We start from the raw sequence: 57,671 nt of genomic DNA, 5'->3' as shown, positions 1-57,671 counted from the left end.
AGCTGCTGCTCACACTGCCCAAGGACAAGGACGGCAAGGAAACGATCGAGAAGGCGATCGACTTCCGCGTCTCGACGCTGCCCACGCTGTTCGGCGAGAAGATCGTGATGCGGATTCTGGAATCCTCGTCCGACAAGCTCGATATCGACCAGCTCGGCTACGAGCCGGACCAGAAGGCACTGCTGCTCGACGTGATCAAGCGCCCCTACGGCATGGTGCTCGTGACGGGCCCGACCGGCAGCGGCAAGACCGTGTCGCTCTATACGTTCCTGAACCTGCTGAACCAGGGCGACATCAATATCTCGACCGCCGAGGATCCCGCGGAAATCCAGCTGCCCGGCATCAACCAGGTCAACGTCAACGACAAGGCGGGCCTGACGTTCGCGGCCGCGCTCAAGTCGTTCCTGCGGCAGGATCCGGACATCATCATGGTCGGCGAAATCCGCGACCTGGAAACGGCGGACATCTCGATCAAGGCCGCGCAGACGGGCCACCTGGTCCTGTCCACGCTGCACACCAACGATGCGCCGACCACGCTGACGCGGCTGATGAACATGGGCGTGGCGCCGTTCAACATCGCATCGAGCGTGCTGCTGATTACCGCGCAGCGTCTTGCGCGGCGACTGTGCACGTGCAAGCGCGCGGGCGACCTGTCGCGCGACGTGCTGCTGGACGCGGGCTTCCGGGAGGCCGACGTCGATGGCACCTGGCAGCCGTATCACCCGGTCGGGTGCGAACGCTGCAACGGCAGCGGGTACAAGGGACGATGCGGTATCTATCAGGTGATGCCCATCACGGAAGCCATGCAGCAGATCATCCTCTCGCACGGCACGGCGCTGCAGATCGCCGAGCAGGCGCGTCGCGACGGCGTGCTATCGTTGCGTGAGGCTGGCCTGCTCAAGGTCAAGCAGGGGGTCACGTCACTCGAAGAAGTGCTGGCCACCACGAATACGTAGCAACGTAGCGCAAGAACGTAGCAATCCAATAAGAAATTTTTGTCGGGGGTCACAACATGGCGACGCGCGCACCAGCGGCGGGCGCCCGGACGGCGGCGCCGTCCCGGGCAACAGGAACGAAGGGGCGGAAGGCGCCCACGCAGTACATCTTCGAATGGGAAGGCAAGGACCGGAAGGGCAAGTCCTTTACGGGCGAGCAGCGCGCCGAGAGCGCGGCGGAGGTCACCGCCACGCTGCGCAAGCAGGGCCTGACGGTCGTCAAGCTCAAGAAGCGCAAGGCGGCGCGCGGGCGCAAGATCACCGAGAAGGACATCGCGTATTTCACGCGCCAGCTCTCGACGATGCTCAAGGCCGGGATCCCGCTGCTGCAGTCGATCGACATCATCGCGCGCGGCCATGCGAATCCGAACTTCACGCAGCTGCTGTCCGATATCCGCTTCGACATCGAGTCCGGCAGCAGCATGGCCCAGGCGTTCCGCCGCCAGCCGAAATATTTCGACACGCTCTATTGCAACCTCATCGACGCCGGCGAACAGGGCGGTATTCTCGATGCGCTGCTCGAGCGGCTGTCGCTGTACATGGAGAAGTCCATCGCGCTGAAAAGCCAGATCAAGTCCGCGATGATCTACCCGATCGCGGTGCTGACGGTGGCGTTCGCGGTGACCGTCATCCTGATGCTGTTCGTGATCCCGGCGTTCAAGGGGGTGTTCTCGAGCTTCGGCGCGGCGCTGCCGGCGCCCACGCTGGTCGTGATCGGCATCTCCGACTTCTTCGTCGCGAACTGGTACATCATCGTGTTCGCGCCGATCCTCGCCATCGTCGGCTACTTCCGCGCGCGAAACAAGTCAGAGAAGGTCCAGCGCTTCCACGACCGCGTGCTGCTGCGGCTGCCGATCTTCGGCAGCCTGTTCCGCAAGGCCGTGATCGCCCGCTGGACGCGAACGCTGGCCACGATGTTCGCGGCCGGCACGCCGCTCGTGGAATCGATGGAATCGGTGGCCGGTGCCGCTGGCAACTGGATCTATTACGATGCCACGCGCGATATCGAACAGGCCGTGCGTATCGGTACCAGCCTGACCAACGCGATGCAGGCCACGCACGTGTTCGACAACATGGTGCTGCAGATGACGCAGATTGGCGAGGAATCGGGTGCGCTGGACAATATGCTGCTCAAGGTGGCCGAGTTCTACGAGCGCGAGGTCGATGACGCCGTGGCCGCGATCTCGAGCCTGATCGAGCCGCTGATCATCGTGATCCTCGGCGTACTGATCGGCGGCATGGTGGTGGCGATGTATCTGCCGATCTTCAAGCTGGGACAGGTGGTGTAACGCATGCTGCAGGTATCGGAGCTGGCGGCGCTGCCGCCGGCCTTTCTCGTCTTCGCGGCCGGACTGATCGGCCTGGTGGTCGGCAGCTTCCTCAACGTGGTGATCCACCGGATTCCGCGCATGATGGAATACGACGAGGCGAACTACATCGCCGAGTTGCGGGGCGAACCGCTGCCCCACCCCGGCCGCTACAACCTCGTGGTGCCGCGCTCGGCGTGTCCGCACTGCGGGCACCAGATCGCGGCATGGGAGAACATCCCCGTCGTCAGCTATCTGTTCCTGCGCGGCCGCTGCGCGAGCTGCAAGACGCGCATCAGCGTGCGCTACCCGCTCGTGGAACTGGCCAGCGCCGCGCTCAGCGCGCTGGCGATGTGGCATTACGGACCGACCGTGCAGGCGCTGGCCGCCATCGTCATGATCTGGGCCCTGATCGCGCTCACGATGATCGACGCCGATACCCAGCTGCTGCCGGACCAGATCACGCTGCCGCTGCTGTGGCTCGGCCTGCTGCTGAACCTCCAGGGCCTGTTCGTGCCGCTCGCCGACGCCGTGATCGGCGCCGCGGCGGGCTACCTCGTGCTGTGGGCCGCCTACTGGCTGTTCAAGCTCGTGCGGGGCAAGGAAGGCATGGGCTATGGCGACTTCAAGCTGATGGGCGCGCTCGGCGCGTGGTTCGGCTGGCAGGCCCTGCCCGCGCTCGTGCTGCTGTCCTCGGTGGTCGGCGCGGTGTTCGGCATCCTGATGCTCGTCGTGCGCCGCCAGGGACGCGAGACGCCGTTTCCGTTTGGGCCGTTTATCGCCGGAGCCGGCCTGATCGTGCTGTTCTTCGGCGCGGATCTCCTGCCATTGGCGCTGAGCATTCACTGACTTGCTGTATCGTTGTGGCATCGACGACTTTCTCCCTGCCGCACGCATGCTCGAAATCGGACTGACCGGCGGTATCGGCTCCGGCAAGACCCGGGTGGCCGACCTGTTCGCCGCCCGCGGCGCGGCGCTGATCGACACCGACCTGCTCGCGCACGAGATCACGGCGCCGGGCGGCGCGGCCATCGCCCCGCTGGTGGAGGCCTTCGGGCCCGCATGCCTGCGCCCCGACGGCGCGATGGATCGCGATGCGATGCGCGCGCGCGTGTTTTCGGACCCGTCAGCCAAACGCACGCTCGAATCCATCACCCATCCGCTGATCCGCACGCTGACGATGGCACGCGCCGAGGCCATCCGCGCCGCGGGGGCGCACCCCTATCTGATCTACGTGGTGCCGCTGCTCGTGGAGTCCGGCACCTGGCGCGAGCGCGTGGGCCGCGTGCTCGTGGTGGATTGCAGCGAAGCGACCCAGATTGCGCGCGTGATGGCGCGCAACGGCTTTACGCGCGAACAGGTGGAGGCCATCATGCGCCGGCAGGCCACGCGCAGCGCACGGCTGGCCTGCGCGGACGATGTGATCGACAACGACGGGCCGCCCGAGGCGCTGCCTCCCCAGGTCGAGCGGCTCGACGCGCTGTATCGGCGCAAGTGATTGCAGCAAGTGATTGACCCAAATGATTGACCCAAGTGATCGACGCAGATGATCGACGCCGATGACGATCGTCGGATTTCGTAACAATTGGATTTGTCCTCGCGCCCCGACTCGCATAGAATGCGCTGAAAACAAGCGGGAAATATCGCAATTCAGCGACACAGCCGCTTCTGCCGCACCGCGGCCCGCAGCACGGACAACCACTTGATCCTGTACGAATATCCTTTCAACGAACGAATCAGGACGCTTCTGCGACTGGAAGACCTGTTCGATCGGCTGGATTATTTCCTCGCGCAGGAACACGCCCTGCAGCACCATGTCGCGATCACGACGCTGTTCGAGATCATCGACGTGGCAGGCCGCGCCGACCTCAAGACTGACCTGATCAAGGAACTCGAGCGGCAGCGCCAGGCGCTGGCGCCGCTGCGCGCGAACCCGCAGATCGATCAGGACGCGCTCGTGGCCGTGATCTCCGAGATCGAACAGGGCATCACCGCGCTGAACCAGACCTTCGGCAAGGCCGGCCAGTTGCTGACCGAGAACGAATGGCTGACGAGCATCCGCAGCCGCGCGATCATTCCGGGCGGCACCTGCGAATTCGACCTGCCCGCCTACTACGCCTGGCAGCATCGCCCGGCCGAAGACCGCCGCGCCGACGTCCTCAAGTGGGCGCGGCCGCTGGCTTCGCTGCGGATGGGCGCCTCCATCGTGCTGCGGCTGCTGCGCGAATCGGGTCAGAGCGGCAAGGTCATCGCGACCGGCGGCAGCTACCAGCAGATGCTGTCGGGCCGCAGCTACCAGTTGATGCAGGTCTACCTCGACGAATCGCTGCTGGCGTTCATCCCCGAGATGAGCGCGAACAAGTACATGCTCTGGGTCCGCTTCACCCAGCAGGACGGCGACATGCGGCCGCGCTCGGTCGACGCCGATATCCCGTTCCTGCTCAAGCTGTGTAATTTCTGAAGTTGCAGACTCAAGAACGCCGATGCCTGCCGTAGTCAAATGCCCTACCTGCGGCACCGATGTGGAATGGGTGCCCGAGAACAAGTTCCGGCCTTTCTGCTCCAATCGGTGCAAGCAGATCGACCTCGGTGCCTGGGCCGCCGAGAAGTACGTGATCGGTGGCAAACCCGGCGAGACCCCCTCGCCGGACCTGCCCGAAGATCCCGAAGACTGAAGCCCGGCGGCGCTAGTAAGCGGCCGCCAGCACCCGCCGGCAAAACGCCACGCACACGAGCACGAACACCGCGAGGCCCAGCCACTGGGCCGTCGCCGCAAAGCCCTCGCCGACGAGCGCGAGCGGCGCTTCATGGCCCGACAGGCCGATGACCGCGGCCAGCGCCACACCGACCAGACTCTCCCCGACGATCAGCCCCGACGCAAGCAGCGTGCCGCGGCGCTCCGCATGCTCGAGCGCCTGTTGCACGTCGTCGCCGCGTGCCTGCGCGCGGCGGCGTTCGGCGCGCATCAGCCACCATGACAGCACCGCGCCCACCACGAGCGCCGAACTGATCGTCGGCGGCAGGTAGATGCCGATGCCGACGGCGAGCACGGGCAGGCGCGCCACGCCGCCCCGGCGGCGCAGCGCCTCGTCGATCGCAATCAGCACCACGCCGAGCGCGACGCCGATCAGGATCATCGCCCAGTTGAGCTGATGCGTGAAAATGCCGGTGGCGATCGCCGTCATCAGCGTGGCCTGCGGCGCCGCCAGCGCCTGGTTCGGATCCATGTCCGGACGCGGCAGTGCCCCCGCGAAGCCATACGCGTGATACAGCAGCTCCAGCACTGGCGGGATGACCGCGGCACCGACCACGCAGCCGATCAGCAGCGCCACCTGCTGGCGCCACGGCGTCGCACCGACGAGCCAGCCCGTCTTGAGATCCTGGAGGTTGTCGTTGGAGATCGAGGCTACCGCGACCACCGCCGATGTCGTGAAGATGGCCAGCGCGATCGCGAACTTGCCCCCCTCGGGCGTCCCAAGCAGACCGTCGAGCGTGCCCACGCCGAGAATCAGCAGGGAGACCAGGATCACCGCAATGATCCCGATGCCCGAAATCGGGCTTGCCGACGATCCGACCAGTCCGGCCATATAGCCGCACGCCGCCGCGACAAGGAAGCCGAACACGAACGCGAACAGTACCGCGCAGGCGACCAGCCGCCATGCGGGGCCCGTGGCGAGCGGCGCCGGTGCGAGGAAGTATCCGAACGTGATGGCCAGCACGGCCACGAGCAGGAGCGTCAGCAGGCCGATCCACCGTGCGGGGAGGTCGCGCTGCGTACGCGGGAGATCTCCCGCGCCGGCAGCTCCGGTCTGCGCGCCACGCCGCAGCGAACCGAACGACGCCCCCATGGACGCGCGCACGCCATCCACCATCGGCTTGAACAGCGTGGCCAGCGTCCAGATGGCCGCGATCGCGATCGTGCCGGCGCCGATAAAGCGTGCCTGCGTGCTCCAGATCTTTGTACCGAAGGCGGCCAGCGTCGCATCGGCCGGCATCGGCGTGATGGCCGTCAGCCACGGTACCGCGATGCCCCACGTAAGAAACAGCCCGAGCAGCATCGCCATGCCGCCGACGATGCCCACCAGATAGCCCGCGCCCACGAGCGCGAGCGAGAAACCCATGGACAGCCGCACGATCGAGGCGCCCACGGCCAGCCATGCATTGGCCCCCTCCGCCAGCACGCGCAGCCCGCCGGCGGCAAAGCTGAACAGGCCCGCGGCCAGACCGCCCGCCACGAGGTCCGCGAGGCCCGTCGAGGATCGGGTGCCGGCCTCCTGCGACGCACTGCCGACGCGCAGGATCTCGGCCGCCGCGACGCCTTCGGGATACGGCAGGTCGCTGTTGACGACCATCGCATGGCGCAGCGGAATGCTGAAGATCACGCCGAGCATGCCGCCCGCCGCGCAGATCGCGAGCGTTTGCCAGAACGGAAAGCCCTGCCAGTGTCCCAGCATGACGAGGCCCGGCAGGATGAAGATGATCGAGGACAGCGTGCCCGCGGCCGAGGCCTGCGTCTGCACCATGTTGTTCTCGAGGATATTGGCCCCCGGGAACAGGCGCAGCACCGCCATCGAGATGACGGCGGCGGGAATCGCCGAGGAGAAGGTCAGGCCGACCTTGAGGCCCAGGTAGATATTGGAGGCCGTGAAGACCACCGTGATGAGCGCGCCGAGGATGACGCCGCGCAAGGTCAGTTCAGGCAGGGAAATATCGTCGGCAACACGTTCGACACGCTGCATGCGGACACTCCGGTGGTAGTGGAAAGCGCGCTCTGCCCGGCGCGTTTCAACGACTTGCTGCTTCCTCCGCGAGCCATTCGACCACGGGAATCGTGGCCGGCAACAGCGGCGTGACCGCCACGGGTACCGATTGCCAGGCGAATGCCTGGCCCTCACGGCCGACGGGCTCCCCCCGCCATGCCGTGACCTTGCAGAAATACAGCCGCACATAGGCGTGCGGGTAATCGTGTTCGAGCACGCGCCACTGCTCGCTTTGCAGCACGTCGAGCCCGAGCTCCTCGTGGAGCTCGCGCGCAAGCGCCGCCTCGACCGACTCGCCCGGCTCCAGCTTGCCGCCAGGGAATTCCCAGTAGCCTTCGTATGGCTTGCCCGCCGGCCGCTGCGCCAGCAGGAAACGCCCGTCCGGCTGCACCATCACGCCGACGGCGACTTCCGTGACCTTGCGCGGCTGCGCGGGCTGCCCCGTCATGTCGCCGCTCATGCGTACGGCTTGCCGTGCTTGCCGCCCCAGTCGCGCGCGAACTGCCACGCCACACGGCCGGACCGCGAACCGCGCTCGAGCGCCCACACGAGCGCATCGCCGCGCGCCGCGGCAATGTCTTCCTCGGTGCAGCCGAAGTGCGACAGCCAGTGGCCGACGATGGCCAGGTATTCGTCCTGCTTGGGCGGGTAGAACGACAGCCACAGCCCGAAGCGCTCGGACAGCGAGATCTTTTCCTCGACCACTTCGCCCGGATGGATCTCGCCATCGTCGGTATGCCGGTAGGTCTCGTTGTCCTTCATGTACTCGGGCAGCAGGTGGCGGCGGTTGGACGTGGCGTAGATCAGCACGTTGTCCGACTGCGCGGCCACCGAGCCGTCGAGCGCCGACTTCAGCGACTTGTAGCCCGACTCGCCATCCTCGAACGACAGGTCGTCGCAGAAGATCACGAAGCGTTCGGGACGCTGCGACAGCTGCTCGACGATATCGCCGAGGTCGCCGAGGTCATCCTTGTCCACCTCGACCAGCCGCAGGCCGTCCTTCACGTAGGCATTGAGGCAGGCCTTGATCAGCGACGACTTGCCGGTGCCGCGCGCGCCCGTCAGCAGCACGTTGTTGGCCGGCAGGCGGTTCACGAACTGGCGCGTGTTGGCCACGATGGCATCCTTCTGGCGCTCGATGTTCTTGAGGTCGTCCAGATGGATCGGCGGCAGCTGTTTGATCGCCTGCAGATAGCCGATATTGCCGAACAGGCTCTGCCGCTTGCGCCAGCGGAATGCGACCGCCTCCTGCCAGTCGGCGTCGGTCAGCTGCGGCGGCAGCCATTGTTCGAGTCGGGCGAGAAAGGCGTCGAGGCGATTGGCAAGGTCGGACATGGCGGGGCGAATGGAAAGATCAGGAGCGGTAATCGGCGTTGATGGACACGTAGTCGTGCGACAGGTCGCAGGTCCACACGGTGGCCTCGGCGTTGCCGCGGCCCAGTGCCACGCGTACCGTGATCTCGGCCTGCTTCATCACGCGCTGGCCGTCCTCTTCCCGGTAGTCGGGATTGCGGCCACCGTCGCGCGCGACCCAGACGTCGTCCAGCCACAGGTTCACGCGGTTCACGTCGAGGTCGTTCACGCCGGCATAGCCGATCGCGGCCAGGATACGGCCCAGATTGGGGTCCGATGCGTAGAACGCGGTCTTGACCAGCGGCGAGTGCGCGATCGCGTACGCGATCTGGCGGCACTCGGCCACGCTATTGCCGCCTTCGACGCGAATCGTCATCAGCTTGGTAGCGCCCTCGCCGTCGCGCACGATCATCTGCGCGAGCTCCTGCGCCAGCGAGGTCACGGCCTCCTTCAGCGCGGCGAATGCGGCGCCGTCGGCCTGCCCGATGGTCACGCCCGACTTGCCCGTCGCGATGAGCACGAACGAGTCGTTGGTCGAGGTGTCGCCATCGATCGTGATGCTGTTGAACGAGTGGTCGGCCGCGTGCGACACGAGCTGCTGCAGCACAGGCTGCGCCACGCCCGCGTCCATCGCGATAAAGCCGAGCATCGTCGCCATGTTCGGGCGAATCATGCCCGCGCCCTTGCTGATGCCGCTCAGCGTCACGGTCTTGCCGTCGATCTGCACCGTCCGCGATGCCGCCTTCGGCTGCGTGTCGGTCGTCATGATCGCCTCGGCGGCCGCGAGCCAGTTGTCCGGCCTGGCGTTGGCGATCGCGGCCGGCAGGCCGGCGGTGAGCCGATCCACGGGCAGCGGCTCGAGGATGACGCCGGTCGAGAACGGCAGCACCTGGTCCGCCCGGATACCGAGCTGGGCGGCCACCGCATCGCACGTCGCGCGCGCGGCCACGAGGCCCGGCTCGCCGGTGCCGGCGTTGGCATTGCCCGTGTTCACCACGAGCGCGCGAATCCCCTTGCCCGCGGCCAGATGTTCGCGGCACACCTGAACGGGCGCCGCGCAGAAACGGTTCTGTGTGAACACGCCTGCCACCGTGCTGCCCTCGGCCACGCGGACCACGAGCACGTCCTTGCGGTTGGCCTTGCGGATGCCTGCCTCGGCCCAGCCGAGCTCGACGCCGGCCACGGATTTCAGGTTTTCTGCCTGCGGCAGCGGAAGGTTGACGGCCATGTGCGATACCTCTGCGAAGATTGTTCTGAGTGCTACTGACGAACATGCCCGCATCGCGCGGGCATGAACGTGTTCTACGGGACCTGCGGTCAGAGCGGGATCAGCTCAGACGACCGTGGCATTGCTTGAACTTCTTGCCCGAACCGCACGGGCACGGATCGTTGCGGCCGACCTTCGGCATGCCGGCCAGCGCCACGTCGCCCCCCATCGCGGCGGAGGCGGCAACCGCCGTGCCGCGGCGTGCCAGCGACGCGTCTTCCACGGATTCGCCACCCTCGGCGAACTCGTCGTGCTTGTACTGCACGTTCTCGAGGTGGGCCAGGCCCTCCTCGATCTGCTCGGACGCCTGCTCGAGCTGCTCCGGCGACTGGATCTGCACGTTGAAGATCACGCGCGTGACTTCGGCGCGAATCACGTCCAGCAGACGCGCGAACAATTCGAACGACTCGCGCTTGTATTCCTGCTTCGGATCCTTCTGCGCATAGCCGCGCAGATGGATGCCCTGGCGCAGGTGATCGAGCGCGGCCAGATGCTCGCGCCAGTGCGTGTCGATGCTCTGCAGCATGACCGAGCGTTCGAATCCCGCGAACGACTCGCGGCCCACCTGATTCACCTTGGCGTCGTACTGCTCGCGCGCCGCGGTCATGATCAGGTTCAGCAGTTCTTCGTCCTCGATGCTCTGCGCGCCCTCGATGGTCGCGGCCAGCGGCACCGTCAGGCCCCAGTCGTCGCGCAGGCGCTGCTCGAGGCCCGCCACGTCCCACTGTTCTTCCATCGACTCGGCCGGCACGTGCTCGCGGAACATTTCCACGAGTTCGCTCTCGCGCAGGTTGCCGACCATCTCGCCAACGTCCTTCGACTCGAGCACGTCGTTACGGAGCTTGTAGATCTCCTTGCGCTGGTCGTTGGCAACGTCGTCGTACTGCAGCAGCTGCTTGCGGATATCGAAGTTGCGGCCTTCTACCTTGCGCTGCGCCGATTCGATCGAGCGCGTGACGATGCCGGCCTCGATCGGCTCGCCCTCGGGCATCTTCAGGCGTTCCATGATCGCGCGCACGCGGTCGCCCGCGAAGATACGCAGCAGCTGGTCGTCGAGCGACAGGTAGAAGCGCGAGGAACCCGGATCGCCCTGGCGGCCCGCGCGGCCGCGCAGCTGGTTGTCGATACGGCGCGATTCGTGGCGCTCGGTGCCGACGATATGCAGGCCGCCGGCCGCCTTGACGGCGTCATGCAGCGATTGCCATTCGTCCTTGAGCTGCGCGATGCGCACGGCCTTCTCTTCGTCGGACAGGCTCGCGTCCGCCTCGATGAAACCCGCCTGCTTCTCGACGTTGCCGCCGAGCACGATGTCGGTACCGCGGCCGGCCATGTTGGTCGCGATCGTGATCATCTTCGGACGGCCCGCCTGCGCGACGATCTCCGCCTCGCGCGCATGCTGCTTGGCGTTGAGCACCTGATGCGGCAGCTTTTCCTTGTTCAGCAGATCCGACAGGTATTCAGACGTCTCGATCGACGTCGTGCCCACGAGCACCGGCTGGCCGCGCTCGTAGCAGTCGCGGATGTCGCGCACCACGGCGTCGTAGCGTTCCTTCGACGTCTTGTAGATCTGATCCTGCAGATCCTTGCGCTGGGCCTGGCGGTTGGTCGGGATCACGACGACCTCGAGGCCGTAGATCTCCTGGAATTCGTACGCTTCCGTATCGGCCGTGCCGGTCATGCCGGCCAGCTTCTCGTACATGCGGAAGTAATTCTGGAACGTGATGGTCGCCAGCGTCTGGTTTTCCTGCTGGACCGTCACGCCTTCCTTGGCTTCCACGGCCTGGTGCAGGCCGTCGGACCAGCGGCGGCCCGTCATCAGGCGGCCCGTGAATTCGTCGACGATGATCACCTCGTCGTTCTGCACCACGTAGTGCTGGTCGCGATGGAACAGGCTGTACGCGCGCAGCGCGGCATACAGATGGTGCATCAGCGTGATGTTCTGCGGCGCGTAGAGCGATTCGCCCTCGCCGATCAGGCCCTGCTGCGCGAGGATCTGCTCGGCCTTCTCGTGGCCGGCCTCGGTCAGGTAGACCTGATGGCCCTTCTCGTCGACGTAGTAGTCGCCGGGCTTCTCCACGCCGGTACCGTCGGCCTTTTCCTCGCCGATCTGGCGCTCCAGCAGCTTCGGAATGCCGTTCATGCGCTGGTACAGATCGGTCTGGTTCTCGGCCTGGCCCGAAATGATCAGCGGCGTACGCGCTTCGTCGATCAGGATCGAGTCCACCTCATCGACGATCGCGTAGTTCAGCGGACGCTGCACGCGCTGCGACGGGTCGTAGACCATGTTGTCGCGCAGGTAGTCGAAGCCGAACTCGTTGTTCGTGCCGTACGTGATGTCCGCGGCGTAGGCGGCCTGCTTCAGGTCGTGCGGCATCTGCGAGAGGTTCACCCCCACCGACAGGCCCAGGAAGTTGTACAGGCGGCCCATCCACTCGGCATCGCGCTGCGCGAGGTAGTCGTTCACGGTCACGACGTGCACGCCCTTGCCCGTGATGGCGTTCAGGTAGACGGCCAGCGTCGCGGTCAGCGTCTTGCCCTCGCCCGTGCGCATTTCGGCGATCTTGTTGTCGTTCAGCACCATGCCGCCGATCATCTGCACGTCGAAGTGCCGCATCTTCATGACGCGCTTGCTGGCCTCGCGGCAAACCGCGAAGGCTTCGGGCAGCAGCGCCTCGAGCGATTCGCCACCGGCGTGACGCTGACGGAAGGTCTCGGTCATGCCGCGCAGCTCGTCGTCCGAGAGCGTTTCGAACTTCGGCTCGAGCGCGTTGATCTGCGCGACCGTGCGGCGGTATTGTTTGATCAGCCGTTCGTTGCGGCTGCCGAAGACTTTCTTGAGAAGGCCCGTGATCATCGAGTGCTTTCACCTGCGCGCGCCGGTCGGTTGAAGCTGCGATCGGCGGCGCGAGACATTGGAAACGTTGGCGCTGGAAAAAACTGGCGCGAAACGCCGAGTTTATCACGCGCCCGAGGCGCGGCCCGGCCCTTGCCACCCCGGTTTGACGTAACCCCGGGAGCCGGGTTCACTACCTAGCGGATGGCCGCACGGTCGGTCGGCGTGGGCGCCGTCGCCGTCATCAGAAAACCTGCCGGATTGCGCGCCTGGCCATCGACGTGCACTTCGAAGTGCAGATGCGCCCCCGTGGAGCGGCCCGTACTGCCCACCTGCGCGATATTCTGGCCCGCGCGGACGAGGTCGCCGTTCCTGACCAGCGAGCGCGAAACGTGCGCATAACGCGTCTTGAGGCCGTTGCCGTGGTCGATGTCGATCATATTGCCGTACTCGTGGTGCCACTCCTGCGCCACCACCACGCCGCCCGCCGCGGCGACGATCGGCGTGCCGGCCGGCGCGGCGAAGTCCACGCCGTCGTGCTGCACGCGCCGGCCCGAGAACGGGTCGATGCGGGCGCCGAAGCTCGAGGCGTTATATCCGGTCGCCACCGGCATCACGCGCGGCAGGCGCTTGTCGCTCAGCTGGCGGTCCTGCAGCGTGGTCTCGACGACGTTGAAGTAGTCGGCGCGGTGGTCGGCGTCCTCGCCGAGCTGGCGCAGCGCGGCATCGAGGTCGGGCAGCGTGAGGTCGGACGATGCCGATCCGGGCGACCTGGCCGGGCGCTCCGGGCCGCCGCGGGGCGGCACATGGCGGAAGTCGAAATCCTGCGGCGAGATTCCCGCGAGGCCGGAGACGCGCTCCCCGAGCGCGTCGAGGCGCACCATGCGCGCCTGCAGTTCGCCGACCCGCGTGGCCATGACGGCCAGGTTCTCGCGCAGATAGTCGTTGTCGCGCGCGACCGCGGAGGTCCCGGCGGTCCGGCTCGCGAACAGCCACGTGAGCCCCGACGAGACGGCGGCCACGACCGCGCACATCAGCACGAGCGCCAGCGCGACGCGCAGACGCGTCAGCTCGAACCGCAGCACGCGCGTGCCGCGCGGATGCACCATGATGACCTGCATGACATTACCCCTTCCGACCAAGGCCCGGCGACCGGGCATGCATGCCGGCATGCTCCGGCGCTCTCGTGGGCACCGGATTGCACGCTAGAATTCACGGCATGCGAATGTTCACACACCACGCGCTCCAGACGCAGGCCGCCAAGCCGCTGAACGACTGGCTGGAAAAAGCCGGTCCGGTGTCGTCCCTGATGCGGACGGCGCGGGATCTGGCGTCATTGGAAGCGGAAGTCCTGTCGCTGCTGCCACAAGGCCTGCAGGGCCTGCGGTCGGGCATCTCGGTGGCCGGCATCAAGCACGACAACCGTGGACCGCAGTCGGAGCACACCTTGCTGCTGCTGGCCGCCCACGGCGCCGCGGCGGCGCGCGTGCGCCAGGTGGCGCCGACGTTACTTGCCCGGCTGCAGCAGCGGGGCTCGCAGGTTACCGCAATCCGGGTACGGGTACAACCTGAGGCCGGGCGCGGAGACTGGGACACGGGCCCTGTCGTGCGGCAGCGCCAGCGCGACATGACGCCGCTGGGCCTCTCCAGCATGGACCAGCTGTCGCGCAGCCTGCCGGACTCGCCGCTGAAGGCGGCCGTCGATGCGCTGCTGGCGCGGCACGGCCGGCGCTAGCGCCTTCTCCCTTCCCCTTCCCCTTCCCCCTCCGGCCGCTATGCGGCCGCGGTCGGCGGCAGAAAGCTGGCCACCGCGTCGAGGAACGCCGCGGGCGCCTCCGAGAACGTGAAGTGCCCCGCGTCTTCGAGCACGACCAGCCGCGCGCCCGGAATCCCGCGCGCGAGCGCCCGGCCGGCACGCGGCGGGCATACCCAGTCTTCCCGTCCGACGATCACCAGCACGCGCGCCGCGATCCCGCCCAGGCGCGGCCGCAGGTCGTATCCCGGCGCGAGCGCCGTCATGAAGTGCCGCATCATCGGGACGTCCATTGCGCTCAGCGCCGTCAGCCGCGGCGGCACATGCATATGGTCGGGCGCCGCGTAGAACGGCCCGACCTCGCGAAAGAAGTCGGCCACGCTCTCGTCGCTGATGTCGCCACCGAACACGCGGCCGGCCACCGCGAGCGTCCCGGGGCCCGCGCGCGACGCCAGCGACGGCGCCGGTTCGGCGCCTTCCTCCTCGGTAATCGGCTGTACGGTCGGCGAACTGCCGCACAGGATCATGCCCGCGACGAGCGCCGGGTGGCGCAGCGCGAGATGCATCGCGACGAATCCGCCGGCCGAATGCCCGAACACGTGGACGTAGGGGAGGCCCAGCGACGCGCATAGCGCCGCCACGTCGTCGGCCATCTGCTCGAGCGTGCAGGTCTCGAGCGGCGGACGGCCGGAGCGCCCCTGCCCACGCAGATCGACATAGAGCAGTTGCGCGTGGTCGCGCAGCGGCCCGAGGCCGGGCTTCAGGTAGGCATGGTCGAAACCGAGCCCGCCGTGCAGCACGACGAGCACCGGCTTGCGAAGAAGTTCGCCGTTGCCGGGGTCGTACTCGGCGCCGTCGATGTCATAGAAGAGCGTGGTGTCGTGGATACGGGCGTACATGCGGGTCCTGTGTGGGCGCCGGGTTGGCGCGGCCGCATCAGGGTGACAGCCGCCACCGCGCGCTTCGCTCGCAATTGCCCGCATTCCCGCGAATCGCATCGCCGATACAAAGCGACACAGCGCCGGACGAAAAAAAAGGGCTCTCGTGACGAGAGCCCTTGATGGCATGCACCCGGTCTTCAGGCGAAGGCGGGCTGCACCTGCGGCAGGAACGCGACCGGCGCGTCCTCCACCTTGTCGAACGTCACGATTTCGTACGCTTCCTGGTCCGCCAGCAACGCACGCAGCAGCTGGTTGTTGAGACCGTGGCCCGACTTGTGCGCGACGTAGGCGCCGATCAGCGGATGGCCGATGACATAGAGATCGCCAATCGCATCGAGGATCTTGTGGCGCACGAATTCATCGCCGTAGCGCAGTTCCTCGTTGTTCAGCATGCGGTGCTCGTCCAGCACGATCGCATTGTCGAGGCTGCCGCCACGCGCCAGGCCCATCTCGCGCAGCGCTTCCACTTCGTGGGCAAAGCCGAACGTGCGGGCACGCGCGATCTCGCGGACGTAGCTGGTGTCGGCGAAGTCGATCGAGAACGTCTGGCCCGTCTTGTCCACGGCGGGGTGGCGGAAGTCGATCGTGAACGCGAGCTTGAAGCCAAAGAACGGTTCCAGGCGCGCGAGCTTGTCGCCTTCACGCACTTCCACGGCCTTCTTGACGCGGATAAAACGCTTGGCGGCCGACTGCTCCTCGATGCCTGCCGACTGGAGCAGGAACACGAACGAGGCCGCGCTGCCGTCCATGATCGGAATTTCCTCGGCGTCCACATCGACGTAGAGATTGTCGATGCCGAGGCCCGCGCAGGCGGACATCAGGTGCTCGACCGTCGAGACGCGCGCGCCGTTCTTCTGCAGCACGGACGCGAGACGTGTATCGCCGATGGCCGACGCGGCGACGGGAATCTCGACCGGCTCGGGCAGATCGACGCGGGTGAAGACGATACCGGCATCGACGGGTGCGGGACGCAGGGACAAGGTCACCTTGCGGCCGGAATGCAACCCGATACCGACGGTCTTTACGAGAGATTTGATGGTGCGCTGTTTGAGCATGACCGCCTCAACGATGGCTGGCTAATCCTGCATTAAGCTTTCTATTGCTTAAAGCTATTAGCCCTACTTTTCAATAACGCAATACTACCACCGCACTGTGTACTGCGCTGCACCACTTTGTTTCGGGGTGTTAGCAATACCGTCATATATTGCGAATAGATCACAATATGGCAGGTGGCCGTGTCAGCCGCGCAACGCCTCGAGGATGGCTTCGGCACTGCTGACCTTGAATTCGCCCGGACCTTCCACGGCCAGATGCGTGACCACGCCATCATCGACGATCATCGCGTAGCGCTTGGCGCGCACGCCGAGGCCGCGACCGCCGAGATCCTGGTCGAGACCGAGCGCGCGAGCCCATTCGGCGGCGCCGTCGGCCATCATGCGAACCTTGCCGCCAGCCTGCTGCTCGCGGCCCCACGCGCCCATCACGAACGCATCGTTGACCGAGTGACACCAGATCTCGTCGACGCCGGCGGCGCGCAGCTCGTCGGCCAGCGCGACGTAGCCGGGCACATGCTTGGCCGAGCAGGTCGGCGTGAACGCGCCGGGCAGGCCGAACACCACCACCTTGCGGCCCTTCACCAGTTCGGACACCGGAAACGCATTGGGACCGAGCGCGCAGCCGCCCGTCTCGACCTCGAAGAATTCATAAAGCGTGGCGTCGGGCACGCGGTTACCAACGGCGATCATGCGGAGTGTCCTTTCGGGTGGAAGCCTGCCTGCATCATAGGGGCCGATGCGGCCCCGGCCAAGCGGCGCTCATGCGGGTGGCAATTGAAACACGTTTTCAGGAATGCCGTCCGCCCGGCATCCCGGCGCGCTGGGGAGCGTACCGGAATGCCGGGCGGACAAGATCGGCGAGCGATTCGGCGAACGAACGACGACAGCACAACATCCCGCCGCCGGGCAGGGCGGGCACAGTCCGGGGAGGCGGCCACTTGGCACGCCCGTCCCGGCAACGGGATGTGGACGGAGGCTTTTCCTGCGGCGTCGCTTGACGGCCGGCCGAAGTCAGGACGAGTCAGGTCCCGCGTGGCATGAGCGGATGGGGAGCGCTCATGTCACGCGCATTGGGGCCTGGCGCGTTCTGTCTGGCACGGCCGCTACGCGGCACCGCCGGACCCGACTCAATCCGCCTGCTTGCGCAGGAACGCGGGAATGTCGTACGTGTCGACGCCCTTCTCCTGCAGCGCGGCCACGTGGGCCGATGCCGATTCCCGCGACGAACGCCATACCGCCGGCGTGTCCAGGCCGCTGTAGTCCGGCGACGCGTGGCTCGGAGCGGCAACCATGCCGGCCATCATCTGCACCGGGTTGTTGTCGGTACCGGTCTTCAGCAGCGTCATCGGCTGCTGCTTCTTGGCCGAACGGCCCAGGCCCGTGGCCACCACGGTCACGCGCAGCGCGTCGCTCATCGAATCGTCGTACACCGTACCGAAGATCACGGTCGCATCTTCCGCGGCGTAGCTGCGGATGGTGTTCATGACTTCCTTGGTTTCCGACAGCTTCAGCGAGCGGCTGGCCGTGATGTTCACGAGCACGCCACGCGCGCCCGACAGATCGACGCCTTCCAGCAGCGGGCTGGCCACGGCCTGCTCAGCCGCCAGACGCGCGCGGTCCACGCCGGACACGGTTGCCGTGCCCATCATGGCCTTGCCCTGCTCGCCCATGACGGTCTTCACGTCTTCGAAGTCGACGTTCACCAGACCATCGACATTGATGATCTCGGCGATGCCGGCCACGGCGTTGTGCAGCACGTCATCCGCGCACTGGAAGCACTTGTCCATCTCGGCGTCGTCGCCCATGACTTCGAACAGCTTCTCGTTCAGCACGACGATCAGCGAGTCCACCGACGACTCCAGCTCGCTCGAGCCATGCTCGGCGACCTTCGCGCGGCGCGCGCCTTCGAACTCGAACGGCTTGCTGACCACGCCCACCGTCAGGATGCCCATGTCCTTGGCCACCTGCGCCACGATCGGGGCCGCGCCCGTACCGGTACCGCCGCCCATGCCGGCAGTGATGAAGACCATGTGCGCCCCACGCAGCGCATCGGCGATCTGCTCGCGCGCCTGTTCGGCGCAATTGCGGCCGACCTCCGGCTTGGCGCCGGCGCCGAGACCCGTGTTGCCGAGTTGCAGCACGCGCGAAGCGGTCGAACGCTTCAGCGCCTGCGCGTCGGTGTTCATGCAGATGAATTCCACACCCTGCACGCCGCGGCTGATCATGTGCTGCACGGCGTTACCGCCCGCGCCACCCACGCCAACCACTTTGATGATGGTGCCGTCCTGCATCTCCGATTCGATCATGTCAAAGTCCATCACTGCCTCCGAGAAGAATCAGTCCCCAAACGCTGCAGCCTCCCCGCCGCAACCCTTGGTTTCTGAACAAAAAAACAAAAAAAGAAAACGTTAAGAAACCGAAAACCCAACGCGAAAGAAACGGGTCAGAAATTTCCGACGAACCATTCCTTCATGCGTGTCCATACCTGCTTTACCGAACCGCTCTGCACGGCCACCTTGCGGCCGCGCATCCGTTGCACGCGTCCTTCGAGCAACAAACCCATGACCGTGGAATAGCGCGGGCTCTTCACCACCTCGTGCAGGTTGCCGCGATACTCGGGCACCCCCACGCGCACGGGTTTCAGGAAGATGTCCTCGCCCAGTTCCACCATGCCCGGCATCATCGCGGTACCGCCCGTGATGACCACGCCCGAGGACAGCAGTTCCTCGTAGCCCGACTCGCGCACCACCTGATGCACGAGCGAATACAGTTCCTCGATGCGCGGCTCGATCACCGCGGCCAGCGCCTGGCGCGACAGCGTGCGCGTACCGCGGTCGCCCACGCCGGGCACTTCGATCATGTCTTCCGGATCGGCAATCGCCTGCTTGGCGATGCCGTACTGGATCTTGATGTCCTCGGCATCGGGCGTCGGCGTGCGCAGCGCCATCGCGATGTCGTTGGTGATCTGGTCGCCGGCGATCGGAATCACCGCCGTATGGCGGATCGCGCCTTCGCTGAAGATCGCGATGTCGGTCGTGCCGCCGCCGATATCGACCAGCACCACGCCGAGTTCCTTTTCGTCCTCGGTCAGCACCGCGAGGCTCGAGGCCAGCGGCTGCAGGATCAGGTCGTGCACTTCCAGCCCGCAGCGGCGCACGCACTTGACGATGTTCTGCGCCGCGCTGACCGCGCCCGTCACGATATGCACCTTCACCTCGAGGCGGATGCCGCTCATGCCGATGGGCTCGCGCACGTCTTCCTGACCGTCGATGATGAATTCCTGCGTGAGGATGTGCAGGATCTGCTGGTCGGTCGGGATATTGACCGCCTTGGCGGTCTCGATCACGCGCGCCACGTCGGTCTGCGTGACCTCCTTGTCCTTGATCGCGACCATCCCGCTCGAATTGAAGCTGCGGATATGGCTGCCCGCGATGCCCGTGAAGACTTCCGAGATCTTGCAGTCGGCCATCAGCTCGGCTTCCTCGAGCGCGCGCTGGATCGACTGCACGGTGGCCTCGATATTGACCACGACCCCCTTCTTCAGCCCCTTGGACTCGGATTGGCCCATCCCGATCACCTCGTAGCTGCCGTCGGGGCGCAGTTCCGCGACCACCGCCGCCACCTTCGAGGTGCCGATGTCCAGACCAACCAGAAGGTCCTTGTATTCCTTGCTCATCGAGTTTTCTCCGCGTTCTTGCTCTTGAGTCGCGTCGGATTGTTGTTGGGACTGTTGCCTGCCGCGCCACGCGCTGCCGCCGCGGCCGCCGCCTTGGCCGCTGCCGCCGCCTGCGCATCGGTCAGGAAGCGCACGTTGGCCGCGCGGATCGCAAAGCCGTTGGGATAGCGCAGATCCGCATAATCGATCTGCCGGCCCCACTGCTCGGTGACCTGCGGCCATGCGGTGACGAACCGCCTGACCCGGGCTTCCATCGCGGCGCGATCCTCGTCGGTCTGCTCGCGGCCGAGTTCGACGACCATGCCGTTGGACAGCCGCGCGCGCCACGCATAGCGCGACGACAGCGCCACCGCCAGCGGCTCCGCCTTCAATGGCTTGAACCACTCGCGCATGACCTCGAGCTTCTCGACCACGTCGCCCTCGCTGTCCGGCGGCCCGTCGAGCGCCAGCAGCTGGGCATCCTCTTCCGCCTCGGCGGTGTTCGCGACGAACACCTCCCCGTACGTATTGATCAGGCGGCCGCTGTCCGCACCGCCCCACGTGCCGAGGGCCTCGTGCTCTTCCACTTCCACCGCGAGACCGTTCGGCCATTCGCGGCGCACGCTCGCGCGCCGCACCCAGGGCACCGACTCGAACACCTGGCGCGCGGCATTGAGGTCGAGCGTGAAGAAGTTGCCCGACAGCTTGCCCAGCGCATTGGCGCGGACGCTCGGTCCGTTGACGTGACGCAGCGTCGCGCCGTCCATCGACGACAGATCGACATGGGTAATGGCGAACACCGGCCGCTGGGCCAGCCACAACAGGCCGGCCGCGAGCGCCATCAGCGCCACCAGCGCATAGAGCGCGGAGGCGATGATGTTGAGCAGGCGTGCGTTATGCCACATATCTTTCGTCGGACTCGGGTTACTCTGGCTTCCAGTGTTCGTTCGGGTGCAGCTCCAGCGTGGCCTGCGCCACCACCTGCAGCACGAAATCCTCGTAGCTGATGCCGGCCGCGCGCGCGGACATCGGCACGAGCGAATGGCCGGTCATGCCGGGCGAGGTATTCATTTCGAGCAGGTAAGGCTTGTTGTCGCGCGTGAGCATGACGTCGGCACGCGCCCATCCGCGGCAGCCGAGCACGCGGAACGCATCGACCACGAGCTGCTGCACTTCGGCTTCCACCTCGGGCGGCAGGCCCGACGGGCACAAGTATTGGGTAACGTCAGTAAAGTATTTATTTTGATAGTCGTAGTTCGACTCGGGCGCGACAATCTTGATGACCGGCAGCGCTTCGGCGGTGGCGCCCTCCCCTACCACGGGGCAGGTCAGCTCGTCGCCGTCGATGAACGACTCGGCAATCACGTCGAGGTCGAGCGAGGCCGCTTTCTCGTAGGCGGCGCGCATCTGGTCCGCGGCGGTGACCTTGGTCAGGCCGATCGACGACCCTTCGCGCGCCGGCTTGACGATCAGCGGCAGCCCCAGATCCCGCACCACGGCCGCGAAATCGGTATCCGCGCGCAGCATCGCGAAGCGCGGCGTCGGCAGGTCGTGCGTGATCCACAGGCGCTTGGTCGCCTGCTTGTCCATCGCCAGCGCGGACGCGAGTACGCCGCTGCCGGTATAGGGAATGCCGAACTGCTCGAGCAGCCCCTGCATCGTCCCGTCCTCGCCGTAGCGGCCATGCAGCGCGATAAAGACGCGGTCGAACTTCTCGGCGACGAGGTCCGTCAGCGGACGGAGCGCCGGATCGAAGCCGTGGGCATCCACGCCACGCGCCTGGAGCGCGGCCAGCACGCCGTTGCCGGACAGCAGCGAAATCTCGCGCTCGGCCGAACGGCCGCCGAACAGCACGCCGACCTTGCCCAGGGATTTCGGATCGATATTGGGTTGGGCGACGAAGCTCATGCCTGGCCTCCTGCCGGTTGCTGATGGGACACGAGTTGTCCCGGAATGCCGCCGATCGAGCCTGCGCCCATCGTCACGACCACGTCGCCAGGGCGTACCGCGGTGAGGATCGCCTGCGACATCTCGTCCATCTGTTCCACGAAAACGGGCTCCACCTTGCCGGAGACACGTAGCGCGCGCGTGAGCGCCCGGCCGTCGGCCGCGACGATCGGCTGCTCGCCGGCCGCGTAGACCTCGGCCAGCAGCAGCGCATCGACGGTGCCCAGCACCTTCACGAAATCCTCGAAGCAGTCGCGCGTCCGCGTAAAGCGGTGCGGCTGGAAGGCCAGCACGAGCCGGCGGTCCGGGAACGCGCCGCGCGCGGCGGCCAGCGTCGCGGCCATTTCCACGGGATGGTGGCCGTAGTCGTCCACGAGCGTGAACGTGCCGGTGCCGTCGGGCGTCGCCACCTCGCCGTAGCGCTGGAAGCGGCGGCCCACACCGTGGAACTCGCGCAGCGCCTTGACGATGGCCGCGTCGGGGACTTCGAGCTCGGTGGCGATCGCGATCGCCGCCAGCGCGTTCTGGATGTTGTGCAGGCCCGGCAGGTTCAGCACCACGTCGAGCGGCGGCTCGGTATGGCCGTTGATCTGGCGCAGCACCGTGAAGTGCATCTGGCCATCGACGGCGCGCGGATTCACCGCGCGCACCTGCGCGTCCTCGGCAAAGCCGTAGCGCACGATGGGCTTCGACACGAACGGCAGGATCTCGCGCACGTTCGGATCATCGACGCACAGCACCGCGATGCCGTAGAACGGCAGCCGCTGCGTGAACTCGATGAACGCCTGCTTGAGCCGCGCGAAGTCGTGCCCGTAAGTGTCCATGTGGTCCGCGTCGATGTTCGTGATGACTTCCATCACCGGGAACAGGTTCAGGAACGACGCGTCCGATTCGTCGGCCTCGGCCACGATGAAGTCGCCCGTGCCCAGGCGCGCGTTCGCGCCCGCGGAGTTGAGGCGGCCGCCGATCACGAAGGTCGGATCCAGTCCGCCCTCGGCCAGCACCGAGGCCACGAGGCTCGTGGTCGTGGTCTTGCCGTGCGTGCCGGCAATGGCCACGCCCTGCTTGAGCCGCATCAGTTCGGCCAGCATGACCGCGCGCGGCACCACCGGGATACGGCTCGCACGCGCGGCCAGCACCTCGGGATTGTCGTTCGTGACGGCGGTCGACACGACCACCGCGTTGGCGCCCACCACGTTGGCGGCATCGTGCCCGTGGGCCACGCGCGCGCCGAGCGATGCCAGCCGCTTCGTGGCCGCATTGCTGCCCACGTCCGAACCCGAGACCTTGTAGCCCAGGTTCAACAGGACCTCCGCGATGCCGCTCATGCCGGCACCGCCGATCCCTACGAAGTGGATGTTCTTGACGATATGCTTCATCGATTCCGTTCTGTCATGCGCCCGCCATCTGGCGGCAAATCTCGGCGACGCGCCGGGTTGCCTCCGGTTTGGCCAGGCCGCGCGCCATGCGCGCCATGTCTTTCAATTGCGGCCGCGACAGGTTGGCCAGCGTCTGTGCCAGCCCCTGCGCGGTCAGTTCATGTTGTGGCACCAGCAGCGCCGCGCCCTGTTTCGACAGGAAGGCGCCGTTGGTGGTCTGGTGGTCGTCCACCGCGTGCGGAAACGGTACGAACAGGGCCGCCACACCGGCGGCCGCCACTTCCGATACCGTCATCGCGCCCGCGCGGCAGATGACCAGATCGGCCTCGGCATACGCCGCGGCCATGTCGTCGATAAACGGCAGGCACTCGCCCGCCACGCCGGCGGCGGCGTAGTTGGCACGCAGCTGATCGATCTGCTTCGCGCCGGCCTGATGCCGCACCACGGGCCGCGCCGCCTCGGGCAGCAGCGCGATGGCCTTCGGCACGACGTCGTTCAGCGCGGCCGCGCCGAGGCTGCCGCCCACGACCAGCACGCGCAGCGGACCGGTGCGACCGTCGTAACGCTGCTCCGGCGCCGCCAGATGCGTCACCTCGTCGCGCACCGGATTGCCCGTCCATTCGCTGTTCGGCAGCGCGTCCGGAAACGCGCACAGCACGCGGTCCGCCACCTTCGCCAGCACCTTGTTGGCAAGGCCGGCGACCGAGTTCTGCTCGTGCAGCACGAGCGGCCGGCCCAGCAGCGAGGCCATCATGCCGGCCGGGAACGTGATGTAGCCTCCCATGCCGAGCACCACGTCGGGCCGCACGCGGCGCAGCGCGCCGATGCTCTGCCAGAACGCGCGCAGCAGGTTCAGCGGCAGCAGCAGCTTGGTCACGAGGCCCTTGCCGCGCAGCCCGCCGAACTGGATGAACTCCATCGGAATGTCGTACTTCGGCACCAGCGTGGCTTCCATGCCCGTGCGATTGCCGAGCCAGACCACGCGCCAGCCGTCGTCGCGCAACGCCCGCGCGACCGCCAGCCCCGGGAACACGTGTCCCCCGGTGCCGCCGGCCATCACGAGCAGCGTGCGATCGGTCATACCTTCCCTCCACGCATCAGGACGCGATTCTCGTAATCGATGCGCAACAGGATCGCCAGGGCGACGCAGTTCATCAGAATCCCCGAACCGCCGTAGCTCACCAGCGGCAGCGTCAGCCCCTTGGTGGGCAGCAGCCCGAGGTTCACGCCCATGTTGATGAAGGTCTGCCAGCCGATCCACACGCCGATGCCCTTGGCCACGAGTCCCGCGAACGTGCGGTCCAGCTGTAGCGCCGTGCGGCCAATGCCGAACGCGCGGCGCACGAGCCAGTAGAACAGCACGATCATCACGAGCACGCCGATAAAGCCGAATTCCTCGCCAATCACGGCGAGGATGAAGTCGGTATGCGCTTCGGGCAGGTAGTGCAGCTTCTCGATGCTGCCGCCCAGCCCCACGCCCGTCCATTCCCCGCGGCCGAACGCGATCAGCGAGTGCGTGAGCTGATACGCCTTGCCCAGCGCGTTGCTCTCTTCCCACGGATTCAGATACGCGAAGATCCGCTCGCGCCGCCAGGGCGACGCGGTGATCAGCAGCGCGAACGCACCCACGGCCACGCCGACGAGGCCCGCGAACAGCTTGCCGTTGATGCCGCCGAGAAACAGGATGCCCATGGCCACCGCGGCGATCACGAGGAACGCGCCCATGTCAGGCTCCAGCAGCAGCAGCATGCCGACCACCACCACGGCCACGCCCATCGGCAGGAAGCCCTTGGACACGGTCTGCATCCACTCCTGCTTGCGCACCGTGTAGTTCGCCGCGTACAGCACCACCGCCAGCTTCATGAGCTCGGACGGCTGGAAGTTCATCACGCCGAGCGGAATCCAGCGCCGCGCGCCGTTCACGCCCTTGCCGACGAACGGCACCAGCACCACGATCAGCAGCACCAGCGCGATCACGAACAGCTTGGGCGCATAGCGGTCCCACACCTTGACCGGAATCTGGAACGCAACCAGCGCCGCGGACAGCCCGATGAGCAGCGCGAACGCATGCCGCATCAGGAAGTGGCTCTCGCGGTAATTGGCATAACGCGGCGAATCCGGCAGCGCGATGGATGCCGAATAGACCATCACCAGGCCGAACGCGAGCAGCACGATCGACACCCACAGCAGGGGCTGGTCGTACTCCATCATGCGGGAACGCGTCGGCTTGACCCCCGAGACGGCATCGCGCAGGCCACCCCACGCGTTACCGATGGTGGCGCCGATGAAGCCGCTGCGCTTGACCTGTGCGTCGTTCATGGCAGGATCCCCCGGGACAGTGCCAGTTCTTCCACCGCGCCGCGGAACACCTCGGCGCGATGCACGTAATTGCGGAACATGTCGAAACTCGCGCAGGCCGGCGACAGCAGCACCACGTCACCGGCATGGGCGAGCCCCGCCGACTGCAGCACCGCCGCCTCGAGCGACTCGGCCTCCACGAGGTTCGCCCCCGTGCCCTGCAGCGCCGCGCGCAGCTCGCCCGCGGCCTTGCCGATCAGCACCACCGCGCGCGCGTATTGCGCGACCGGCGCCGCCAGCGGCGAAAAATCCTGCCCCTTGCCTTCGCCGCCGACGATCAGCACCACGCGCTTGTCCAGCCCGTTGAGCGCCGCCACGGTGGCGCCGACATTGGTACCCTTGCTGTCGTCGAAGTACTCCACTTCGTCGATCGTCGCGACCCACTCCACGCGGTGCGGCTCGCCGCGGTACTCGCGCAGGCCATGCAGCAGCGCGGACATCGGCAGATCGATCGCGCGGCAGAGCGCCAGCGCGGCCATCGCGTTGGTCGCGTTGTGCAGGCCGCGGATATGGAGCGCGTCCGCCGGCATCAGGCGCTTGTGGCGCACGGGCACCGCTTCCTCGACCGCCCCGGCCGCCTGCTTGCGGCGGCGCGGCTTCGGCTCGCCATCCGACTCGCTGTCCGGTTCGGCCAGCACGATCCACGGCATGCCGCCTTCGCGCAGCACGCCGTAGCTGCCCACGTTCTCGGGCAGGTCCGTCCCGAAGGTGACAGGCACCGTGCCCTTGCGCGCCATGTCCATCGTCAGGCGGTCGTTGCGGTTGAGCACCTGCACGCAGTCCTTGTCCGCCGGCCCGAACACGCGCGCCTTGGCGGCCGCGTAGGCTTCCATCGTCCCGTGCCAGTCCAGATGGTCCTGCGAGACATTGAGCACGGTCGCCGCGTGCGGCGCCAGCGAGAACGTGTATTCGAGCTGAAAGCTCGACAGCTCGAGCACCCAGACGTCGGGCAGCGTCGCGCCGTCGATGCAGGCCGACAGCTTGTCGAGCGCGGACGGGCTGATATTGCCGGCCACCGCGACGGTCTTGCCGGCGCGCTCGACCAGCCGTCCCGCCAGCGCGGTCGTGGTGGTCTTGCCGTTCGTGCCGGTAATCGCGAGCACACGCGGCGCGTAGCCGGAGACCCCTTCCAGATAGCCGAGCGCCTGCGCGAACAGTTCGATCTCGCCCCACACGGGGATGCCGCGCGCCTGCGCCGCGTCCAGCAGCGCGCGCGTGGCCGGCTCGTTCGGCGACAGGCCCGGGCTGATCGCCACGAGCGTCACGTCTTCCAGCAGGGCCTCGGTGAACGCGCCCCCCGCAAACGCGGCGCCGGTCACTTCGGCCTGCAGCGTGCTCAGGTTGGCAGGCGCCTCGCGCGTGTCGGCCACGCGCACGCGGCAGCCGTTCCGGCCGCACCAGCGTGCCATGGCCAGCCCCGACTCGCCGAGGCCCAGTACCAGCACATGAGGTTTCTGCAACGCGCCAAACACTTCGTATTCCTGCCTTTTATCCAGTTGATCCGTCGGTACGATCGATTTACCGCAGCTTCAGCGACGAGAGCCCGATGAGCACGAGCAGCATCGTGATGATCCAGAACCGCACCGTCACCTGCGTTTCCTTCCAGCCGCTCAGCTCGAAGTGGTGGTGCAGCGGTGCCATGCGGAACAGCCGCCGGCCCTCGCCGTAACGGCGCTTCGTAAACTTGAACCACGTGACCTGCAGCATCACCGACAGCGTTTCCACCACGAAGATGCCGCCCATCACGAACAGCACGATTTCCTGCCGCACGATGATCGCGATCGTGCCTAGCGCGCCGCCGAGCGCCAGCGCGCCCACGTCGCCCATGAATACCTTGGCCGGGTGCGCGTTGAACCAGAGGAACGCGAGCCCCGCGCCGGCCATCGCCGAGCAGAAGATCAGCAATTCCCCCGCGCCCGGGATATGCGGGAACAGCAGGTACTTGCTGTACACCGAGCTGCCCATCACGTACGCGAACACGCCCAGCCCGCCGCCGACCAGCACCACGGGCATGATCACGAGGCCGTCGAGACCGTCGGTCAGGTTCACCGCGTTGCTCGAGCCGACGATCACGAAGTACGACAGCACGATGAAACCGGCCACGCCCAGCGGATAGCTGACCTCCTTGAAGAAGGGCACGATCAGGTTCGTCTTGTACGGCACGTCCGCGAGGAAGCCGCCCTCGATCCAGCTCAGGAACAGCGTCCACACGCGCACGTTGCTCGCTTCCGACACCGAGAACGCGAGATAGGTCGCGGCCACGAGGCCGATCAGCGTCTGCCAGAAAAACTTTTCGCGACTCGACATGCCGCGCGGGTCGCGATACACCACCTTGCGGTAGTCATCGACCCAGCCCACCGCGCCGTAGCCCAGCGTGACCAGCATCACCACCCAGATGAAACGGTTGCCCCAGTCGCACCACAGCAGCGTGGAGATGGCGATCGAGATCAGCACGAGCACGCCGCCCATCGTCGGCGTACCCGACTTCACGAGGTGCGTCTGCGGGCCGATCGTGCGCACGGCCTGGCCGATCTTCATTTCGGTCAGGCGACGGATGACCCACGGACCGAATCCGAGACCGATCACCAGCGCGGTGAGGTTGGCCATCACCGCGCGGAACGTCAGGTAGTTGACGACCCGCAGGAAGCTGTAATCGTTTTGCAGCCACTGGGCCAGAGCCAATAACATCTTTAGTCTTTTCGTGATTGAACGGGAGTGGATGCGACCAGCGCATCGACGATCCGTTCCATGCGCATGAAGCGCGATCCCTTCACCAGCACGGCGCCCGCATCTGCCACCGTCCCTCCCACGAGCGCCTGCACGAGTGCCTCGGCGCTCTCCATGTGTGTGGCGCCTTTGCCAAACGCCTTGACCGTATGCACGGCCAGCTCGCCGGTCGCCCACAGCGCACCGACCCCGCGCTCGCGCGCATAGGCACCGATTTCCGTATGGAACGCCGGCCCCTGATCGCCCACCTCGCCCATGTCGCCGAGCACGAGCACGCGCGGCGCGGCAAACCCGGCCAGCACGTCGATCGCGGCGCGCATCGAGTCCGGATTCGCGTTGTAGGTATCGTCGATCAATACGACGCCCGTGGCGGTGTGCTTCACCTGCAGACGGCCCTTGACCGCCGAGAACCCGGCCAGTCCGGCCTGAATGGCCGGGATATCGACCCCGGCCGCGAGCGCGCAGGCCGTGGCGGCGAGCGCGTTGCGCACGTTGTGCGTGCCCAGCAGTTGCAGCCGTACATCGAACGTCTTGCCCGGCGCCGTCACGTGCAGCACCTGCACGCCGTCCTCGAGCGTGACCGTCGCGCGGACATCCGCAGCGGCGTCGGTACCGAACGACAGCACGGGGCGGTTGCCCGCCGCCGCGCGCCAGACATCGGCATGCGCGCCGCCGCTTTCGGCGTCGATCGGGAACACGGCAACGCCATCGGCCGGCAACGCGGCGATCGCATGCGCATGCTCCGCCGCCACGGCCGCCACGCTGACCATGAATTCCTGATGCTCGCGCTGGGCGTTGGTGATGACGGCGACGGTCGGCTGCGCGATGCGCGCCAGGTACACCGTCTCCCCCGGATGGTTCATGCCGAGTTCGAGCACGGCCAGCTTGTGGTGCGCGCGCAGGCGCAGCACCGTCAGCGGCAGGCCGATATCGTTGTTCAGGTTGCCGCCCGTGGCCAGCCGGTCGGCCTCGCCGACGGCCGCCGCGAAGATGGCGGCGATCATTTCCTTGACCGTGGTCTTGCCGTTGCTGCCCGTCACGGCCACCGTCGGCGGCGTGAACGCACGGCGCCAGCCGGCAGCGAGGTCGCCGAGCGCGAGACGCGTATCGGGCGCGACGATCGCGGGCACCCCCACGTCGACGTCGCGGCTGACGAGCACCGCGGCCGCGCCGCGCGCCACCACGTCGGCAAGAAAGTCATGCGCGTCGAACCGGTCGCCGCGCAGCGCGACGAACAGGTCGCCGGGTGCCACGGTGCGGCTGTCGGTATGCACGCGCGAGAACGCGCGCGTGCCGTCGCCGAGCACCTTCGCGCCGTCGATCCAGCCGGCGGCCTGCCGCAGCGTGGTCATCATCGTATTCATGTCGGGGGTCATGCGGACACCCCCCGGGTACCGAGCGTCAGGCGCACGTGCTCGCGATCGGAGAACGGACGCTTGCGCCCCTGGATCTCCTGCGTCGCTTCATGGCCCTTGCCGGCCACGAGCACCACGTCGGCGGATGCCGCATGCTTGATTGCGTAAAGGATCGCGGCGGCGCGGTCCTCGATCTGGCGCGCGCGCGAACGGTCCTGCATGCCGTCGGCAATTGCGTCCAGGATGTGCTGGGGATCCTCGCTGCGCGGATTGTCGCTGGTCAGCACGACCTCGTCGGCCAGCCGTTCCGCCACTTCGCCCATCAGCGGGCGCTTGGTCGCGTCGCGGTCGCCGCCGCAGCCGAACACGCACCACAGCCGGCCCTGCCGCGCGGCTGCGACGGGCCGCAGCGCGGCCAGCGTCTTGGCCAGCGCGTCGGGCGTATGCGCGTAGTCGACCACCGCGAGCGGCGCGTCGTGGCCTCCGAACAGTTCCATGCGGCCATCCACGGGCGCGAGCGTGCGCAGCGCGGCGACCGCGGCGTCCCATGCGACGCCGTTGGCGAGCGCGGCGCCGAGCACCGCCAGCAGGTTGCTGACGTTGAACGCGCCAATCATCGGTGTCATCAGGTCGGCGCTGCCAAAGCTGCCATCGATATGGAAAGCCGTGCCGGTCGCCGTGGCGCGCACGTTGGTCGCACGCAGCCATGCCGCGCGCGCGGCCGTCGGCGCGGCATCGCCATCGATGCCGTACTCGATCACGCGCGGCGCGGTGGTTCCCGCCGCATCGCCCGCGAGCAGGCGCTGGCCCATCGCGTCGTCACGGTTGATCACCGCGACGCCCAGGCCCTCCCAGCGGAACAGCAACTGCTTGGCCGCCTCGTACTCGGCCATCGTGCCGTGATAGTCGAGGTGGTCCTGCGTCAGGTTCGTCAGCACGGCCACACCGAAGCGCGTGCCCGCGACGCGGCCCTGCTCGAGCCCGTGCGACGATACTTCCATCGCCACGGCCCGCGCGCCCGCGTCGTGCAGATCGGCCAGGCTCTGCTGCAGCTGCACGGCATCGGGCGTGGTGAAGCCCGTCATATGCAGCGCGTCGGGGAAACCCGTGCCCAGCGTGCCGATGGTCGCGCACGGCGTACCGGCGGCCCGCAGCACGCGCGCCAGCCATTGCGCGCAGGAGGTCTTGCCGTTGGTGCCGGTAATACCCGTCACGGCAAAGTCGCGTTCGGCGATGCGATACCAGCCCGCGGCGATCGGGCCCGCCAGACGATGGAGGCCGCGGATCGCCAGATGCGGGGCGGCGTCTCCGTCCCGCCAGGCGTAGCCGTCCGCCTCGTACACCACGGCCGAGGCGCCGGCGGCAATCGCGCCCGCGATATGCGGCCGGCCATCGGTCGCCAGACGCGCATTGCCCAGCACGTACGCGAAGAACACGTCGTTCGGCGCCAGCCGGCGCGTGTCGCCGGTCAGGCGCGCACCGGCTGGCACCCGCGCATGCAGCCAGGCCAGCGCGTCGCTGGCCTGTGCTTGGACATCGGAGGGGAGCATCGGCTTGTCCGTCATGGCGTTGCCACCCAGGGCTCGCTCTCCTGCACCTTGTCGCTGACCATGAGCTGGCGAATCGGCGAATCGGGCTGGACATTCAGCGCGCGCAGCGTGCCGCCCATGATCTGCGAAAACACCGGACCCGCCGCCGCGCCGCCATAGTGGCTGCCGGCCGTCGGTTCATCGACGCTCACCGCGACGATCACGCGCGGGTTCGACATCGGCGCCAGGCCGATAAACGATGCGCGGTACTTGCTGCGGTCGTAGCCGCGGCCCACGTGCTTGTAGGCGGTACCGGTCTTGCCCCCGACGCGATAGCCCATCACCTGCGCCTCGGGCGCGGTACCGCCGGGCGCCGTCACGGTCTCGAGCATCGCGCGCACGTCGCGCGCCACCTGCGGCGACAGCACGCGCTCGCCCGTGGCGGGGCCGTTGGTCTTGAACATCGACACCGGAATGATCTCGCCGTCGTGCGCGAAGATCGTATAGGCGTGCGCGATCTGGAACAGCGACACCGACAGGCCGTAGCCGTACGACATGGTCGCCTGCTCGATCGGCCGCCAGCTCTTGAACGGACGCACGCGGCCGGCCACCGCGCCCGGGAAGCCGATCTTCGGCGCCTGGCCGAGGCCGACGCTGGTAAACATGTCCCACATTTCCTGCGGCTTGAGCATCATCGCGATCTTGGTCGTGCCGATGTTGCTCGACTTCTGGATCACGCCGCCCACGGTCAGCGCGCCGTAGTTGTGCGTATCGGTGATCGTCGCGCCTTCGAAGTTGTACTTGCCGGTGGTCTGGACCACCGTCGATGGCGTCACGCGCTTCAGCTGCAGCGCGAGGCCCACCGTAATCGGCTTCATCATCGAACCGGGCTCGAACGTGTCGGTCAGCACGCGGTTGCGCAGCTGCTCGCCCGTCAGGCGCGAGCGGTCGTTGGGGTTATAGGTCGGCCAGTTCGCCAGCGCCAGCACCTCGCCGGTCTGCGCGTCAAGCACCACCGCGCTCACGGCCTTGGCCTTGCTGCGCTCGGCGGCGGCCTTCACTTCGTTGAAGGCCAGGTACTGGATCTTCGCGTCGATCGACAGCTGCATGTCGCGGCCGTCGCGCGGCGTCTTCAGGATGCCGACGTCCTCGACCACGCGGCCGAGGCGGTCCTTGATGACCTGACGCGCGCCGGGCTTGCCCGCCAGCATGTCCTCGCGCGCGAGTTCCACGCCTTCCTGACCCTTGTCCTCGACGTTGTTGAAGCCGACGATGTGCGCCATCGCCTCCCCTTCCGGGTAGAAGCGCTTGTATTCACGCGTCTGGTGAATGCCCTCGATCTTGAGCGCGGCGATCTTGTCGGCCGCGTCCGGCAGCACCTGGCGCTTCAGGTAGACGAAGCTCTTGTCCTCGTCGAACTTGCGCTGCAGGTCCTTTTCGGACATTTCGAGCAGCTTCGCGAGCTGGCGCCGGTCCGCCGCGGAAATATCGTTCGGCACGTCCTCGGGCACAGCCCAGACGGCCTTCACCGGCAGGCTCGTGGCGAGCACGAGGCCATTGCGGTCCAGAATCTTGCCGCGCGTGGCGGGCAGTTCCAGCGTGCGCTGGAAGCGCTTCTTGCCCTCGGCCTCATAGAACTGGTTGCCGGGCCCCTGGATCCACAGCGCGCGCGCGGCCAGCGCCGCGAACGCCGCGAACATCAGGAACACGACGAACTTCGAGCGCCACATCGGCAGACGCAGGCCCAGCACGGGGCTCGCCGAAAACTGGCCCGTGCGCGGACGCGACTGCGGCTGTGCCTGCTGGCGAGAGGCATTGTTACCGCGCGCGCGGGCGCCGAGGCTCGGACGGGCCAGACTCATTTGCTTGCCTCCGGCGCCGCAGCGCTCGCGGCCGAACCTGCGGCCGTATTGGCGACGGATCCGGGCGCGGGCAGCGCCACGCCGGCCAGATACTGCGTCTTGCCCGGCATGACGGGCGCCATCTTCAGCTGCGTGCGTGCCGCGTCGGCAATGCGCGCGCTCTTGCCGAGCGCGCTCTGCTGGTACTGCAGGCGGGACCAGTCGATATCGAGCTGCTTCTCCTCCGCCTGCGCGCGCTCGAGCGCGACGAACAGCGTGCGCGCCTGATGCTGGGCACCGACGAGCGACAGCGCGCAGAACACCAGCGCGGCGAGCAGGAAGAAGGTCAGGCGGTTCATGCGGTCACCGCCCCGGCAGAGAGTTTCTCGGCCACACGCATCACGGCGGAGCGCGCGCGCGGGTTGTCGGTCACCTCCTGCTCGCTCGGCTTGAAGCGGCCAAGCAGTTTCAGCGTGGGCTGCGGCAGGTCGGCCGCGCGCAGCGGCGCGCGGCGCAGCGCCGGGTCGGCATCCATCTGCGGACGCGCGTGCGCCTGCATGAACCGCTTGACGATGCGGTCCTCGAGCGAGTGAAAGCTGATCACCACGAGGCGGCCTCCGACCTGGAGCAGTTCGTATGCCGCCTTCAGACCTCTCTCGAGGTCCTCAAGCTCTTGATTGACGAAAATCCGTAGAGCCTGAAAGGTGCGGGTCGCAGGGTCCTGGCCCTTCTCGCGTGTTTTGACGGCTTTCGCCACGAGCGCGGCAAGGTCGGCAGTAGTGGCGATGGGTCCGCCATCGCCGGGTTCGCGCCGGCGAGCAACAATCGCCTTTGCAATCTGTACAGCAAACCGTTCTTCCCCATAGTCTCGTATCACCCTGGCAATGTCCTGCTCGTCCGCCTGCGCGAGCCATTCGGCCGCGGTCATGCCGCGCGTGGTGTCCATGCGCATGTCCAGCGGGCCATCGAAACGAAAGGAGAACCCCCTCGCCGCCTCGTCGATCTGGGGCGAGCTGATCCCCAGGTCGAGCAACACCCCCGCGAGCGGCGCACGACCGGACAGGCGTTCGCCCATCGTGCCGAAGCTCGCGTGCTCAATGGAGAAGCGGGCATCCTGGATGGTGCCCGCTTCTGCGATTGCTGCCGGATCCTTGTCGAACGCGACGAGCGCCCCGGCTGGTCCCAGCCGCGCGAGGATGGCGCGGCTGTGCCCGCCCCGGCCGAAGGTGCCGTCCACATAGGCGCCGTCGGGCCGCCAGACGAGCGCCTCGACGGCTTCGTCCAGCAACACGGTGCGATGGCGCAGGGCGGTGGTCCCCGGCGTTCCGGTAGGGCTCATGACCTCTTCAGAAAGAGAATTGCTTCAACGCTTCCGGCATGCCCTGCGCCATCGCCTGCTGTTCCTTGGCGGTGTACGTCGCGGCATCCCAGATTTCGAAATGACTGCCCATGCCGAGCAGCATGACCTCTTTGTCGAGCGTGGCGGCCGTGCGCAGCTCCGGTGCAATCAGCACGCGGCCGGCGCCGTCCATGTCCACGTCGGCGGCATTCCCCAGAAAGATGCGCTTCCACCAGTGCGCGTCCATCGGCAGTGCCGCAATGCGGTTACGGAAGGATTCCCATTCGGGTCGCGGAAACAGCAACAGGCAGCCGTCCGGGTGCTTGGTCAGCGTCACCCGGCCCTCGGCCTGCTGATGCAGCGCCTCGCGATGCCGCGCCGGAATGGACATCCGGCCCTTGGCATCCAGCGAAAGCGCCGAAGCTCCCTGGAACAAACTCTCTCCCCCCGTGGGCGCTGCGACTCGAATCCACTAGCTTCCGGGAATGATCGCAGCAATGCACCCCTAAATCACACAAAAACACACTTGCTCACACAATTTCCCACTTTAGAGTAAGCACTTTGGCCGGTCAAGGCTGCGCAACAGGGGAGAAAAGGGGGTTTTTCGAATCAGAACAAAGACTTAGCGCGCCAACCTCACGCACCATGACAGTGAAATATCAATGAAATGAAGATCTTAGGGAGTAAACCGGAGAAACCACCTGAGAACCGTCCGAGGACACCGCGTCGACAAAGGATTTCGACGCGATTTCGCGCCGTTGCGAAGGATACAACGTTTTGCCGCGCGCCCCGCTCGCGCAAGGGCTCGCGCGGGTTTTCCACAGCCCCGGCGTGCAGCCCTCGCACGCCGTCGCATGACCCGCCGCGCCGAGGCGTCGGACCGTGCCGTCAGACGCGGTACGCGGTGGTCGTCATGACGCGCGATGCACCACGCATGAGCGCGCGGATCGCGTTCGGGAGCGGTATCCCGCCCGCATCGCGCGCGGCATCGCCGTGACGGATCTCGTCGTCGCGCATCTGCTCGAGGATCGCGCGCGAGCGGCCATCGGCCTGCGGCAGCTTGTCGAGGTGGCTGGTCAAATGATGTTCGACCTGCCGCTCGGTCTCGGCGACGAAGCCCAGGCTCACGCGATCGCCCGCGCGGCCCGCGAGCCAGCCGATCGCGAATGCGCCCGCGTACCACACGGGGTTGAGCAGGCTCGGACGCGAACCGAGTTCGCGCAGCCGGTCCGCGCACCACGACAGATGGTCTTCTTCCTCGCGCGCGGCCTCGTCCATCTGCGCGCGCACCGGCGCGCTATGCGCGGTCAGCTTCTGCGCCTGGTACAGGGCCTGCGCGCATACCTCTCCCACATGGTTGATTCGCATGAGCCCGGCCACGTGCTGGCGCTCGGCCGCCGACAACGGTTCGGTATCGGGCGCGAGACGGTTCGCGGGATTCTCGCGGCCGGCACGGGTCACGCCGGCGATCGCGCGCAATGCCACGTCGAATTCTCGAATCAGGAAGTCCATGTATGTCGATGGATAGGCAATGAGGAGTTTCCAGCAGCCGTCGTCGTCATCCGAAATGCGCGGCGCTACCGGTCCGGGAATTCCCGCATTGTACTCCGAGCGTTCCTGTTCGCGCCCCGCAAGGCCGCGCCAGTGCTGGCACCGGTCCCCACAAACCCTGAGTTGTGAAAAGAAGACAAGACGTTTACCTCAGGGTCAATTGCATGACTCCGTGCGCTAGAGTGTTTCCCGACTTCGGCAAGAAGTTGGGCGCGGAAGGATGAGAGAGAGAGACAGGCAGTGAGGAGATTCTTCCGCGCTCCACATAATTCTTATATGGAGATAACCGAGCATGAAGAAATCGCTTCTCGCGCTTGCGGCCTTGAGTACGTTCTCCGGCGTGGCGGCCGCTCAATCGAGCGTGATCCTCTACGGCGTCGTCGATCTGCCGATCGAATACAACAATCACCTGGCACCCGGTTTCAACCAGCCCGGCGGCGGCAGCCGCGTCGGGCTGCAGACCGGTGGCGGCCTGTCCGGCTCGCGCTGGGGCCTGCGCGGCACCGAGGACCTCGGCGGCGGCACGAAGGCCCTGTTCGTGCTCGAATCGGGCTTCGGCGTCGATGACGGCAAGTCGCAGCAGGGCGGCCGCCTGTTCGGCCGCCAGGCGTACGTCGGCATGCAGAACGACTCGCTGGGCCGGCTGACCTTCGGCCGCCAGTACACGACGATGTTCGACATGTTCGCGAACTTCTCGCCGACCGGTTACGCCACGATCTACGAGCCCGTGGTCGCGCAGCTGGGCACCAACTTCCGCTCCGACAACACCGTCAAGTACACCGCCGTGTTCGGCGCGCTGACCGCGGAAGCGCACTGGAGCTTCGGCACGGGCGTCGCGGCCATCGGCCTGAATCCGCTCGCGAACGGCGGCTCGGGCGAAACCCCCGGCAACTTCGACAACAACGCGGGCGGCGGTGCGGGCCTGCTGTACATGTCCGGGCCGCTCGGCCTGACGGTCGCCTATGACGAATGGCGACCGACGGCCACGATCAACGACCCCGGCCGCTCGCGCAAGATCGGTGCCGCGGCCAGCTACAGCTATGGCCCCGCCAAGCTGATGGCCGGCTACCGCTGGGGCCGCATCACCGCCCCCGACGGCAGCGAACTGCAGCGCGACAACTACTACTGGGTCGGCCTGAACTATCAGGTCACCGCGCCGCTCAGCCTCACGCTGGCGTATTTCTACGACGACCTCAAGCAGCTGCGCCCCACGCTGGCATCGCCCTCGAACAACCCGACCAACCCGTGGCAGATCAGCTTCGTGGCGGACTACAACTTCTCCAAGCGCACCGACGTGTACCTGACCACGGGCTTCTCCAAGAACTCGGGCCTGAACTTCGACACCTCGGCCGTGAGCTTCGCGAACGGATACTTCCCGCAGGCGGGCAAGAACACGATGATCGGCGTGGCGCTCGGCATCCGGCACAAGTTCTGATCCTCCGGGTGAGGGAAAACCACGGCCGACAGTGGGATTTCCCTCATCCACGGTGTGCGCCACATGCAACTAGAATGGGCGGCGAGACCGGACCCATCCCGGCCCCAATTCTGGAGACATCGCCATGCAACAACCTCGCCGCCGCGCGCTCGCGCTGCTGCTGTCCGCCGCCGTACTGCCCTTCGCCCTGCCCGCCGCGCACGCCGCCGACCCCTACCCTAACAAGCCGATCCGCCTGGTCGTGCCGTTCGCGGCCGGCGGCACCACCGACATCCTCGCCCGCGCGGTCTCGGCCGAGCTGTCCAAGCTCGCGGGCTGGAACGTCGTCGTCGATAACCGCCCCGGCGCCGGCGGCAACATCGGCGCGGACATGGTCGCGAAGTCCGCCCCGGACGGTTACACCCTGCTCATGGGCACCGTGGGCACGCACGGCATCAACCAGTCGCTGTACGGCAAGCTGCCGTTCGATCCGATCAAGGACTTCGCGCCGATCACGCTCGTGGCCGCGGTGCCGAACGTGCTCGTGGTGAACCCCGCCTTCGCGCAGCAGAACCACATCAACAGCGTCAACGACCTCATCGCCTACGCGCGCGCCAACCCCGGCAAGCTCAACATGGCGTCGAGCGGCAACGGCACCTCGATCCATCTGGCCGGCGAACTGTTCAAGACGCAGACCAAGACCTTCATGGTCCATTTCCCGTACCGCGGCAGCGGCCCCGCGCTGGCGGACCTCGCGGGCGGCACCATGCAGGTCATGTTCGACAACCTGCCGTCGTCGATGGCACTGATCAAGGCCGGCAAGCTCAAGGCGCTCGCGGTCACCAGCGCCAAGCCGTCGCCGGCGCTGCCCGACCTGCCGACCGTCGCGCAGGCCGCCAAGCTGCCGGGCTTCGAGGCAAGCTCGTGGTTCGGCCTGCTCGCTCCCGCCGGCACGCCGCACGAGATCATCCAGAAGATCCAGCAGGAAGTGGCCAGGAGCCTCGCCACGCCGGCGGTGCGCGAACGCATGCTCGCGCAGGGCGCGGACCCGAGCGGCAACACGCCCGAGCAGTTCGCGGCGCTGATCAAGTCCGAGCACGTCAAATGGGCGAAGGTGGTGAAGGACTCGGGCGCGAAGGTGGACTGACCGCGTGCCCGCAGGCCCGGGCACGGCGGGCATGGGCATATACTTGAGACTTCAACAAATGTCCGCCGCCCCGCCATGTCCGCTACCGAACCGCACGCACAGATCGATCTGGAAACGCGCGCCGGCGACAGCGGCCACGCCGCGCTGCGTCTGTGGCTGCGGCTGCTGACCTGCACCACGCTGGTGGAAACCGATATCCGCTCGCGCCTGCGTCAGGACTTCGCGGTCACGCTGCCGCGGTTCGACCTCATGTCCCAGCTGGACCGCCATCCCGAGGGCCTCAAGATGGGCGAGCTGTCGCGCCGCATGATGGTCACGGGTGGCAACGTCACCGGCATTACCGATCAGCTGCAGGAAGAGGGCCTCGTCACGCGCGAGCCCCTGCCCAACGATCGCCGCGCCTATCTCATCCGGCTGACACCGGCTGGCCGGGAAGCCTTTTCGCGCATGGCACTTGCGCACGAAGCGTGGGTCGAACGTCTGTTCGCGGGGCTCGCCGAAGCCGATCGCGACGCGCTGTTCCGACTGCTCGGCACCCTCAAAACCAGCCTGACCACGTCATGACACTCGTCCGCACCCTTCTTGCCAGTTCTCCGCTCGCGCTGGCCGCGCTGCTGACCGCGTGCGCGAGCCAGCCGCAACCGCCGCAGGTCACGCCCATCAACGCCACCGTGAAGCTCGGCCGCGTTACCGAGAAAACCTATCTGTCGCGGGTCGATGTCACCCAGACGCCGGCCTATGGCGGCACCGGCGTGGGCGTCGGCGCCGCCGGTGTGGGTGGCGGCGGTGGCGGTGGCGTGGGGGTCGGGATGTCGTTCGATCTGTCGCGGCTGTTCAACAAGCCGCCGCCCGCGCAGCAGATCGACCTCTTCCAGTACAAGGTACGCGCGCAGGATGGCACCATCGCGTCCGTCAACGCGCCGGCCGCGCCAGGGCTCGACGTCGGCACATGCGTGCGGCTGACTTACCCCGATGGCGTGCAGCAGCCGCAGATGGGCCCGTCCAACGAGTGTTGAAGGGCCCGGGCCGCTGGCGACTGACCGGGGTCAGGCCGCCTGGCGGCTGTCGCGCAGTTCGCGACGCAGGATCTTGCCGACGTTGGTCTTCGGCAGTTCGGTGCGGAACTCGACGTACTTCGGACGCTTGTAGCCCGTCAGCCGCTCCCGGCAGAACGCGATCACGGACTCCTCCGAGAGCGCCGGGTCCTTGCGCACGATAAAGAGCTTCACGACCTCGCCCGAGTGCACGTCGGGCACGCCCACCGCGGCCACTTCGAGCACGCCCGGGCATTCGGCCACGACCCCTTCCACCTCGTTCGGATAGACGTTGAAGCCCGAGACCAGGATCATGTCCTTCTTGCGATCGACGATCTTCGTGTAGCCGCGCTCGTCCATCACGCCGATATCGCCGGTCTTGAAGTAGCCATCGGGCGTCATGACCTTGGCCGTCTCGTCGGGGCGGTTCCAGTAGCCCGCCATCACCTGCGGCCCGCGCAGGCAGATTTCGCCGGGCTGGCCCAGCGGCACGTCGTTGCCGTCGTCGTCGCGGATCGCGATTTCCGTCGAGGGCAGCGGCAGCCCGATCGTGCCCGAGAACGCATCGGTATCGGTCGGATTGCACGTGGCCGACGGCGACGTCTCCGAGAGGCCGTAGCCTTCGATGATCGGACAGCCCGTGCGCGACAGCCACTTCTTCGCCACGGCCTCCTGCACCGCCATGCCGCCGCCGTTCGCGACGCGCAACCCCGAGAAATCGACCTTGTCGAAGTCCGGATGATTGAGCAGCGCGTTGTAGAGCGTGTTCACGGCCGGGAACATATTGAACCGGTACTTCTGCAGCTCCTTGATAAAGCCCGGGATATCGCGCGGATTCGGAATCAGCACCGACAGGCCGCCATTGCGCATGCCCAGCAGGCAGCAGACCGTGAGCGCGAAGATGTGGTACAGCGGCAGCGCGGTGATCGTGATCACCTGGTCGATCGGCGCGCCCTTGTCCAGCGCGGGCTGCATCCATGCCTCGGACTGCAGCACATTGGCCACGACATTGCGATGCAGCAGCACCGCGCCCTTCGAGATCCCCGTGGTGCCGCCCGTGTACTGCAGGAACGCGATATCGTCGGGACCGGTATTCACCGGCGCCAGCGTCAGCTGGCGCGATTCGCGGAGGACGTCGTTGAAGCGCACGCAGTTCGGCAACTGCCACTCGGGCACCATCTTCTTGACGTTGCGCACGACGAAGTTGACGACCGCGCCCTTCACGGTGCCCAGCATGTCACCCATGCTCGCCACCACCACGTGGCGCACCGGCGTGTTCGGCAGCACCGCCTGCAGCGTGGCCGCGAAATTCTCGAGGATGACGATCGCCTCGGCGCCGCTGTCCTTCAGCTGATGCTCGAGCTCACGCGGCGTGTACAGCGGATTGACGTTGACCACGACGTAGCCCGCGCGCAGCACCCCCGCCAGCACCACCGGATACTGCAGCACGTTCGGCATCATGATGGCCACGCGCGCGCCGGGCTTCAGCCCCCGCGACTGGAGCCACGCGCCGAACTGGCGCGAGAGGCGGTCGAGCTCCCCATACGTGATGGACGCATCCATGCACACGAACGCGCGCTTGGCCGCATAGGTACGGAACGATTCCTCGAGCAACTGGGCCAGCGAACGATAGGGACTGGCATCGATCTCCGCGGGGACGCCTGCCGGATATTGCTTCAGCCACAGTTTTTCCATACGCCGGTCTCCTGAATTTCTGAATGGTCGTTCGCTTTTTTGGGGAATCCTAAACGTGCGCCCCGCCTAAGACAACACGTTAGATGAACTCCTCGACACCACAATTCGCCTGAATCGTGAATTATGCGACACTCGACAGACCCTTGCGAGGGATTACCCCTACCGGCAGCCGTGCCCGCTCAGGGCAGCACCAGCTTCATCATGTTCGCGGCCAGCTCGCGCGCCAGCAGTTCTTCATCCATGCGGCCCGGCACATGCCACGTGTACATGAACCCGATGACACTGCCGATCGCATGCGCGGTCACGCGCGCATCGCCGAACGACAGCACACCCGCGGCACGGCCCTCCTCGAGCAACGCGTACAGGTCGCGATAGAAATCGCGCGCCATGCGCTCGAGCCATGCCACCGTATCCGGCTTCAGGTACTGGTTGTCCCGAAAACTCAGCGTGGCCGCGACATGGCAACGCACGCAGCGCCGCGCGAGCTCCAGCAGGCAGGCCTGCAACCGCTCGCGCACGGGCAGCGACGCATCGGCCGTCTCGCGAAGCACGGGCAGGCAGGTCTGCGCCGACTCCCGGCACAGGATGTCGAAGATCTCGTACTTGTCGGTGAAGTAATAGTAGACGGCGGGCTTGGTCACGCCCAGCGCGCGGCACAGGTCGTTCATCGTCATGCCGGGATAGCCCTTCGTGTAGAAGAGCTGCGCCGCGGCATCCAGAATCTGCCGCCGCCGGGCTTCCTGCCGCTCGGCCACGTGGGCGCGTGCCGGTCCGTCTTCCGCGAGCGTCAGCGCCTCGGCGGCGCGCGGTCCGGTGTGCGTTTTCTTTGGGGCGTGTGACATGGTGCGCAATTCTCGCATGTGCGAGGTCGGGCTAGGACGATTCCGATGCGTCAGTTGAGGGCAATCAGTCGCCCGCGCGGTCGGCCGTCAGCGGCTCCACATGCGTGGCCGGCGGCGCGAGCCTGCGCAGCGCAGCGTCGCGCTCCTTCGCGGGCAGATCGCCGATGCGCCCGGCGGCCGCATAGAAGCACTTCCACTCGCCGTGGCATTGCGCGAGCAGCGCGGTGAACGCCGGCACCCATTGCTGATATGTGGCCACGGCCGCGAGCTGGGCATTGGTCAGGGGCCGGTCGAACCAGCGGTCGTAGCCGCTGTAGCCGCCCCACGATGTCTTGAGCGTCTCGTACTCGGCGCGCAGGTCGGCAAAGATCTGCGCCTTGCCGCGCCGCTTGGCCGCCTCGTCCTGATTCGACCGGTAGAGCGCGACGAGCCGGTCGCGCGTGCGCAGCAGCATCGCCCGGAACTGCACGCGGCGCTCGTCGTAGAGGCGGTAGCTCGCGCGCGCGTCGGGCGACGCATCCTCCGCGAGCCAGCGCTCCACGCCCGCCGTTTCCACGGCCGTGGCGAACGATTCGTTGAACGCGGTGTCGTTGCGCACGTACACGACCTGATGCGCGAGTTCGTGGAAGATCATGCGCGCGAGTTCGCCCTCGGGCAGATAGACGAACGTATTCAGCAGCGGATCGTCGAAATAGCCAAGCGTCGAATAGGCGGGAATGCCCGCCACGTAGGCATCGTAGCCTTCCTTGCGCAACTCCGCCGCATAGCGGTCGGCATCGTCCTGCGCGTAGTAGCCGCGGTACGTGATGCAGCCGACGACCAGGAAGCACCACTTGTGCAGGTCCATCGACAGCTCGGGCGTGGCAAACACGCTCCACACCACGTACGGCCGATGCAGGTTTGCATAGCGGCGGTAGCTCCCGTTGTCCGGCAGCAGCAGTTCGCGCGACGCGAAGTCGCGCATCCTGCCGGCCAGCGCCAGTCGCTGCGCAAGGCGCGCGTCGTTGGCATCGTTCGCGTTGGCGATCGCATCGTCGAGCGACCGTGCCTGCGCCATCACGCCCAGATGCCCGCCGATCGACTGGTAGTAATACCCCAGCGTGTCGCAGCCGGCCACGAGCACGGCGGCGGCGAGTGCGAGGATCGCACCCGCCACGCGCCGGCAGGCCGGCCGCCGGATCATGACGCGATGCCCTCGCGTTCGGACTGGGTCACCGCCTCCACTTCCACGAGGCAGTCGTAGAAGACCGGCGCGCGCCCCAGGTCGGTCAGGCGCTGGCTCGTCAGTTCGTTGGCGTTCTTGCCGTCCGGCGCGAGCTTCTTCCACCAGATGGAGAGCCCCACCACGAGCCCCTGACGCGCGCGCTCGGTCACGCGTGCCCGGACGCGCAGGGTGCCGCGGTCGTTGAACGCGCGCACGATCGCGCCATCCACGATGCCGCGCGCCGCCGCGTCCTGCGGATGGATGTCCAGATGCGGCTCGCCCTCGGTGGCCCGCAGGCTATCGACGTTCACGAACGAGCTGTTCAGGAAGTTGCGCGCGGGCGGCGAGATCATCGCGAGCGGATACCGCGAGGCGAGGTCCGGCGCAGTGGCCGGCGACTCGTACGGCGGCACGTAGGCGGGCAGCGGGTCGAACCCGTCGCGCGCCATCGCTTCCGAATAGAACGCGCACTTGCCCGAGGCCGACGGAAAGTTGCCGTCGGCAAACGGCGCCGCGGGCACGTTCAGCTTTTGCCACCCCTCGGCCTTCAGCGTGTCCCAGTCGATACCCTTCGCGCGCGCGTCGCCACGATCGATCGCCTGCGCGGCAATGGCCTCGTCGCTGTCCTGGAAGCACGGGTCCGTGAAGCCCATGCGCGCCGCCAGTCGGCGGAAGATCTCGGTGTTCGGGAGCGACTCGCCGATCGGCGCAATCGCCTGGTTGTTGGCGAGGAAGTAGGTATGGCCATAGGCCTTGTGCACATCGACGTGTTCCAGCTGCGTCGTGGCCGGCAGCACGATATCGGCGTAATCGGCCGTATCGGTGCGGAAGTGCTCGAGCACCACCGTGAACAGGTCCTCGCGCGCGAAGCCGGCCGCGACCTTCGCGGATTCCGGCGCCACGGCGACGGGGTTGCTGTTGTAGACGACCACCGCCTCGATCTTCGGGCCGTTGCCGCCCGTGCCGTCGTCGAGCAGCGCATCGCCGATGGTGCTCATGTTCACCGTGCGCGGCACGCGCGGCCAGTCCGGCAGCAGGTCGGGCCGTTGCAGCGCCTGGTTGTCGACGGGGAAGAAGCCCGACGTCGATAGCTGCATGCCGCCCGCGGCGTGGCGCCATGCGCCGACGAGCGCCGGCAGGCATGCCACCGCGCGCACGGCCTGCCCGCCGCCATGGGCGCGCTGCATGCCGTAGTTCAGGCGGATGGCCACGGGCTGGCGCTCCCGCACCGCGGTGCGGCCATAGAGCGCGGCCAGCCATTCGATATCGTCCACGGGAATGCCGCAGATACCGGCCGCCCGCTCGGGCGTGAACGCTGCCGCGCGCTCGCGCAGCGCGTCGAAGCCGACCGTGTGCCGCGCAATGTAGTCGTGGTCCAGCAGATCGTCGCGAATCAGCACGTGCATGATCGCCAGCGCGAGCGCGCCGTCAGTGCCCGGCATCGGCGCGATATGGCGATGGCATTTCTCGGCCGTCAGCGAGCGGTAGGGATCGATCGCCACGAGCGTCGCGCCGCGGCGCTTGGCTTCCTGCACGCGCGTCCAGAAATGCAGGTTCGAGGCAATCGGGTTGCCGCCCCAGATGATCACGAGCTTCGCGTCGGCCACGTACTCGATATCCATGCCGACCGGCGCGCCGAACGTATAGCGCAGCGCGGTCGCGCCCGCGTTCGCGCAGATCGTGCGGTCGAGCAGCGACGCGCCGAGCTTGTGGAAGAAGCGCGCGGCCATGCTCTCCCCCTGCACGAGGCCCATCGTGCCCGCGTAGCTGTACGGGACGATCGCCTGCGGATCGCGCGCGGCAATGCCGGACAGCCGGCTCGCGATCTCCGTCAGCGCCTCGTCCCACGAAATGGGTTCGAAGCGTCCTTCGCCCTTCTTGCCCACGCGCCGCAGCGGCGTTAGCAGGCGGTCACGGTGGTAGGTCCGCTCGGTATAGCGCGACACCTTCGTGCACAGCACGCCACGCGTGGCGGGATGGTCGGGGTCGCCCACGACCTTGATGGCGCGGCCGTCCTCGACGGTGACGTGCAAGGCACAGGTATCGGGACAATCGTGGGGACAGGCGGCGCGGACGATGCTGGTGGCCATGGGGACGGAAATACGAGATGGGGGCAGGACGGCCGGCGCCCGCGACACAGCGAATGCCGGCGGAATTTTGTTAAGGATTGTATTCGAATCCGGCCCCGCGGCGCCCATCCGACTTACGCTTCGCGGCCCCACTGGCTTTCAAGATCCTTCCCTATGGACCGAAACCCGGACCCCACCGCAGACCTCCCGTCCGGGCAGGGCCGCAGGCATTTCTGCGGCCGCCTTGCCGGCACGCTGCCCGCGCTCGCGACCCCGTTTGCCCCCCTGCGCCCCGCTGCCGCGGCGGAGCCCGCCCGCACCGACACGCGCATCGGCGTCCGGCCGGAGCCCGGCGTCACCCCCACCACCCTCCTGATCGGCCAGTCGGCGCCGCTGTCGGGCCCCGCGGCCGAGCTCGGCACCCAGCTGAACCTCGGCGCGCGGCTGTGCTTCGACAACGTCAACCGGCACGGCGGCATCTTCGGCCGCGCGATCGAACTGCACGCGCTCGACGACGCCTATGTGCCCGACGAAACCACACGCAACACGCGCAAGCTGCTCGTCGACGGCATGTTCGCGCTCTTCGGCTATGTGGGCACCAGCACGACCCTGGCGGTGCTGCCGCTCATCCAGCAGGCGCGCATCCCCTTGTTCGCGCCGTTCACGGGCACCCGCGCGCTGCGCACGCCCGTCAACCGCCATGTGTTCCATGTCCGGGCGGGATACGACCGCGAAACGGCGGCCATCGTCCGGCAGATTGCATCGTCGGGCCTGCATCGGCTTGCCGTGGTCTATTACGACGACAGCTACGGCCGCGAGGGCCTCGAGGGCATCGCCAGGGCGGTGCGGAGCCGGCCGGCCGCCGATGTGCGGATCACCGGCGAACACGCGGTGGCACGAAATGCCGTGGATGTCAGCGCCACGGCGGCGGCGGTCCTCGAGCAGCATCCCGACTCGGTCGCGGTGATCGGCGCCTACGGCACGGCCGCCGCGTTTATCCGCGAGGCGCTGCGGCGCGGCTATGCGGGCCAGTTCTACTGCCTCTCCTCGGTCGGCGCCACCTCGCTGGCGAAGGCGCTCGGCGCCCAGGCGGCCGGCGTCGTCGTCTCGCAGGTCATGCCGAACCCGCGTAACGCCACGCTGCCGCTCGTGCGCGAGTACCAGCGCCTGCTCGCGGCCGCCGGCCATGCCGGCGCGTACAGCCATGCGAGCCTCGAGGGATTCATCGCCGCGCTGGCGTTTGTCGAAGGGCTGCGCCGCACGGGCCGCGACCCGACGCGCGACAGGTTCATCGCCGCTCTGGAGAGCATGCGCGCCATCGATCTGGGCGGATTCGACATCCAGTTCTCGCCGGAGGATCACGTCGGCTCGAAGTTCGTCGATCTGGCCGTGCTCAACGCGCGCGGGCAGGCCATCCGCTAGCCGCGCCTGTGGCGTCCTTGCCTCGCCCGAACAGGCGGAACCGTCATATTTTGCTTGCAGTCACCGCTCTTCGATTATGATGTCCGGGCGCTCGCAACAGCCCGGCGACAGACCGGCAGCCGCGCACGCAGCAAGCAAGAATGGTTGGATTGACGGGGCTATCACAATGGTTTTGCAATCAAGGGTCAAGCGCCGGCGCCTCGCCGGCCTGCTGGTGGCGTGCGCCACCATGGGTGTCACGGGTGCCGGCCTGTCCGGCGCCGCCTTCGCGGCCAACACCGCGCCAGCGGAAGTCGGCGTCACCGCGGACACGATCGTCATCGGGCAGTCCGCCGCGCTCACGGGTCCGACCGCCACGCTCGGCAAGCAGATGAACGCGGGCGCGCGGCTGTACTTCGATGCGATCAACCAGCAGGGCGGCGTGTTCGGCCGCCGCATCGAACTGCAGGTGCTCGACGACGGCTACGAGCCGGACGAGGCCATCAAGAATACGAAGAAGCTGATCGAGGACAGTCGCGTATTTGCGCTGTTCGGCTATGTCGGCACACCGACGTCGCAGGCCGCCGTGCCGCTCGCGAACCAGGCCCGCGTACCGTTCTTCGCACCGCTCTCCGGCGCGCAGTCGCTCCGCGACCCGCGCAGCCGCTACGTATTCCACGTACGCGCGGGCTATGACGAGGAAACCATGGCCATCGTGCGGCAGATCCGCACGACGGGCCTCAAGCGCGTGGCCGTCGTCTACAACGACGACGCGTACGGCAAGTCCGGCCTCGATGGCGTCGAACACGCGATCAAGGGCCTGCCGGCGGACAGCGGCGTGCAACTCGTCTCGCGCGCGAACGTGGTCCGCAATACCGTCGAGATCGGCGACGCGATGCAGGAGACCATGAAGGCCAAGCCCGATGCGGTCGTGCTCGTGAGCGCGTACCGGACCGTCGGCGCCTTCGTCAAGGAAGCGCTGCGGCGCGGCTACACGGGGCAGTTCTACAACGTGTCGTTCGTCGGCACGCAGGCGCTGGCCAAGGAAGTGGGTCCGCAGGGCAGCGGCGTGATCATCTCGCAGGTGATGCCGCATCCGGGCAACGCGACGCTGCCGGTGGTGCGCGAGTATCTGCGCCTGCTCCAGGCGGCCGGCCGCCAGAACGACTTCGATTACGCGAGTATCGAGGGCTTCATCGCCGCGAAGGCTTTCGTCGAAGGCCTGCGCCGCACGGGCCGCGACCTCACGCGCGAGAAATTCGTGACGACGGTCGAGGGCATGCGCAACGTGGACCTCGGCGGCTTTATCGTCCAGTTCGGACCGGACAACCACGTCGGTTCGAAGTTCGTCGAGATGACGATCATCAATTCGCGCGGCGTCGTCATTCGCTGAGCCGCGCCCGCCCCCGCCGACGATGGCGGGGGGCCTCGCCATGACTTACGTCATGTCATTGAGGTGGCACGCCGACCAGCGCATCGGCGCAATCTCCTTGAGCGCCGGCTGCTCGCTCCGGCACCGATCCATCGCATGCGGGCAACGCGGATGGAAATGGCACCCGGTCGGCGGATTCAGCGGCGACGGAATCTCGCCGCGAATCGCCACATAAGTCTTCTTGCCCACCTCGAGCTTGGGTGCCTCCGCAAGTAATGCCTGCGTATAAGGATGATTCGGCGACGCGAACACGTCCTCGGTCGGCGCGGATTCGACCACGCGGCCCAGATACATGATGACCACGCGATCGCTGATGTGCTTCACCACGCCAAGATCGTGGCTGATGAACAGGTACGTCAGGTTCAGGTCTTCACGCAGGCGCATGAACAGGTTCAGCACCTGCGCCTGAATCGAGACGTCGAGCGCGGCCACGGACTCGTCGCACACGAGGAACTCGGGCCGCACGGCCAGCGCGCGCGCAATGCCGATGCGCGCGCGTTGCCCGCCCGAGAACTGATGCGGAAAGCGCCGCAGCACGGTGGGATCGAGCCCCACGCGCACGAGCATGTCCTCGACGTAGGCCTTCTGCTCGCCCTTCGGCACGATGCCGTGCACCACCGGTGCCTCGCCGACGATGTCGAGCACGCGCAGCCGCGGATTCAGCGAGGCATACGGATCCTGGAAGATCATCTGGATGCCGAGCTGCCGCTCGCGGCGCTTCTCGGGTGGCAGGCGGTCGAGGTCGGTGCCGCGCCAGAACCGCTCGCCTTCGGTCAGCGAATGGAGACCCACCGCCATACGGCCGAGCGTGGACTTGCCGCAGCCCGACTCGCCGACCAGACCGACGACCTCGCCCGAGCGGATCGACAGATCGACGCGATCCACCGCATGCACGACTTCCTCGCGCATGCGCGCGCCCAGCACGTTGGCAATCTTCGCGGCGGTGTCGAGCGACTTGACGAAGCGCTTGGACACGCGCCGCAGTTCGAGCAGCGGCGCGGTGGGCGTCCCTTCAGCCGTATTGGAAACGTCCGACGCGGCGGCCGCCTGTGCGCGCGCGGAATCGATCACGGGTGCATTCATGCGGCCTCCTGTTGCGCAGCGACCGGATGGAAACAGCGCAGGCCCCGGCCATCGGCCGTGTGCGCCAGCGGCGGTTCGGTCTTGCAGATATCGGTCGCATAGGGGCAGCGCTCGCGGAACGAGCAGCCGCCGGGCAGGTTGAGCAGCGACGGCGTCATCCCGGGAATCTGCCGCAGCGGCGCGCCGCGCGGATTGCGCGACGGCGCCGAACTGATCAGCCCATGCGTGTAAGGATGCTCGGGATGCTCGAGCACCTGTTGCACGCTGCCCTGCTCCACGATCTTGCCCGCGTACATCACACACACGCTGTCCGCGAGGCCCGCCACCACGGACAGGTCGTGCGTGATCCAGATCAGCGCGGTGCCCGACTCGCGGCACAGCGTCTGCATCTCGTAAAGGATCTGCCCCTGGATCGTCACGTCGAGCGCGGTGGTCGGCTCGTCCGCGATGATCAGGTCCGGCTTGTTGAGCAGCGCGATCGCAATCGCCACGCGCTGCCGCATGCCGCCCGAGAACTGATGCGGATAGGACTGCAGCCGCTCGTCCGGCGAAGGAATGCCGACGCGCGCCAGCGCATTGCGCGCGCGCTCGCGCGCCACGGCCTTGCCGACGTTCTCGTGCGCGAGCACTGCCTCGATCATCTGCGTATCGATGCGCAGGACCGGATTCAGCGTCATCATCGGATCCTGGAAGATCATCGCGATCCGGTTGCCGCGCACATCGCGCTGCTGCGCGGGCGTGAGCGCGCGCAGGTCTCGCGTGATGCCGTCCCGGCTCGTGAGCGCGATGCGCCCATCGACGACCTTGCCCGGCGGGTCGATCAATCCCATGATCGAATAGCCCGTCATCGACTTGCCCGAGCCGGACTCGCCGACCAGGCCCATGATCTCGCCACGGCGCACCGTGAACGACACGTCATCGACCGCGCGCGCGACACCCGCGCGCGTAAAGAACTGCGTCTTGAGATTCTCCACGACCAAGGTCGGCTGGCTCATAGTGGCACCCCCTGGGTCATTGCGTCTGCAGACGCGGATTCAGCACGTCGCGCAACTGGTCCGCGACGAGGTTCATGGCGACGATCGTCGTGACGAGCGCGATGCCGGGAAAGAAGCTGATCCAGTACTTCCCGGACAGCAGGAACTGCTGCCCGTTCGCGATCAGCGAGCCCAGCGACGGCTCGGTCACCGGCACGCCGAGGCCGAGGAACGACAGCGTCGCCTCGAGCGTGATCGCCGATGCCACCTGCAGCGCCGCGATGACGATCAGCGGCGGCAGGCAGTTCGGCAGCAGATGGCGGAACATGATGCGCCCCGCCGGCAGCCCGAGGCACGTCGCGGCCTCGATATATTCCTTTCGGCGTTCCACGAGCGCGGCGCTGCGCGTGGTACGCGCGTAGTACGCCCATTGCACCGCGACCAGCGCGATCACGATATTGCCGATGCCGCGGCCCAGCAGCGCCAGCAGGATCAGCGCGAGCAGGATCGGCGGAAACGACAGCTGCAGATCGGCCACGCGCATCACGATCGCTTCGGTGCGGCCGCCGAGAAAACCGGCCAGCAGGCCCAGCGTCGCGCCCACGATCAGCGCGATGATCGTGCTCACCACGCCCACGGCGATGCTGATGCGCAGCCCGTACATGACCGCCGACAGCACGTCGCGGCCCTGCTCGTCGGTGCCGAGCACGAACAGCATGCCGTCGTCGCCGCGCTCGCCCGGCAGGCGGAAGTTGTCGAGGATATTGACCGAGGACAGGTCGTACGGATTCTGCGGCGACAGCAGCGGCGCGAAGATCGCCACCAGCAGGATCAGCGCGAGCACGACCAGGCCCGTCACGGCCAGCTTGCTCGCGACGAACTGCCCGACGAACCGGCGCCACGGCGTCTGCTCGCGCTGCGGCTTGGCTGTCGCGCCTTGAGATGCGGTAGTAAGACTCATGACGTCAGCCCTTGTTGTCGGCGATGCGCACGCGCGGGTCGAGCATGCTGTACACGATGTCGACCACGAGGTTGATCAGGATGAACAGCGTCACGACCACCATCAGGTACGCGACGATCACGGGCCGGTCCAGCAATTGAATCGAATCGATGATCAGCTTGCCCATGCCGGGCCACGCGTAGATCGACTCGGTCACGATCGCGAACGCGATGATCGAGCCGAACTGCAGCGCGATGACCGTCACGATCGGGATCATGATGTTCTTGAGCACATGCACGCCGACGATGCGCGAGTTCGAGAGGCCCTTGGCGCGCGCGAACTTCACGTAGTCCTGCAGCATCGCCTCCTGCGTGCCCGCGCGCGTCAGCCGGATCACCATCGCGATATTGAGCAACGAGAGCGTGATCGCGGGAAGAATCAGATGCCGGATGCCGTCGAGCGTCAGGAAGCTCAACGGCACGCCGAGCACGGACACCGTCTCGCCCCGCCCGTTGGAAGGCAGCCACCCAAGCTGCACGGCGAAGACGACGATCAGCATCAGCCCGACCCAGAAAGTCGGCAGCGAGAAACCGAGGATCGAGATCGTCATGATCGACTTGGCCGCGACGCTGTTCGGCCGCAGGCCCGCAATCAGGCCCAGCGGAATGCCGAGCACGATGGCCAGCAGGATCGCGCAGACCGCGAGTTCCATCGTCGCGGGCATGCGCTCGAAGATCAGCTTGAGCGCGGGCGTGCCATGCGCGAACGACGTGCCGAGATTTCCGTGCAGCGCATTCTGCAGGAAGATCCAGTACTGCTCCCAGAGGGGCTTGTCGAGACCGAGCGCCGCGATGGTGCGCTTGATGTCCTCCTGGTCCGCCTGCGGGCTGATCAGGATATCGACCGGGTTGCCGATGGCGAAGACGCCGAGGAAGACCAGCAGCGACATGACCAGCAGCACGACAATGCTCTGCATCAGGCGCCGGATGATGAAGACCAGCATATTGGGGACACTATCCTTTCGCCTGCAACGACCGCGTTGACTACATTCACCGCGCGGAGCCGGCTGCCAGACCGCAGCCAGCTCCGCCCATCGTCACTGCGGCTTGAAGTTATGCGCGTAGGTGCGTTCGTCGGTACGCGGCACGTAGGTAATGCCCTTGACCGTCGCCCACGTCGTCACCTGATGATGGATCGGGATGATACCGCCATCGAGGATGCCGATCGCCGTCGCTTCCTGCAGCAGCTTCGAACGCTCGTTGTCGTCCACCGTAGCCAGGGCCTTCTCGAGCACCGTATCCATCTTCGGATTGCAGTACTCGCCCCAGTTCACCGTGCCGAAGCCCTTCTTCGAGTCCTCGCAGGCCAGCAGCGCGCGCAGCGGCGAGCTCACTTCGCCCGTCTGCGCACCCCAGCCCACCAGGCCGAACGACCATTCGTGCTTGCCGCCCTTCGACGCGTACGTGGCCATCGGCATGCCTTCCACCTTGGTCACGATGCCGACGCGCGTCAGGTTCTGCGCGATGGTCTGCGCAATGCGCTCGTCGTTCACATAGCGGTTGTTAGGCGTATGCAGCGTCAGCCCGAAGCCCTGCGGATATCCCGCGTCGGCCAGCATCTTCTTGGCCGCTTCCGGGTCGTACTTGAGGGTCTTCAGCTCGGGGTTGTAGCCGAACAGCGTCGACGGCACGAGGTTGTTGGTCGGCTCCGACAGGCCTTCCATCAGGCGGTCCTTGATACCCTGGCGGTTGATGGCCGTGCTGATGGCGATGCGCACGCGCGCGTCCTTCAGCGGGTTCTTGTCCATCGGCTGGCCGTCCTTCGTCGTGACGAACGGCGACTTGTCGCGCTTGGTATCGAAGTACAGGTAGATCACGCGATGCGAGATCTTCGAGAAGAAGTTCAGCTTCGGATCCTGGCGCACTTTCGGCAGGTCCGGCGTCGGCACGTTCTCGATGGCCTGCACGTCGCCCGACAGCAGCGCGGCGAGGCGCGTGGCCGGATTCGGGATAAAGCGCAGCGTCACCTTGTCCCATGCGGGCTTCGGACCCCAGTAGTCGGGGTTGCGCACCAGTTCGACCCGGTCGTCGCGCGCATAGCTCACGAACTTGAACGGGCCGGTGCCGATCATGCCCTTGCCCTGTGCGAAGTCGTCCGAGGAAAGGCCCTGCGTGGCCTTCTTCTGCACCATGAAGACCGAGGTCAGGTCGTTGAGCATCAGCGGATACGGCTGCGCCGTCGTCAGCTGGATCGTGTACTTGTCGATGATCTTCTTGCCGACGATCGCCTTCGTGTACACGTCGAACTTGCCGGGGCTGTTCTGGATCGTCGCGGGACGGTCGAGCGCCCAGACCACGTCCTCGGTGGTCAGCTCCGTGCCGTCATGCCACTTCACGCCCTTGCGGATCTTGAATTCCCACGTGGTGTCGTTGATGAGCTTCCAGGACTCCGCCAGACCGGGAATCACGCGGCTGTCCGGATCGAGCTTGATCAGCGTATCGAAGACGTGCTCCGAGACGTTGATGTTCGAGAACAGGTTATAGAAGTGCGGATCCATCGAGGTCGGTGGCGAACTCATGGCAATCCGCAGGTCCGCGGCGTGGACCGGCACGGCTGCCGAGAGGCCGAGGGCCCCGGTGAGCAGCGCGGCGCCGCATAGCTGGCGGGCCGCCTTCTTGACGTTGCGAAGGAACATCGCGCGAATCTCCCTAGAGGAAGTCTGAAGTCTGAAGTCTGGATGGGACGAATCAATGGCAATCAGCCATCGATGACACTTCGCTGCGTGGCGCCGTTTTGGTGCGGCGCGTTACGCATCGTGGAATGTCACGCGGCTGGCCGGGCACTTCAAGCATGAACTGTTCCAGCAGTAACCCCTCCACGCCATGCGTGAAAACCCACCCGCGCGGGCGGACGCGGGTTCGGGTAGCCGGGCACGTGTTCGGAAGTGCATGCTTTGGCGCTTTGATGACGGTCGTCGTATGATCTTGGGGTGTCCCCCATGGCCAGCAATGACCCGACCCCAAGCGGCATCATGAAACTTCTCCCCGAAATCCTCCAGGCGCAAGCCGAAATCCAGAAGATCCGACGAGACATCCACGCGCATCCGGAGCTGTGCTTCGAAGAGCAGCGCACGGCGGACCTCGTCGCCAGCACGCTCGAATCGTGGGGCATCGAGGTGCACCGCGGCCTCGGCACCACCGGCCTCGTCGGCGTGATCCGCAACGGCAACAGCAACCGCGCCATCGGCCTGCGTGCCGACATGGACGCGTTGCCGCTGCAGGAAGCCAATACGTTCGATCACGCGTCGCAGCACAAGGGCAAGATGCATGCGTGCGGCCATGACGGCCACACCGCGATGCTGCTCGGCGCCGCGCGTTATCTCGCGCAGCACCGCTCGTTCGACGGCACCGTGAACCTGATCTTCCAGCCGGCCGAAGAAGGCGGCGGCGGCGCGCGCGAGATGATCAAGGACGGCCTGTTCGAGCGCTTCCCGTGCGACGCGGTGTTCGGCATGCACAACTGGCCCGGCATGCCGGCCGGTTCGTTCGGCACCACGGCCGGCCCGTTCATGGCATCGAGCAACGAATTCAAGATCGTCGTGCGCGGCAAGGGTGCGCACGCGGCCATGCCGCACAACGGCGCGGACCCGGTATTCACGGGCGCGCAGATCGTGTCTGCGCTGCAGGGCATCATCACGCGCAACAAGCGCCCGATCGACACGGCGGTCATCTCCGTCACGCAGTTCCACGCCGGCGACGCCACCAATATCGTGCCGAACGAAGCATGGCTCGGCGGCACCGTGCGCACGTTCACGGTGCCGGTGCTGGACCTGATCGAGCGCCGCATGGAAGAAGTCGCCCGCGCGGTCGCGCAGGCCTTCGATTGCACCGTCGACTTCACGTTCCACCGCAACTATCCGCCGACGATCAACACGCCGGCCGAGACCGAATTCGCGGTGGGCGTGGCCAGCGAGCTCGTCGGCGCGAACCATGTCGATGGCCATTACGAGCCGACGATGGGCGCCGAGGATTTCTCGTTCATGCTGCAGGAGAAGCCCGGCTGCTACCTGTTCATCGGCAACGGCGAAGGCAAGCATCGCGAGTCCGGCCACGGCATGGGCCCGTGCATGCTGCACAACCCCAGCTACGACTTCAACGACGAACTGTTGCCCGTGGGCTCGACGTTCTTCGTCAAGCTCGTGGAAAAGTGGCTCGCACCGGCCTGATCCATGACGCCTCCGCTGCTGGATGACGACACCGCCGCGCGCTTTGCGCGCGTGGCACTCGACAACGTGGTGCGGCGCTATCCGTACAAGGTCGATCACCTGATGACCGGCCCCGACGATATCGCCGAGCCGGTTGCCATGCACCCGGTCTTCTACGGCAGCTACGACTGGCACTCGAGCGTGCACATGCACTGGCTGCTTGTGCGCGTGCTCGCGCTACGGCCCACGCTCGACATCGCCACCGAGATTCGCGCCACGCTCGATGCGCAACTGCGCCCCGATGCCATTGCGACGGAACTCGCCTATTTCGAGCATGGCGGTGCAAGCACGTTCGAACGTCCCTACGGCTGGGCGTGGGTGCTGCGGCTGCAGGCGGAGCTGCACACGCTGGCCGCCAGCGACCCGCAGGCCAGGCGCTGGGCCGATGCATGCGCGCCGCTGGCCACGTACCTGGCCCAGCGGCTGATCGATTATCTCGATATCGCTGATTTTCCGATTCGCGCGGGCACGCACGCTAATAGCGCCTTCGCGTTGATCATGGCGTGGTCGTATGCCAACACGGACTCGCATCCGGCGCTAAAGCGCGCAATCGTACGCCGTGCCCATCGCTGGTTCGGTCACGACCAGCGTTACCCGGCCCGCTACGAGCCGGGTGGCGACGAGTTTCTCTCCGGCGGCATGACCGAAGCGGTGCTCATGCGCTACGTGCTCGACGGCTGCGAGTTCGATGAATGGTGGGGGTTGTTCGCGCCCACGCAGGCGGACCTCGCCACGTGGATGACACCGGTGATGGTCAGCGACCGTTCGGATCCCAAGCTGTCGCATCTCGACGGCCTGAACCTGTCGCGCGCGTGGTGCTGGCGATTGCTCGCGCCCGCATTGCCCGAGCCGATGCAGCCGCTCGCGGTGCGCGCATGGTCGGCGCACCTCGAGGCCTCGCTGTCGCAGGCCGCGGACGGCCATTACGTGGCCACCCACTGGCTGGCGTCGTTCGCGCTGCTGGCGCTGGCGGACCGCGCCGAACCGCCGACCTGCTCGGTCTAATCGAGGGCAATATCGCCGTACCAGGCTTCGGCGCGCGTCTTGGTATTGTCGGTATCGGTCATCAGTCCCACCGCAATCACCTTGCCGGGGTCGGTACCGAACGCCTTCTTGTAGTCCGCGCGCAGGTCGCGCTCATGGCAGCGCCACTCGTTGGCGTGACGCGTGCCGGAGTCCACGACGATCATGCGCACGCGATCGGTATGAGGGTTGGGCAGCACGGTGCCTTCGGCGCGGCGCCCGCCCCAGATATACATCAGCGTGGCATAGGGCATCTCGCGGCCCGTGGTAATGCGGGCCATCTCGAACATCAGCTGATCGCGCAGCGACAGCGTCGAATGGTCGCCATCGAACGCGACGAACAGCCGAAGCGGCGCATCTTCGCGCTGCTTCTCGCCGTTATCGGCGCCACGAATCACGTCGCGCGTCTTCCACGTCCAGCGAATGGTGCCCGCCGTGCGCTGCTCCAGCGGCACGTACAGGCCCGATGCCGAATTGTCGGCTTCGGCATGCAGCACCACGCGGTCATCGACCTGCGTCAGTGCGTAGCGCGTGGGGGTCTTGTTGCGATTGATGGTCCAGGGTTGCCAGCCGGCAGGCGTCCGCGCGGGACCCGCGGCGGTCGAGAACAGCGGCAGCGTCGCCAGCGGCGGCGCGATCACGGTGTCGCCTTCGCTATCGGCCTCGCCCGAACCGCCGGCATCGGCGTCCGGATTGCCGGCACGGTTGGCGAGTTCGAGGGGATCGAGCGTGGGAAGTGCGGAAACGAGCGGCGCGCTCTGCGGCCCCCGAACGGTCGACTTCATGGCGGCTTTGGCGGCGAACGTCTTGCAATCGATAGCGGATGCCGCGGCAAGACTCGAAGGATCGTCGGGCGGATGCACCGTCGAAGCGCATCCCGCAAGCACCAGCGCGCTCGCCGCGCCGGCCCAGTTCACCGGCCGAAACAACTTGGCCCCCATGACTTTCCCCCAACCCGAATACTTTTTGCCGCTACGGCGCTACGTCATTGCTTCAACTTGGCACCACGGCTTTGCTGTTGCTGACTGCATCGTTTCGCCAATGCACGAAACTTGGAGGGGAAGATATCAGATGGGGGGGAAGGCCGGAATGCTCCGGTACCCTGAACGCGATGCGCGTTGCAAAAAAACAAAACCCCTCAGCGGAGTGCGCTGAGGGGTTCTGAGCATAAGAGCCTGGCGATGACCTACTTTCACACGGGTAG

50 protein-coding genes (1 of these 50 running past the window's edge) are annotated in these 57,671 nt (G+C 66.8%); 15 read left to right on the top strand and 35 right to left on the bottom strand.

What is annotated here, in order from left to right; all coding sequences use genetic code 11:
* The 6 genes from pilB to AAHB16_RS28925 form a co-directional block, all read left to right on the top strand.
* Positions 1-956 carry the 3' portion of a type IV-A pilus assembly ATPase PilB gene (gene pilB, locus AAHB16_RS28950; RefSeq protein WP_150370658.1) on the top strand. The gene continues 772 nt to the left of window position 1, outside the view, so the window shows 956 of its 1,728 coding nt (coding positions 773-1,728); its start codon lies beyond the left edge, outside the window; its stop codon occupies positions 954-956.
* 56 nt (positions 957-1,012) lie between these two features.
* Positions 1,013-2,284, top strand: a complete 1,272-nt coding sequence (locus tag AAHB16_RS28945; protein WP_342052602.1) for a type II secretion system F family protein — start codon at positions 1,013-1,015, stop codon at positions 2,282-2,284.
* Positions 2,285-2,287: 3 nt separating this feature from the next.
* Positions 2,288-3,151, top strand: coding sequence for a prepilin peptidase (locus AAHB16_RS28940; RefSeq protein WP_342052601.1), 864 nt, complete (start codon positions 2,288-2,290; stop codon positions 3,149-3,151).
* Between the two features lie 46 nt (positions 3,152-3,197).
* A complete protein-coding gene (coaE, locus tag AAHB16_RS28935; RefSeq protein WP_150373672.1) occupies positions 3,198-3,800 on the top strand; it encodes a dephospho-CoA kinase in 603 nt (200 codons plus the stop codon).
* Between the two features lie 204 nt (positions 3,801-4,004).
* Positions 4,005-4,763 carry a cell division protein ZapD gene (gene zapD / locus AAHB16_RS28930; protein WP_150373671.1) on the top strand — a complete coding sequence of 253 codons (759 nt, stop codon included), beginning with the start codon at positions 4,005-4,007 and terminating at the stop codon, positions 4,761-4,763.
* Between the two features lie 22 nt (positions 4,764-4,785).
* Positions 4,786-4,977 (top strand): DNA gyrase inhibitor YacG, encoded by a 192-nt coding sequence (locus AAHB16_RS28925; protein ID WP_342052600.1) that lies wholly within the window; start codon positions 4,786-4,788, stop codon positions 4,975-4,977.
* Between the two features lie 12 nt (positions 4,978-4,989).
* On the opposite strand, the gene AAHB16_RS28920 is transcribed toward AAHB16_RS28925, so the two are convergent.
* The 6 genes from AAHB16_RS28920 to AAHB16_RS28895 all read right to left on the bottom strand — a co-directional run bounded on the left by AAHB16_RS28920 (position 4,990) and on the right by AAHB16_RS28895 (position 13,636).
* Entirely contained in the window at positions 4,990-7,041 is a 2,052-nt protein-coding gene (locus AAHB16_RS28920; protein WP_342052599.1) for an OPT family oligopeptide transporter, read from the bottom strand.
* Positions 7,042-7,087: 46 nt separating this feature from the next.
* Positions 7,088-7,522, bottom strand: a complete 435-nt coding sequence (locus AAHB16_RS28915) for an NUDIX domain-containing protein (protein ID WP_150373668.1) — start codon at positions 7,520-7,522, stop codon at positions 7,088-7,090.
* A complete protein-coding gene (locus AAHB16_RS28910) occupies positions 7,519-8,397 on the bottom strand; it encodes an ATP-binding protein (protein ID WP_109580048.1) in 879 nt (292 codons plus the stop codon). Before AAHB16_RS28910 ends, AAHB16_RS28915 begins: the two co-directional genes overlap by 4 nt.
* A 19-nt stretch (positions 8,398-8,416) precedes the next feature.
* Positions 8,417-9,643: a bifunctional glutamate N-acetyltransferase/amino-acid acetyltransferase ArgJ gene (gene argJ / locus AAHB16_RS28905; RefSeq protein WP_150373667.1), complete on the bottom strand. Its 1,227-nt coding sequence runs from the start codon at positions 9,641-9,643 to the stop codon at positions 8,417-8,419.
* Between the two features lie 100 nt (positions 9,644-9,743).
* On the bottom strand, positions 9,744-12,536 hold the full coding sequence (gene secA, locus AAHB16_RS28900; protein ID WP_150373666.1) for a preprotein translocase subunit SecA: 2,793 nt from the start codon (positions 12,534-12,536) through the stop codon (positions 9,744-9,746).
* A 176-nt stretch (positions 12,537-12,712) separates the two neighbouring features.
* Positions 12,713-13,636 carry a M23 family metallopeptidase gene (locus AAHB16_RS28895; RefSeq protein ID WP_342052598.1) on the bottom strand — a complete coding sequence of 308 codons (924 nt, stop codon included), beginning with the start codon at positions 13,634-13,636 and terminating at the stop codon, positions 12,713-12,715.
* 98 nt (positions 13,637-13,734) lie between these two features.
* Here AAHB16_RS28895 and AAHB16_RS28890 point away from each other — a divergent pair, with 98 nt between their 5' ends.
* Positions 13,735-14,250, top strand: a complete 516-nt coding sequence (locus tag AAHB16_RS28890) for a DciA family protein (protein ID WP_150373664.1) — start codon at positions 13,735-13,737, stop codon at positions 14,248-14,250.
* 38 nt (positions 14,251-14,288) lie between these two features.
* Here the strand turns inward: AAHB16_RS28890 and AAHB16_RS28885 are convergent, their stop codons facing one another.
* The 19 genes from AAHB16_RS28885 to coq7 all read right to left on the bottom strand — a co-directional run bounded on the left by AAHB16_RS28885 (position 14,289) and on the right by coq7 (position 35,906).
* The gene (locus tag AAHB16_RS28885) at positions 14,289-15,167 is read right to left on the bottom strand and encodes an alpha/beta fold hydrolase (RefSeq protein WP_342052597.1); all 879 of its coding nucleotides are present in this window, start codon (positions 15,165-15,167) and stop codon (positions 14,289-14,291) included.
* Positions 15,168-15,346: 179 nt separating this feature from the next.
* The gene (lpxC, locus tag AAHB16_RS28880; RefSeq protein WP_150373662.1) at positions 15,347-16,264 is read right to left on the bottom strand and encodes a UDP-3-O-acyl-N-acetylglucosamine deacetylase; all 918 of its coding nucleotides are present in this window, start codon (positions 16,262-16,264) and stop codon (positions 15,347-15,349) included.
* A gap of 183 nt (positions 16,265-16,447) precedes the next feature.
* Positions 16,448-16,954: a peroxiredoxin gene (locus AAHB16_RS28875; protein ID WP_150373661.1), complete on the bottom strand. Its 507-nt coding sequence runs from the start codon at positions 16,952-16,954 to the stop codon at positions 16,448-16,450.
* Between the two features lie 437 nt (positions 16,955-17,391).
* Entirely contained in the window at positions 17,392-18,582 is a 1,191-nt protein-coding gene (ftsZ, locus tag AAHB16_RS28870; protein WP_150373660.1) for a cell division protein FtsZ, read from the bottom strand.
* Positions 18,583-18,707: 125 nt separating this feature from the next.
* On the bottom strand, positions 18,708-19,940 hold the full coding sequence (ftsA, locus tag AAHB16_RS28865) for a cell division protein FtsA (protein ID WP_017227546.1): 1,233 nt from the start codon (positions 19,938-19,940) through the stop codon (positions 18,708-18,710).
* Positions 19,937-20,824, bottom strand: coding sequence for a cell division protein FtsQ/DivIB (locus tag AAHB16_RS28860; protein WP_150373659.1), 888 nt, complete (start codon positions 20,822-20,824; stop codon positions 19,937-19,939). Before AAHB16_RS28860 ends, ftsA begins: the two co-directional genes overlap by 4 nt.
* Before the next feature lie 19 nt (positions 20,825-20,843).
* On the bottom strand, positions 20,844-21,827 hold the full coding sequence (locus tag AAHB16_RS28855) for a D-alanine--D-alanine ligase (RefSeq protein WP_150373658.1): 984 nt from the start codon (positions 21,825-21,827) through the stop codon (positions 20,844-20,846).
* Entirely contained in the window at positions 21,824-23,245 is a 1,422-nt protein-coding gene (murC, locus tag AAHB16_RS28850) for a UDP-N-acetylmuramate--L-alanine ligase (RefSeq protein WP_150373657.1), read from the bottom strand. Before murC ends, AAHB16_RS28855 begins: the two co-directional genes overlap by 4 nt.
* A gap of 13 nt (positions 23,246-23,258) precedes the next feature.
* Positions 23,259-24,326 carry an undecaprenyldiphospho-muramoylpentapeptide beta-N-acetylglucosaminyltransferase gene (murG, locus tag AAHB16_RS28845; RefSeq protein ID WP_150373656.1) on the bottom strand — a complete coding sequence of 356 codons (1,068 nt, stop codon included), beginning with the start codon at positions 24,324-24,326 and terminating at the stop codon, positions 23,259-23,261.
* The gene (ftsW, locus tag AAHB16_RS28840; RefSeq protein ID WP_150373655.1) at positions 24,323-25,564 is read right to left on the bottom strand and encodes a putative lipid II flippase FtsW; all 1,242 of its coding nucleotides are present in this window, start codon (positions 25,562-25,564) and stop codon (positions 24,323-24,325) included. Before ftsW ends, murG begins: the two co-directional genes overlap by 4 nt.
* Positions 25,561-27,075 (bottom strand): UDP-N-acetylmuramoyl-L-alanine--D-glutamate ligase, encoded by a 1,515-nt coding sequence (gene murD / locus AAHB16_RS28835; RefSeq protein ID WP_150373654.1) that lies wholly within the window; start codon positions 27,073-27,075, stop codon positions 25,561-25,563. Before murD ends, ftsW begins: the two co-directional genes overlap by 4 nt.
* A 46-nt stretch (positions 27,076-27,121) precedes the next feature.
* The gene (gene mraY / locus AAHB16_RS28830; RefSeq protein ID WP_109580034.1) at positions 27,122-28,291 is read right to left on the bottom strand and encodes a phospho-N-acetylmuramoyl-pentapeptide-transferase; all 1,170 of its coding nucleotides are present in this window, start codon (positions 28,289-28,291) and stop codon (positions 27,122-27,124) included.
* 2 nt (positions 28,292-28,293) lie between these two features.
* Entirely contained in the window at positions 28,294-29,685 is a 1,392-nt protein-coding gene (locus tag AAHB16_RS28825) for a UDP-N-acetylmuramoyl-tripeptide--D-alanyl-D-alanine ligase (protein ID WP_342052604.1), read from the bottom strand.
* Positions 29,686-29,702: 17 nt separating this feature from the next.
* Positions 29,703-31,250: a UDP-N-acetylmuramoyl-L-alanyl-D-glutamate--2,6-diaminopimelate ligase gene (locus AAHB16_RS28820; protein ID WP_342052596.1), complete on the bottom strand. Its 1,548-nt coding sequence runs from the start codon at positions 31,248-31,250 to the stop codon at positions 29,703-29,705.
* On the bottom strand, positions 31,247-33,076 hold the full coding sequence (locus tag AAHB16_RS28815; protein ID WP_150373652.1) for a peptidoglycan D,D-transpeptidase FtsI family protein: 1,830 nt from the start codon (positions 33,074-33,076) through the stop codon (positions 31,247-31,249). The genes AAHB16_RS28820 and AAHB16_RS28815 overlap by 4 nt, the downstream gene beginning before the upstream one ends.
* Positions 33,073-33,414 carry a cell division protein FtsL gene (gene ftsL, locus AAHB16_RS28810; RefSeq protein WP_150373651.1) on the bottom strand — a complete coding sequence of 114 codons (342 nt, stop codon included), beginning with the start codon at positions 33,412-33,414 and terminating at the stop codon, positions 33,073-33,075. The genes AAHB16_RS28815 and ftsL overlap by 4 nt, the downstream gene beginning before the upstream one ends.
* Positions 33,411-34,394, bottom strand: a complete 984-nt coding sequence (gene rsmH / locus AAHB16_RS28805) for a 16S rRNA (cytosine(1402)-N(4))-methyltransferase RsmH (protein WP_150373650.1) — start codon at positions 34,392-34,394, stop codon at positions 33,411-33,413. Before rsmH ends, ftsL begins: the two co-directional genes overlap by 4 nt.
* A 7-nt stretch (positions 34,395-34,401) precedes the next feature.
* Positions 34,402-34,830 carry a division/cell wall cluster transcriptional repressor MraZ gene (gene mraZ, locus AAHB16_RS28800; protein WP_150373649.1) on the bottom strand — a complete coding sequence of 143 codons (429 nt, stop codon included), beginning with the start codon at positions 34,828-34,830 and terminating at the stop codon, positions 34,402-34,404.
* Positions 34,831-35,282: 452 nt separating this feature from the next.
* Positions 35,283-35,906: a 2-polyprenyl-3-methyl-6-methoxy-1,4-benzoquinone monooxygenase gene (gene coq7, locus AAHB16_RS28795; RefSeq protein ID WP_150373648.1), complete on the bottom strand. Its 624-nt coding sequence runs from the start codon at positions 35,904-35,906 to the stop codon at positions 35,283-35,285.
* 331 nt (positions 35,907-36,237) lie between these two features.
* Here coq7 and AAHB16_RS28790 point away from each other — a divergent pair, with 331 nt between their 5' ends.
* The 4 genes from AAHB16_RS28790 (at position 36,238) to AAHB16_RS28775 (ending at position 39,522) form a co-directional block, all read left to right on the top strand.
* Complete coding sequence (locus AAHB16_RS28790; RefSeq protein WP_150373647.1) at positions 36,238-37,380, top strand: porin; 1,143 nt, start codon at positions 36,238-36,240, stop codon at positions 37,378-37,380.
* A gap of 124 nt (positions 37,381-37,504) precedes the next feature.
* Entirely contained in the window at positions 37,505-38,506 is a 1,002-nt protein-coding gene (locus AAHB16_RS28785) for a Bug family tripartite tricarboxylate transporter substrate binding protein (protein ID WP_150373646.1), read from the top strand.
* 75 nt (positions 38,507-38,581) lie between these two features.
* Positions 38,582-39,070, top strand: coding sequence for a MarR family winged helix-turn-helix transcriptional regulator (locus AAHB16_RS28780; protein WP_150373645.1), 489 nt, complete (start codon positions 38,582-38,584; stop codon positions 39,068-39,070).
* Entirely contained in the window at positions 39,067-39,522 is a 456-nt protein-coding gene (locus tag AAHB16_RS28775; RefSeq protein WP_150373644.1) for a hypothetical protein, read from the top strand. The genes AAHB16_RS28780 and AAHB16_RS28775 overlap by 4 nt, the downstream gene beginning before the upstream one ends.
* 30 nt (positions 39,523-39,552) lie before the next feature.
* Here AAHB16_RS28775 and AAHB16_RS28770 read toward each other — a convergent pair whose 3' ends face one another.
* The 4 genes from AAHB16_RS28770 to AAHB16_RS28755 form a co-directional block, all read right to left on the bottom strand.
* Positions 39,553-41,235, bottom strand: a complete 1,683-nt coding sequence (locus tag AAHB16_RS28770) for a long-chain fatty acid--CoA ligase (RefSeq protein WP_342052595.1) — start codon at positions 41,233-41,235, stop codon at positions 39,553-39,555.
* A gap of 179 nt (positions 41,236-41,414) precedes the next feature.
* Positions 41,415-42,077, bottom strand: a complete 663-nt coding sequence (locus AAHB16_RS28765; protein WP_342052594.1) for a TetR/AcrR family transcriptional regulator — start codon at positions 42,075-42,077, stop codon at positions 41,415-41,417.
* 64 nt (positions 42,078-42,141) lie between these two features.
* Complete coding sequence (locus tag AAHB16_RS28760; protein ID WP_342052593.1) at positions 42,142-43,260, bottom strand: aminopeptidase; 1,119 nt, start codon at positions 43,258-43,260, stop codon at positions 42,142-42,144.
* Complete coding sequence (locus AAHB16_RS28755) at positions 43,257-45,371, bottom strand: molybdopterin-containing oxidoreductase family protein (protein WP_342052592.1); 2,115 nt, start codon at positions 45,369-45,371, stop codon at positions 43,257-43,259. The genes AAHB16_RS28760 and AAHB16_RS28755 overlap by 4 nt, the downstream gene beginning before the upstream one ends.
* A gap of 153 nt (positions 45,372-45,524) precedes the next feature.
* On the opposite strand from AAHB16_RS28755, the gene AAHB16_RS28750 reads away from it, so the two are divergent.
* Both AAHB16_RS28750 and AAHB16_RS28745 read left to right on the top strand, forming a co-directional pair.
* Positions 45,525-46,772 (top strand): ABC transporter substrate-binding protein, encoded by a 1,248-nt coding sequence (locus AAHB16_RS28750; protein ID WP_342052591.1) that lies wholly within the window; start codon positions 45,525-45,527, stop codon positions 46,770-46,772.
* 166 nt (positions 46,773-46,938) lie between these two features.
* A complete protein-coding gene (locus tag AAHB16_RS28745; protein ID WP_150373638.1) occupies positions 46,939-48,144 on the top strand; it encodes an ABC transporter substrate-binding protein in 1,206 nt (401 codons plus the stop codon).
* Positions 48,145-48,189: 45 nt separating this feature from the next.
* On the opposite strand, the gene AAHB16_RS28740 is transcribed toward AAHB16_RS28745, so the two are convergent.
* The 5 genes from AAHB16_RS28740 to AAHB16_RS28720 form a co-directional block, all read right to left on the bottom strand.
* Entirely contained in the window at positions 48,190-49,266 is a 1,077-nt protein-coding gene (locus AAHB16_RS28740; RefSeq protein ID WP_223851370.1) for an ABC transporter ATP-binding protein, read from the bottom strand.
* Positions 49,263-50,261, bottom strand: a complete 999-nt coding sequence (locus tag AAHB16_RS28735) for an ABC transporter ATP-binding protein (protein WP_150373637.1) — start codon at positions 50,259-50,261, stop codon at positions 49,263-49,265. The genes AAHB16_RS28740 and AAHB16_RS28735 overlap by 4 nt, the downstream gene beginning before the upstream one ends.
* A 16-nt stretch (positions 50,262-50,277) precedes the next feature.
* The gene (locus AAHB16_RS28730) at positions 50,278-51,201 is read right to left on the bottom strand and encodes an ABC transporter permease (RefSeq protein ID WP_342052590.1); all 924 of its coding nucleotides are present in this window, start codon (positions 51,199-51,201) and stop codon (positions 50,278-50,280) included.
* 4 nt (positions 51,202-51,205) lie between these two features.
* Positions 51,206-52,183, bottom strand: a complete 978-nt coding sequence (locus tag AAHB16_RS28725; RefSeq protein ID WP_150373635.1) for an ABC transporter permease — start codon at positions 52,181-52,183, stop codon at positions 51,206-51,208.
* A 93-nt stretch (positions 52,184-52,276) separates the two neighbouring features.
* Positions 52,277-53,875, bottom strand: coding sequence for an ABC transporter substrate-binding protein (locus tag AAHB16_RS28720; protein ID WP_150373634.1), 1,599 nt, complete (start codon positions 53,873-53,875; stop codon positions 52,277-52,279).
* Between the two features lie 336 nt (positions 53,876-54,211).
* On the opposite strand from AAHB16_RS28720, the gene AAHB16_RS28715 reads away from it, so the two are divergent.
* The gene (locus tag AAHB16_RS28715; RefSeq protein ID WP_342052589.1) at positions 54,212-55,405 is read left to right on the top strand and encodes a M20 aminoacylase family protein; all 1,194 of its coding nucleotides are present in this window, start codon (positions 54,212-54,214) and stop codon (positions 55,403-55,405) included.
* Positions 55,406-55,408: 3 nt separating this feature from the next.
* Positions 55,409-56,449 (top strand): DUF2891 domain-containing protein, encoded by a 1,041-nt coding sequence (locus tag AAHB16_RS28710; RefSeq protein WP_342052588.1) that lies wholly within the window; start codon positions 55,409-55,411, stop codon positions 56,447-56,449.
* Here AAHB16_RS28710 and AAHB16_RS28705 read toward each other — a convergent pair.
* The gene (locus tag AAHB16_RS28705; protein WP_342052587.1) at positions 56,446-57,408 is read right to left on the bottom strand and encodes a DUF3047 domain-containing protein; all 963 of its coding nucleotides are present in this window, start codon (positions 57,406-57,408) and stop codon (positions 56,446-56,448) included. The two genes, AAHB16_RS28710 and AAHB16_RS28705, sit on opposite strands and share 4 nt — an antisense overlap.
* Between the last annotated feature and the right edge of the window lie 263 nt (positions 57,409-57,671).

It is taken from the genome of Cupriavidus sp. OTU4054 (assembly GCF_038440175.1).
GTDB lineage: Bacteria > Pseudomonadota > Gammaproteobacteria > Burkholderiales > Burkholderiaceae > Cupriavidus > Cupriavidus pauculus_D.
Note: the sequence above shows the minus strand (reverse complement) of the source record. Positions and strands in the feature narration are given on the sequence as shown.

Coding starts and splice junctions, on each gene's coding strand:
- AAHB16_RS28925 (WP_342052600.1), top strand. CDS start 4,786: ATGCCTGCCGTAGTCAAATGCCCTACCTGCGGCACCGATGTGGAATGG.
- AAHB16_RS28775 (WP_150373644.1), top strand. CDS start 39,067: ATGACACTCGTCCGCACCCTTCTTGCCAGTTCTCCGCTCGCGCTGGCC.
- AAHB16_RS28875 (WP_150373661.1), bottom strand. CDS start 16,954: ATGATCGCCGTTGGTAACCGCGTGCCCGACGCCACGCTTTATGAATTC.
- ftsL (WP_150373651.1), bottom strand. CDS start 33,414: ATGAACCGCCTGACCTTCTTCCTGCTCGCCGCGCTGGTGTTCTGCGCG.
- rsmH (WP_150373650.1), bottom strand. CDS start 34,394: ATGAGCCCTACCGGAACGCCGGGGACCACCGCCCTGCGCCATCGCACC.
- AAHB16_RS28705 (WP_342052587.1), bottom strand. CDS start 57,408: ATGGGGGCCAAGTTGTTTCGGCCGGTGAACTGGGCCGGCGCGGCGAGC.
- murG (WP_150373656.1), bottom strand. CDS start 24,326: ATGACCGATCGCACGCTGCTCGTGATGGCCGGCGGCACCGGGGGACAC.
- AAHB16_RS28855 (WP_150373658.1), bottom strand. CDS start 21,827: ATGAGCTTCGTCGCCCAACCCAATATCGATCCGAAATCCCTGGGCAAG.
- AAHB16_RS28765 (WP_342052594.1), bottom strand. CDS start 42,077: ATGTCACACGCCCCAAAGAAAACGCACACCGGACCGCGCGCCGCCGAG.
- argJ (WP_150373667.1), bottom strand. CDS start 9,643: ATGGCCGTCAACCTTCCGCTGCCGCAGGCAGAAAACCTGAAATCCGTG.
- AAHB16_RS28770 (WP_342052595.1), bottom strand. CDS start 41,235: ATGGAAAAACTGTGGCTGAAGCAATATCCGGCAGGCGTCCCCGCGGAG.
- AAHB16_RS28815 (WP_150373652.1), bottom strand. CDS start 33,076: ATGAGTCTGGCCCGTCCGAGCCTCGGCGCCCGCGCGCGCGGTAACAAT.
- ftsA (WP_017227546.1), bottom strand. CDS start 19,940: ATGAGCAAGGAATACAAGGACCTTCTGGTTGGTCTGGACATCGGCACC.
- AAHB16_RS28715 (WP_342052589.1), top strand. CDS start 54,212: ATGAAACTTCTCCCCGAAATCCTCCAGGCGCAAGCCGAAATCCAGAAG.
- AAHB16_RS28895 (WP_342052598.1), bottom strand. CDS start 13,636: ATGCAGGTCATCATGGTGCATCCGCGCGGCACGCGCGTGCTGCGGTTC.
- coaE (WP_150373672.1), top strand. CDS start 3,198: ATGCTCGAAATCGGACTGACCGGCGGTATCGGCTCCGGCAAGACCCGG.
- AAHB16_RS28780 (WP_150373645.1), top strand. CDS start 38,582: ATGTCCGCTACCGAACCGCACGCACAGATCGATCTGGAAACGCGCGCC.
- ftsZ (WP_150373660.1), bottom strand. CDS start 18,582: ATGGACTTTGACATGATCGAATCGGAGATGCAGGACGGCACCATCATC.
- AAHB16_RS28885 (WP_342052597.1), bottom strand. CDS start 15,167: ATGTACGCCCGTATCCACGACACCACGCTCTTCTATGACATCGACGGC.
- AAHB16_RS28720 (WP_150373634.1), bottom strand. CDS start 53,875: ATGTTCCTTCGCAACGTCAAGAAGGCGGCCCGCCAGCTATGCGGCGCC.
- AAHB16_RS28945 (WP_342052602.1), top strand. CDS start 1,013: ATGGCGACGCGCGCACCAGCGGCGGGCGCCCGGACGGCGGCGCCGTCC.
- AAHB16_RS28790 (WP_150373647.1), top strand. CDS start 36,238: ATGAAGAAATCGCTTCTCGCGCTTGCGGCCTTGAGTACGTTCTCCGGC.
- AAHB16_RS28750 (WP_342052591.1), top strand. CDS start 45,525: ATGGACCGAAACCCGGACCCCACCGCAGACCTCCCGTCCGGGCAGGGC.
- AAHB16_RS28860 (WP_150373659.1), bottom strand. CDS start 20,824: ATGTGGCATAACGCACGCCTGCTCAACATCATCGCCTCCGCGCTCTAT.
- AAHB16_RS28910 (WP_109580048.1), bottom strand. CDS start 8,397: ATGTCCGACCTTGCCAATCGCCTCGACGCCTTTCTCGCCCGACTCGAA.
- lpxC (WP_150373662.1), bottom strand. CDS start 16,264: ATGCTCAAACAGCGCACCATCAAATCTCTCGTAAAGACCGTCGGTATC.
- secA (WP_150373666.1), bottom strand. CDS start 12,536: ATGATCACGGGCCTTCTCAAGAAAGTCTTCGGCAGCCGCAACGAACGG.
- AAHB16_RS28820 (WP_342052596.1), bottom strand. CDS start 31,250: ATGACGGACAAGCCGATGCTCCCCTCCGATGTCCAAGCACAGGCCAGC.
- AAHB16_RS28890 (WP_150373664.1), top strand. CDS start 13,735: ATGCGAATGTTCACACACCACGCGCTCCAGACGCAGGCCGCCAAGCCG.
- AAHB16_RS28760 (WP_342052593.1), bottom strand. CDS start 43,260: ATGATCCGGCGGCCGGCCTGCCGGCGCGTGGCGGGTGCGATCCTCGCA.
- coq7 (WP_150373648.1), bottom strand. CDS start 35,906: ATGGACTTCCTGATTCGAGAATTCGACGTGGCATTGCGCGCGATCGCC.
- AAHB16_RS28825 (WP_342052604.1), bottom strand. CDS start 29,685: ATGATGACCACGCTGCGGCAGGCCGCCGGCTGGATCGACGGCGCGAAG.
- mraY (WP_109580034.1), bottom strand. CDS start 28,291: ATGTTATTGGCTCTGGCCCAGTGGCTGCAAAACGATTACAGCTTCCTG.
- AAHB16_RS28755 (WP_342052592.1), bottom strand. CDS start 45,371: ATGGCCACCAGCATCGTCCGCGCCGCCTGTCCCCACGATTGTCCCGAT.
- ftsW (WP_150373655.1), bottom strand. CDS start 25,564: ATGAACGACGCACAGGTCAAGCGCAGCGGCTTCATCGGCGCCACCATC.
- AAHB16_RS28730 (WP_342052590.1), bottom strand. CDS start 51,201: ATGAGTCTTACTACCGCATCTCAAGGCGCGACAGCCAAGCCGCAGCGC.
- AAHB16_RS28785 (WP_150373646.1), top strand. CDS start 37,505: ATGCAACAACCTCGCCGCCGCGCGCTCGCGCTGCTGCTGTCCGCCGCC.
- AAHB16_RS28915 (WP_150373668.1), bottom strand. CDS start 7,522: ATGAGCGGCGACATGACGGGGCAGCCCGCGCAGCCGCGCAAGGTCACG.
- AAHB16_RS28725 (WP_150373635.1), bottom strand. CDS start 52,183: ATGCTGGTCTTCATCATCCGGCGCCTGATGCAGAGCATTGTCGTGCTG.
- AAHB16_RS28710 (WP_342052588.1), top strand. CDS start 55,409: ATGACGCCTCCGCTGCTGGATGACGACACCGCCGCGCGCTTTGCGCGC.
- AAHB16_RS28740 (WP_223851370.1), bottom strand. CDS start 49,266: ATGAATGCACCCGTGATCGATTCCGCGCGCGCACAGGCGGCCGCCGCG.
- murC (WP_150373657.1), bottom strand. CDS start 23,245: ATGAAGCATATCGTCAAGAACATCCACTTCGTAGGGATCGGCGGTGCC.
- AAHB16_RS28735 (WP_150373637.1), bottom strand. CDS start 50,261: ATGAGCCAGCCGACCTTGGTCGTGGAGAATCTCAAGACGCAGTTCTTT.
- AAHB16_RS28745 (WP_150373638.1), top strand. CDS start 46,939: ATGGTTTTGCAATCAAGGGTCAAGCGCCGGCGCCTCGCCGGCCTGCTG.
- AAHB16_RS28920 (WP_342052599.1), bottom strand. CDS start 7,041: ATGCAGCGTGTCGAACGTGTTGCCGACGATATTTCCCTGCCTGAACTG.
- AAHB16_RS28940 (WP_342052601.1), top strand. CDS start 2,288: ATGCTGCAGGTATCGGAGCTGGCGGCGCTGCCGCCGGCCTTTCTCGTC.